Consider the following 57,325-nt stretch of genomic DNA (forward strand, 5'->3'; position numbering starts at 1 on the left):
CACCGCGGGAGACCCTCATGAGTTTGACCGTGCTCGGCGACCTGAACTGGTTAGCCGTGATCGTCGCGACGATCGCGTACTTCGCGTTGGGTGCCTTGTGGTACGCGGAGTTCGCCTTCGGCAGGGCCTGGCAGCGGTCCGCCGGCTGGGATCTCAACCCACCGGAGAACGACGGCGCCGGCATCTACGCCGTGCCGCTGGCCACCTGCTTCGTCGCGACGCTCGCGACGGCGATGGTCGCGGCCGCGTCCGGCACCGACAACATCATGAAAGGCATCCTGCTCGGACTCGTGGTGGGTGTCGGCGTCGCGCTTCCGGCGATCTTCGTGACCGGCACCTTCGACATGACGAAGCCCGCCCCCAAGACGTTCGCGGCCATCAGCGCGGGCTACCACATCGTCGGGCTCGCACTGGCGGGCGCGATCCTGGGGCTCTGGCGCTAGACCCCGTTGCGGCGGGCGTACCTGGCCGCTTCCGCCCGGTCCGGCACCCGCAGCTTGCGCAGCACGGCTGCGACGTGGTGCTCGACGGTCCGGCGGGACAGGAACAGCTCCTCGGCGATCTCGGTGTTGCGCCGCCCGTCGGCGAGCAGGGTCAGCACCTCGCGTTCCCGCGCGCTGAGGCCGTCCGCTCCGGTGGTGCTCGGCCGCCGCGGGATGTCACGAACGCCGTGGCGACGCAGGCGGCTCGCGGTGGCGTCGCGCATCGGCCGGGCTCCCAGCCGGTCGAACTCGGCGAGAGCGTCGCGCAGCAGCCGTTCGTCGCCGCTGTCGAGCAGAGCGAGCGCCGCCTCGTACGGGCAGCCGACCTGCCGCCACCGCAGTGCCGCCTCCTCGTGAAAACCGTTGAGCTGCAACCGATACGGCTCAGCGACACCATCCAGGGTCACCGAGCCGCCGGTCTGCGCCAGCAGATGGGCGAGCGCGCCAAGGTGCCACGGTTCCCGCGCCGTGGGCAGCGCAGCGGTGACGATGTTGCGCAGTTCGGCGAAATCGCCTGCGTACCAAGCGATTTCCGCCAGTGCGCGGGTCGCGCCGACCAGCCAGCCGACGACGGGCTCCGCGTTGACCATGGCCGGTCGCACGCGCGTGAACAGCTCGTGTGTGTCCGGATCGCCCCGGCGGGCTCGCAGCGTGCACAGCACCACCAGGCTGATCATCGTGCGGCCGTCGTCCACGGCGGCCGACCGCAGCACCTCGGAGGCGAGCGACTCGGCCTCGTCCCAGCACCCCCGATCGAGCAGGGCACGGGCCCGGAACGCGCGCAGCCACTGACGCCAGACCTCCTGGCCGTGGTCCTCGGTGAACGCGATCGCCTCCGCGTACCAGTGGTCGGCCTGCTCGTACCAGCGCCGCGTCACGCAGATCAGCTGCGCCCAGAAGTAGGCGAGCCCGGCCTCGTCGTACGCACCGGCCGCGCAGGCCAGCCGCACCGTCTCCGCGATGAGGTCGAGGCCCCGCAGATCCCCGTTCTGCGCACGGCCGATACCGATAGACATGGCGGCCAACGCGCGCACGAGCGAACTCTCGCCCACGGCCGCACGCTCTCCCCACGCGATCGCCTCGTCGTTGCGGAACCCCATCGCCGCGAACTTCCCGCGCACGGCACAGGCGAGGGCGAAGTCGGGACCGGGTGGCAGGCCGCTGAGCACCTCGACGGCCTGCTCGCTCGACCGTTCGCCGAGCGGGATCTCCCTCGCCAGGTGCAGAGCGGTGATCGCGAGGCCCACCAGAGCCGTGCCCTGGCCGCGCCGGTCACCGATCGACGTCCGTGCCGCGACGGCCTCGCGCCACCAACGCAGTGCGTTTTCCAGGTCGTCAGCCAGGTGACATTGCCGACCGAGCCCTTCCAACAACTCCGCCCGTAGTGCGCCGTCTCCACACACGTCCAACGCACGCCGCAGTTGCGCGACCGCTTCTTTGTGCGCGCCCAACGTCGACGCCTGCTCGGCGGCCGCACGGGCGTGGGTGAGCAACGCGGTCCGGTCCTGGGCGAGCAACGCGTGGCCGGCCAGCCGGGCGGGCTCCACCTCTCCCGGCGGACATGCGGCCAGCACGGCCAGCGCCTGCCGGTGCAGCTGTGCGGCGCGACCCGGTGCGATCGCCTCCTCGACCGCCACTCGGGCGAGCTCGTGCCGGAACGACACCAGGCCGCGGTCGGCGACCACCAGGCCGCGGTCCGCGCACTCGTCGAGGTCGGCGGTCGGACGACCGGACACCGCCTCCACCACCCACGGCGCGGCGCGAGGCCCGAGACAAGCCAGCGCGTCGAGCACCTCGCGCGCACCTGGTGTCAGCCGGGCGGACCTGGCCAACACGGCGTCACGGACCGTGACGGGCACGGTGACGGCGCCATCGCACAGCACCTCGGTCACGAAGAACGCGTTGCCACCCGTGCGGTGGTGCAGTTCGGCAGGATCGACCCCAGAACCCTTCGCCAACGCAGCGACTGCGGAGAGTGACAGCGGTAGCACGCTGAGTCTCCGCACCACGGACACGGTCGACAGGTCACCAGCCAGCACGCGCAGCGGATGCCGGACGCCGACCTCGTCCTCCCGGTACGCCACGACGACCATCGCAGGGCACCGCTCGATGCGCCGCCCCAGGAACCGCAGCAGGTCGAGCGTGCCCTCGTCGGCCCACTGCGCGTCGTCGACCACGACCAGGGTGGCGGTCCCCCGCAGCTCGTCGAGGAACGACTGCCTGATCTCCACCGGGTCGCCGCGCAGTCCCATGTCCCGCAGCGGGCCCAGCGGTATCGGAGTCGTGAGCGGTTCACAGGTGCCGTGCAGCAGACGTCCGGGGACCTGGCCTGCGAACGCGGCGAGCAACGCGGTCTTGCCGGCTCCCGCGTCACCGCCGACGAGCACGAGCCGGCCGTGTCCGGCGGCGGCCTCGTCCCACCACGAGGCCAGCGCGGCACTCTCGCGGTCACGCTCCACCAGCGTGGTTGCGCCCACGCGCTGATGGTAGGTCGATTAGGTAGTCGCTACCGATGTCACGGGTGCACACCGAGTCGCACGCTCCTGGGCATGGACTACGACGTGATCATCGTGGGAGCGAGCATCGCCGGCTGCACCGCCGCGACCCAGTACGGGCGCGCGGGTCTGCGCGTGGCGTTGCTCGAACGGCACCGCAGCCCGCAGGCGCACAAGACCCTGTGCGGGCACTTCATCCTCGGCGGCACGCACGACGTGCTGCACAGACTCGGGTTCTGGCAGCCCATGCTCGACCGCGGCGCGGCCGTCACCACCGGCCTGGGCGTGTGGACGGACGCCGGCTGGATCAAGCCGGTCGACGGTGTGCCGCCCGCGATCAGCCTGCGCCGCAGCAAGCTCGACCCGTTGCTGCGGGAGATCGCGGCCGCGACGCCGGGCGTGGACCTCCTGATGGGACACCGCGTCACCGGCCTCGTCGAGAACGGAGTCGTCACGGACGCAGGGACCACCTTGCGCGCGCGTCTCGTCGTCGGTGCGGACGGCCACCACTCGACGGTCGCGCGCCTTGCCGGTGTACCCGAGGACGTCGCCCCGAACGAGCGCTTCCTGTTCTGGGCCTACTACGAGGGCGCGGAGCTGAACGGCCCCGGAGACGGCCAGGTGTGGCAGCTGGACCCGGACATCGCCGTGTGCGTCCAGGCGGACGACGGCCTCACGCTCGTGGGCGTCTTCCCGGCGAAGGAGCGCCTGGCCGAGTTCGCGGACGACCGGCTCGCCGCGTTCGACGGGTTCGTCGCGCGGCTGCCCGACGGCCCGTCCCTCTACGGCGCCCACCGGGTGTCGAACCTGGTCGGCACCACCGACTACCCGTGCGTCCGGCGTGATCCCGTGCCGCGGCCGTGGCTGGCCCTGATCGGTGACGCGGCCACGGCATCAGACCCCGTGCCGGCCGTGGGGTGCGGGTGGGCGTTCCGCAGCGCGGCGTGGCTCGCGGACAGCACCGCCGGACCGCTGCGCGACGGCGGTGACCTCGGTCGTGCGTTGCGCCGCTACCGCCGTGCGCACCGGTTCATCGACAAGTACGACGACCTCGGACGCCAGGACGCGCTCGCCACCCCGCCGAACGCCCTCCAGCGCGCGATCCGCACCGCCGCGGTCACCGACCCGTGGATCGCCCGCAGGCTGGCCGCGTTCGGGATGCGGGCCGAGGCGCCGTCAGTGCTGCTCAACCCCGGCGTCGTCGTGCGAGCGCTGCTGGCGGGATAATGCTCCCGCCAGGGAGGAGATGACCATGCCGACGTTCTCGAAGGTCTCCCACATCTCGTTCTCCGCCCGCGACGCGGAACGCAGCGCCGCGTGGTGGCGCGAGGTCTTCGGCATGTTGGACATCGACCGGGTGCAGGGCGACGGGTGGCGGGGGATCCTGCTCATCCACCCGCCGACCGCGACGATCATCGAGTTCCAGCAGCACGACGCGAACCAGGGCGAGCGCTTCGACCCGGCGCGCACCGGTTTCGACCACCTCGGGTTCAAGGTCGACGACCCGGCCGAGCTCGACGAGTGGCAACGGCACTTCGAGGAGCACGGCGTCACGTTCACACCGGTGGCGCACAACGAATACGGGTCAGTGCTGACGTTCAAGGACCCGGACGGCATCCAGTTCGAGATGTTCTACCGGACCGGGCACCCCTGACCTACTTGCGCCAGAACAGGTGGTGCGTCACGCCGCTCGGGCTCGGCACGACGTCCAGGTGGTACCGGTCGAGCAGCTCGTCCGGCGACTCCCAGAGCCGCAGCCCCGAGCCCAGCTTCAGCGGCGAGACCGCCACGTGCAGCGTGTCGACGAGACCGGCGTCGAGGAACTCCCGGATCGTGGTGACCCCGCCGCCGAGCCGCACGTCCTTGCCCTGCGCGGCCTCTCGCGCCTGGTCGAGCACCGCGGCCGGCTCGTCGTCGACGAAGTGGAACGTGGTCTCGCCCAGCGTGAACGACGGCCGCAGGTGGTGGGTCAGCACGAACACCGGCGTGTGGAACGGCGGTTCGTCACCCCACCAGCCCTGCCACTCGTGGTCGGTCCACGGCCCGCGCTGGAACCCGAACTTGTTGCGGCCCATGATCTCGGCGCCGATGTTGTGCGTGAAGTCGCGCGTGAAGTAGTCGTCGAGACCGCGGCTGCCACCGGGTTCGGTGCGGTTCGGCCAGCTCGCCGTGGCGCCCGCCCAGGCGAACAGCTCCATGGGCGGGACGTCGAGGCCGAACGGGTTCTCGAAGGTCTGGTCCTCGCCGGCCGCGATCCCGTCGCTCGAGATCACGAAGTTCTGCACTCGCAGGAGTTGTGTCATGTCCGTGCAGACTCCCTCAGCCGGCGAAACTCATCGCTACTTCTGTGTCTACTTCTGGGCCGCCTTGTGCAGCTCACGCAAAGCACGCACGGACGACACGGCGTACTCGCGGTCGACGGCCTGCACGGCCATCACCGAGATGTACTCGTCCTCCGGCAGCTCCAGGCGGGCCCACGCGGCACCGTCCGGGAAGCTCACCGAGAGCACGTCCTTCCACTCGAAGTGGTGGGACGTCACGACGTTGCGCACGTCGACACCCGAGGCGTCGGCGGTGACGCGCGGGCGGGTCAGCAGCAGCACCCCGCCCGCCAGCAGGAAGCCCAGGAGGATCATCGCGACCTGGTCGGAGGTCCGGAAGATCACGCCGGTCGGGGTCTGGCCCAGCAGCAGCCCGACGACGGTGAACACGGCGACGAGGCCGACCGCGCACGCCCACGCGACGCGGCGGATCTTCTTGGGACGGAACACCACGACAGTCACTCGAAACCCCGCTCGGTCCACGGCTGACGCAGGCCGCGCAGCACCAGTGCGGTGTCGATCGCGGCCACGGTCGCCTCGTAACCCTTGTCCTCCACCGAGTCCGGCCAGCCGGCGCGGGCCACGGCCTGTTCCTCGGTGTTGCACGTCAGCACGCCGTTGCCGACCGGCGTCGACTCGTCCAGGGCGACGCGGGTCAGGCCGTCGGTCACCGAGTCGCACACGTACTCGAAGTGCGGGGTGCCGCCGCGGATCACGACGCCCAGCGCGACGACCGCGTCGTGGTGCCGCGCGAGCTCTTGCACCACAACGGGAAGCTCGATCGCTCCCGCCACGCGCACGACGGTCGTGTCGGCGCAACCGGCGTCCTCGGCGGCCTTCAGGGCGCGCTCGAGGAGCTGGTCGGTGATCTTGCTGTTCCAGCGCGTCGCGGCGATCGCGACGCTCAGGCCCTTGCCGTCGAGCGGGGTCTGCTCTGGACGGCCCTCGCCACTCATTCCTGGTCCTCCGTAGCGGAAACAACGGCCTCGTACTGCTCCAGCTGGTGCAGCTCGTGGCCCATCCGGTCGCGCTTGGTGCGCAGGTACCGCAGGTTCTCCGGGTTCGGGGAGATCGGCAGCGGCACCCGGTCGAGCACCCGCAGACCGTATCCGGCCTCCAGACCGACGCGCTTGGCCGGGTTGTTCGTGAGCAGCCGCATGGACTTGATGCCGAGGTCCACGAGGATCTGCGCACCCGTGCCGTAGTCGCGCGCGTCCGCCGGAACGCCCAGCGCGAGGTTCGCGTCCACGGTGTCCGCACCCTGGTCCTGCAGCTGGTAGGCCTGCAGCTTGTGCATCAGGCCGATGCCGCGGCCCTCGTGTCCGCGCATGTAGAGGACGACGCCACGTCCTTGTGCCGCAACGGCTTCCAGCGCCGCGTCGAGCTGCGGGCCGCAGTCGCAACGCAGTGAGCCGAAGACGTCGCCGGTGAGGCACTCGGAGTGCACGCGCACCAGCACGTCCTCGCCGTCGTCGATCTCGCCGTAGACCAGCGCCACGTGCTCGATGCCGTCGAGCAGGCTGTCGAAGCCGACGGCGGTGAACACGCCGTGCGCGGTCGGGATCCGGGCTTCGGCAACGCGTTCGACCTGGGTCTCGACCCGGCGGCGGTACGCGATCAGGTCGGCGATCGTGATCAGTGCGAGGTCGTGGTCGGCCGCGAACACCTCGAGCTCGTCGCGGCGGGCCATGTCGCCCTCGTCCTTCTGCGACACGATCTCGCAGAGCACGCCCGCGGGCGCCATGCCCGCGAGACGCGCGAGGTCGACGGAGGCCTCCGTGTGGCCGGGGCGCCGCAGCACGCCGCCGTCCCTGGCACGCAGCGGAACGACGTGGCCGGGCCGGTTGAAGTCGCTGGCCTTCGAGGTCGGGTCGGCGAGCAACCGGATCGTGCGGGCGCGGTCGGCGGCCGAGATGCCGGTGCTGATGCCCTCGCGCGCGTCCACCGTGACCGTGTACGCGGTGCCGCGCTGGTCCTGGTTCGTGTGGTACATCGGCGGCAGGTCGAGGCGGTCGCAGTCGGAGTCGGTCAGCGCCACGCACACGTACCCGGACGTGTAGCGGACCATGAACGCGAGCAGCTCCGGCGTCGCCTTCTCGGCGGCGAAGATCAGGTCGCCCTCGTTCTCGCGGTCCTCGTCGTCCACGACGACCACGGGCCGTCCGGCGGCGATGTCCTTGATCGCCCGCTCGATTTCCGCGAAGTTGCTCACTGGGCCTCCTCGCCCGCAATGGCCCGCAGGTGCGGGACGGCCAGTCGTTCGACGTACTTCGCCAGCACGTCGACCTCCAGGTTCACGTGGGAACCCGGCAGGCGGTGCCCGAGCGTGGTGAGCTCGAGCGTGGTCGGGATGAGGCTCACGGAGAACTGGTCCTCCGAGACGCTCACGACCGTCAGTGACACGCCGTCGACGGTGATCGAGCCCTTCTCCACGACGTAGCGGGCGAGCTGGGGCGGCAGTCCGATGTGGACGATCTCCCAGTGCTCGGCCTTCTCCCGCGCGAGAATCGTGCCGGTGCCGTCGACGTGGCCCTGCACGATGTGGCCGCCGAGGCGCTGGCCGACCGCGGCCGCGCGCTCCAGGTTGACCTTGTCGCCCTCGGCGATCTTCGCGAGGCTGCTGCGCACGAGCGTCTCGCGCATCACGTCGGCGGTGAAGGTGCCGTTCTCGACCTCCACGACGGTGAGGCAGACGCCGTTCACCGCGATGGAGTCGCCGTGCTTGGCGTCGCTGGTCACGAGCGGCCCGGCGATGCGCAACCGTGCCGCGTCGGGCAGGTCCTGCGTCGCGACCACGTGGCCGAGTTCCTCGACGATCCCGGTGAACACCGCTCCTCCTAAGTTTGCGGAACCGCGCTGATCCGCAAGTCCGGTCCGCTCATGGTGACGTCTTCCACGGTCAACCGGACAGCGTCCGTGATGGTTGACACGCCCGCGTCCAGCACTGCCGCGGGGCCGTCCCCGAGCAGTGCGGGCGCGAGGTAGGCGAGCACGCGGTCGATTCTGCCCGCTTTGAGGAACGCGCCGGCCACGGTTGGACCGCCTTCCAGGAGCACGTCGACGATCCCGCGCTCGGCGAGCGCGGTCAGGACCTCGTCCGGGTCGTGCGTGCGCACGTGCAGCGCGGTGTGCCGGAGCTTGGCCCCGGCCGGCAGGTCGCTCTTGCCCACGACCACCGGCAACGGCTGGCGGGGCAACGGCATTCCGTCGTCGTCCCTGGCCGTGAGCGCCGGGTCGTCCTTCCTGACCGTGTTCGTACCGACGATGATGGCGTCGAGCTTCGCGCGCATCGCGTGCACCTCCTTGCGGGAGGTCTGCGAGCTGATCCACTGGCTGGTGCCGTCTCGGGCCGCGATCCGGCCGTCCAACGACGCCGCGTACTTCCACGTGACGTGTGGACGTCCCGTGCGCGTGTAGTGCAGCCACGCGCGCAGTGGGCCCTTGCTGACCTCATCAGCGAGTAGACCACTCTCGACCGTGATGCCGGCGTCTTCGAGACGACGCGCGCCGCCCGCCGCTTTCGGGTCCGGGTCGCTGACGGCGTGGATGACGTGCTTGATACCGGCTTCCTGGAGCGCTTCGGTGCACGGTGGCGTGCGACCGAAGTGCGAGCACGGCTCGAGCGTGACCACGGCCGTGCCGCCCCTGGCCTTCGTCCCGGCTTCCTTGAGCGCCATGACCTCGGCGTGCGGGCCACCGGGCGGCTGGGTGCCGCCGAACCCGACCGCCTTGCCGTGTTCGTCCAGGATGACGCAGCCGACCGGCGGGTTGGGGCTCGTGGTGCCCCGCACCCGTTCGCTCTCCGCGATGGCGAGCACCATCGCGTCCTCGGGCGTCACGGGGTTCCGGCTGACTGGGCCCGGGCAGCCTGGGCGCGCAGTGCTTCAACGGCCTTGCCGGGGTCGGCGGCGTCGTACACGGCGGACCCGGCGACGAAGCAGTCCACCCCGGCCTGCGCGGCCTGGTCGATGGTGTCGGCGTTGATGCCGCCGTCGATCTCCACGATCAGCTTGAGGTGCCCGGTGTCGACGAGGTGGCGGGCAGTCCTGACCTTGTCGAGCACGTCGGCCATGAAGCTCTGGCCGCCGAAGCCCGGCTCGACCGACATCACCAGCAGCGTGTCGTAATGCTTGAGCACGTCGACGTACGGCTCCAGCGGCGTGCCGGGCTTGATGCTGAGACCGGCCTTGCTGCCCGCGGCCTTGAGGTTCTTCGCGAGCTTGACCGGGTCGTTGGCGGCCTCGACGTGCACGGTCACGTTGTAGGCGCCGGCCTCGGCGTACCCGATGGCCCAGCGGTCCGGGTCCTCGATCATCAGGTGGCAGTCGATCGGGATGTCGGTGACCTTGAGCAGCGACTTCACCACGGGCAGGCCGAGCGTCAGGTTCGGCACGAAGTGGTTGTCCATCACGTCGACGTGGATCCAGTCCGACGTGGGCACCGCGGCGAGCTCGTCGGCGAGGCGCGCGAAGTCGGCGGACAGGATGCTGGGGGCGATCATCGGCGTGTGGACCACAAGGGTGAAGTCTAGGTGTCCAGCAGGTCGAGCAGCCTGCCGGGAGCCTCGTCCGTGACCACCACTCCGGCGTTCGTGAGCGTCGTCACGTGCGACTGCCACATCGGGTGGCGGCGCTTGTCCTCGCTGGCCTGGGGCATGACGACGACCTTGCAGTTCTCCACGCCGATCGCCTCGTTCAACGCGGTCAGCGCCTGGTTGTCGCCGATGCCCAGCGCCAGCTTGGCGACCGAGTTCGCGCTGGCGGGGGCGAAGATGAACGCGTCCGGGGTCGGGTAGGGCTTGGGCTGGCTCGGCAGGCGCGGGTTCCAGCGGATCTCGAGGTCGGTGAGGGCCTGGAGCTTCTCCAGCTCGTTCGCCTCTGCGAACCACGGGACGACCGTCGGCGTGAGGGTGATGGCCAGGCGCCAGCCGCGTTGTCTGGCCGGTTCGGCGAGGTCTGTGCGGAACCAGGATTCGACGCCGCCGCAGCCACTTGCGACCAGTCCGAGCAGCCCACGTGTCATGTGGACGATCCTAGGTCGGCCGGTTCGTCACGATCGGCAGCTCGGCGACGATCGTTTCGAGCAGGTCCGGTTCGATCTCGGCCAGGAGGTCCGCCGCCAACCGCCACCGGTCGAGGAGCAACGCCTGAGCGGCCAGCCGGCGTGCCCGCCCCGGGTCCTGGACCGCTGCCGCGATCGCCCGCAGCACCCCGCCTCGCCGCGCTGGTTCGTCGATCTCGGCCGCGGCCGTCTCCGAGAGGTCGAGGAGGGCTTCCTTCCTCGGGTTTGCCCTGCCGCTGCGTGCCAGTTCGAGAAATCCGTCCGCCCGATGTCCGTGGTCGGTGATCGCCTGCACGACCTCCTCAGCGGTGTCGAACCGTCCCCGCCACTGCAGATGAGCGCCGATCCTCGTCAGGGTTCGGCCCTGCCGTCGCAACGACCCGCAGGAGCCCGCGACGTCGACGGCGAGGGCGACTTCGTCCAGTTCCTCGGCGAGCACCTCCGCGACGCGGACGAGTGCCCAGGAACGCTTCGACTCGTCGGGTTCGCCCCGCGCGATCGTCACCGCGTCGTCAGCGGTCTCGGCCGCGCGAGCGACCTGTCCGACCGCCTTCATCTGCGCGGCGGCCTTGACCAGCGCTTCGGCCCTGTCACCGGCGTCAGCGATCGATCGAGAGACCTCGACAGCTCGTTCGATCAGTTCCGCCGCTTCTGACAGACTCTGCTCCGACGCCCGATTCGCGAGATCCACGAACGTCAGCGCACGCTGCCGACAATCCACGATGAACTCTGCAACGAGGACAGCGTCTGCACGGCTCTTGCGCCAGAGCCGCCAGCATGTGGACCTCAGTTCGAAGTCGACCAAGCGCCCCGCGGGTAGGGATCGCAGGATTTCCACCGCTCTGCTCACGTTCCCGCGGCTGCTGTGCCTCGCGGCGACGGCGGCCAGCACGGCGTTCCTCGCCGAGTCGCCCTGAACAGCGCGGGCCAGCGTCTCGGCTCGATCGAAGCGCCCGACCTCCGCCATCCTGGTGGCGACATCCCACATCGCCGTGTCTCGCAAATGTGGGTCGGAGACTGTTCGGGCGACCGCCTCGGCTTCCTCCACCAGCTCGTCGACGAGCGCCTCCTCGCCGTGCTGCTGCGCGAGCCTGGCCAGCATCGCGAACGCCTCACCGCTGCTCGAATCACCACCGAAGCGCCGGAGCATGTCCCTCGCCGCGGCCAGCCGCCCTTGAGACGCGACAGCCTCGACGGCACGCCACAGCACGTGGTGTCGAGGGCGGCTGTACGGCATCGACGCGCCGACCTCGGCAGCACGATCCGGCTCGCCCAGCTTGACGAAAGCGTTGACGACAAGCCTGAGTTCGTCGTCTGCCACGCCCTCCAGCGCGGCGGCGGCTCGTTCGACGATGCCCAGCCCTTTGTCGCGGTCCTGCGCACCGACCACCTCGCCGAGCACGACGAGGGGGCGGACCGTACACGCCGGTTCGGTGATGTGGTCGATGATCCGCGCCGCCTGATCCACGTGGCCTTGCCTGGCCGCGGCTGACGCCAGGCAGGCCAGGGCTTCGCCCAGTCGCGTCGGCTCGGCCAAGGCACGCGACACCGCCTGTGCCGTCGCGGCCAGTCTGGTTGCCCGAGCCAGATCACCTGATCTCGCGGCCTCGTGTGCCAGGAAGGTCGTCGCGGCCACGCGGTGACCGGTGTGCGGTGTGGACGTGGCCAGCGCCTCGGCCGCGCGCTGATCGAGTTTGGCGAGCCGGAGCACCAACAGCCACAACAGCTCACCTTGGCGGACTGGGTCAGCAACACCACGTGCGACCGCGGCCGCGTCGGCGATCAGCTCGCAGGCAGCGCCCGTGTCGCCGATCCGCACCATCACGCCGACCAGCACGGCCAGTGCGTTGGTGCGCGCCACAGGATCGGAAATAGCGCCGGTGAGGTCGACGGCACGGGAGCGCAGCTGGTCCGCTGCCGCTGCGTCTCCCGATCTGACGAGCGTTTCCGCCAACGAGGACAGCGCGCGCATCTGCTGTAACGGTTCGTCGATCGAGTTCGCGACGGCCAGTGCGCGCTGCCGGTCGCCGACGGCCGCGGTCACCACGGAGCGCAACGCCATGCCGCGCTGGCCCGGGTTTCCGATGCCACGTGCCAGGTTCTCGGCCGAGTCCAGCTCGCCGAGCCCGGCCAGCACCGACACCACCGACTCGACCGCGATGTCCCGGATGTTCGGCAGCGAGATGGATTGTGCGACTTCGGCGGCCACTTCGGCTTTCGCCAGAGCCTGCGCACGATCACCCGAGCGGCCAAGGCACCGAGCGTGGTAGACGAGCACCGCGACCTGCTGTTGAGGGCGGAGCTCCGAAACGTCGGTCGTGGCGCGACCGACGGTGACCTCGATCATCGCCAGGGACCGCTGCTCGATGTCGTCGATCTCCTGCGCCAGTTCGGCGGCCGCCTCGACCTCGCGCGCGGACACCCGGTGCGTCACGAGAGCCCGCAACGCCTGTCCTCGCGTCGACGAGCGCGAAATGGACCGGGCCACCTCCAGCGCGGTGTCCGGCTCGGCGGTCATCGTCGGCACCAGCAGTCCCAGCGCGATGTCGCGGTAGTAGGCATCCGTTATCTGGCGTACGAGAGCCACCGCCGCGGGCATGTCGCCGAGCTTCACGTGCACGTCCGCGATCGCCCTGATCGCGACGTACTGGCGAACCTGCTCCAACTGCCGCACTGCCAGCGACTCTGCCCGCGCACGTGTCCCGTGTGCGCCGAGTGAGTCGCCCGACGCGGCAAGTGCCTGGGACACCGCGAGCACCGCGTTGCACCGTCGGAACGGGTCGGCGATCGACGCGATGACTGCCTCCGTCCGGCCGTGCTGCCCCAGCAGCGTCAGCACCGCGGGAAGTTCCGCGGACGTCGTCGCATTGCACTCGATCAGGTGATCGCGGTGCACTGCCAGCCGAGCGAGGGAGACGAGGTCCGGATCGTCGGCCTCGGCGAGCGCGTGCTGCGCGGTGGTGATCTCCGCCAGGGCGAGGGCGTCGCCGCCGGACACGGCCAGCAGCCGGTCCTGCCGGGCCGCGTCGGTGGCCATGGAGACCATGCGGCGGACGTCCCCGCTGGCGCTCAGCATGTTGTAGTAGCCGCGCAGCAGGTATTCGGGCGTGTCCTCGGGCCAGCGTTCCCGCTGCCAGCGGTCCGCCCAGGAGTGCAGATCGTCCCGGTAGCCGTCGAGCTCCTTGTCCTTGCGCAGCCTGTCCTCCGCTCTGCGCTGAAGCTCTTCGTGGGCCAGCAGGTAGACATCCGCCGCGTCCGGCGTGAAGTGGCCGGGACGTGCCGCGAAGCTGCGGCCGGACACCGTTTCCAGGTACCCCTCGACCTCCGACAGCTTCGCTCCGGTCAGCGCGACCAGGTCGGCGGCGGTGAGGCCACCGCCGGCGGCGGTCACCAGGCCGAGCAGGTCGTGCGCGGTCCCGCCGCCGCGCAGGAGTTCGTTCAGGTCGTTGACCATGTCCTCGCGAACCGCTTCGGCGTGCGGGGACGGCACGAGCTCCACCACGCTGCTCGGGTCGCGCAACGGGTGGTCGTGCGGCACGTCGGCGGGGATCGGTGGATTGGGCCGTCCGGACACGATGACGCGCATGCCGTGTACGGGGGCCAGCGGCAGCAGCTTGGCGATGCTGTGCGAATCAGACCCGGTGTGCACACCGCGATCCTCATCCAGACCGTCGACCACGAGGACCAGGCGCTCACCGCGTTCCCGGCAGGCCGCGGCCGCGTCCTCCAGCAGACCGAGGAGGTGGACCTCCAGGTTGGCAGCGGTGAGAAACGGCGGCATCGGCTCGTCGAGGAACTCCAGCAGCTGTTCCATGACGACGGTGATGAAAGCGTTGCGGTCGTTCTGATCGGCCAGCCGGGCGGTGATGAAGAAGGACACGATCCGCACGTTCTCCAGCGGGTGCAGCACGAACCACGCGAGCAGGGCCGACTTGCCCGACCACGCGGGCGCGCGCAACCAGCGGTAGGGGCTCGGTACCGAGTCCGCGGTGCAGAAGTCCCGCAACGCCTGGAGTTCGGGGACGCGGCCGGCCAGCTCTCCCGAGAAGATCCGGCGGACCTGCACCAGGTAGCGGCTTCGCACCGCGGGCCGGGAACCGATGGTCACGTTCCCGATGAGCACGCCCGTGTTGGCGAGACCTCCGGCGGCATGCGCCGCACCGGTACCGGAGACGTCGATGCGCCTCGGCGAGGGACCGCGATCAGTCAAATCGCACGCCCGAGTTCGCGGCCCCTCCCGAGGTCGCCTCGCCGGTGCGTTCGACCACGACGTTTCCCTGCGCCGGGCCCATCACCCCGGTGTTGGCCGTGCCGCTGCCGGTCGACGTCGCCCTGCCGGTGTCCTTGACCCGAACGCTGGTGCCGGGCGTGCGCAGGGCTACCCACACGGCCACGCCCACGGCGGCTACCGCGAACACGGCTGACGTCGCGGTCGCCACCCGGTTGGCGTCTTCCCACCGTGCGACGGCGAACCAGCCGGCCAGGCCAGCCACCGCCACGCACGTCAGCGTCAACACGACTCGTGCCACAGTCACGGGAACAACATCGCAGAAGGCACCCGATTCGTCACCGTCGCGGAATTGCCTGACCCCGCCGCCGCCCTGCGGTCACCCGAACAAGTGAACTCCGCAACCGTTGCACCCTAAGGACGACGACAGGGTCCAGAACCTGTCAGACCCCGTCGCTAGCGTCCTTCCCGAGCGCTCGAACAGGGCGTCGCAGCACCGAGCAGAACATCGCGTCGGTGCCGTGCAGATGAGGCCAGAGCTGGACGTGCGGCCCTTCCCCGAGGTCCGGAACTCCCGGGAAGAGGTCCCGCGTGTCGAGCACTTCGGCCCCCGTCCGCCGCGCGACGTCCGTCACCACCCCGACGGTCTCAGAGAGATGAGGTGAGCACACGACATAAGCGACCACGCCGCCAGGACGCACCAGTCGCAACGCCTCGGTGAGCAGCTCCCGCTGCAGCTTCGTGAGCGTGCCGACGTCGGCGGGCTGGCGCCTCCACCGCGCCTCCGGGCGCCTGCGCAGTGCACCGAGACCGGTGCAGGGCGCGTCGACCAGAACCCGGTCGAACGCTCCTTCGACGAAGTCGGTCTCGCGGCCGTCGGCCACGTGCACGGTCACCGGCAGGCCTGAGGTGATCTTGCGCACGAGCTCCGCGCGGTGGGGTGCCTTCTCGACGGCGATCAGCTCGCCACCGTCGAGGCCGACCAGTGCGGCGAGCAGCGCGGCCTTGCCGCCAGGGCCGGCGCAGAGGTCCAGCCAGCGGTCGTCCGTGCCCTCTAGGGACGCGCGTGTGAGGGCAAGTGCGCACAGCTGGCTGCCCTCGTCCTGGACGTGGGCGAGGCGTTCCCGGACGGGCTCGAGATCGCCCGGGTCGCCCGCCCCGGCCTCCAGGTGCACGCCGTAAGGCGAGTAGGGCGCCACATCACCACCAGTGATGGCGGCGAGCTCATCGGCGCTCACCTCGCCAGGACGTGCCACCAGGTGCACGGCGGGCCGAGCGTCGTCCGCCTCGAGGGCGCGCTTCAGCGGCTCCTCGCGGCTGCCGAGGGCCTCCGCGAACGCCTGCGCGATCCAGCGCGGGTGGGCGTGGGTGAAGGCGAGGTTGCCGATCGGGTCGGTGTCCGGGTCGGGCGCGAGCTCGTCGACCCAGGCGGCCTCGTCCTGCTCGGCGACCCGGCGCAGGACGGCGTTGACGAAGCCGGCGATCCCGGAGCCGAGCTCGGCCCGCACGAGGTCGACGGTGGAGGCCACCGCCGCGTGCGACGGAATCCGCGTGCGCAGCAGCTGATACGCACCGAGCCGCAACGCGTCGAGCGCCGATCCGTCCACTTCGGACAACGGCCGGTCGGAACACGCCTCGATGACGGCGTCGAGCAACCCCTGTGCCCGCGCCGCACCGTAGGTGAGCTCAGTCGCCAGCGCAGCATCACGGCCAGTGATGCGACGCTCGCGCAACAGCTGCGGCAGCACGAGGTTCGCGTACGCATCGCGCTGGCGCACCGCCCGCAACGTCTCCAACGCGGCAAGCCGAGCCGGGTCCTCCACAGGCGGCCGGGAGGGCCCGGTCCGCCGCCGCGGCGGGTGCGGCCTGCTGGGGCGGGAAGGCTTGGAAGCTCCTCGCGAGTAGCCGGTCATGCGATGCACTCTCCTGCTGCGGCACGGACAACGCGTGCCGAGTTCGTAGCGGCCGGCAAGCGTCCGGAGGCCGTGCGACGGCCGGATGTCCCGGAGCACGTCATGAGATGCGCTCCCCTGCTTCGATGCGCACGCCGCGAGCCCAGTCGGTGGCGGCCATGCGCTTCTTGCCCTGCGCCTGGACCTCACTGAGGGCCACGGCGGTGGTCGCCGTGCCCACGAGCACGCGCTTGCGTTCGACCAGCACCTCGCCGGCGGGCAGCATCACGTCGTCCACGGGCGTCACGGGGCCGAGCTTCAGCCGCTCGCCCCGGAACTCGGCCCACGCGCCGGGTTCGGGCGTCACGGCGCGGGCCAGGCGGTCGACGGCTGCGGCGGGCGTGCTGAAGTCGAGGCGCGCGTCCTCGACGGTGATCTTGGCGGCGTAGGTGACGCCGTCGGCGGGCTGCTCGACAGCGCGCAGGGCGCCGTCCTCAATGCCGTCCACAGTGGACAGAAGGAGGTCGGCCCCCGAGATGGAGAGGCGGGTGAGCAGGTCGCCGGAGGTGTCGCGGTCGCGCACCTTCTCGGTCACGACGCCGAACACGGGGCCCGCGTCGAGCTCCTTGACGATTCGGAACGTCGACGCGCCGGTGATGTCGTCGCCGTTGCGCACGGCGGCCTGCACGGGCGCGGCGCCGCGCCAGGCGGGCAACACGGAGAAGTGGAGGTTGACCCAGCCGAACTTCGGGACGTCCAGAGCGCGCTGCGGCAGCAGAGCGCCGTAGGCGACGACCGGGCAGAGGTCGGGTTCCAGCTCGCGCAGGCGGTCGAGGAACTCGGGGTCGCCCGCCTTAGCGGGCGTCAGGACCTCGATGCCGTGCTGGTCGGCGAGCGCGGCCACCGGCGAGCGCTCCAGGCGGCGGCCTCGGCCGGAGGGGGCGTCGGGGCGGGTGACCACGGCGACGACGTCGTGGCGGGGAGAGTCGAGGAAGGCGCGCAGCGAGGGCAGTGCGACCTCGGGCGTGCCGGCGAACACGAGTCGCATGGTCAGCTGGACCTGCCGAAGAGTGGGTGCGGGCTCTGCTTCAGAGTGGGGACCGTACCGTCGAACCACTCGGCCTGCCGGATCTCCCTCATGGCCTGCTTGCGCGTCTCGGCGTCGAGGCGGTCGAGGAACAGCACGCCGTCGAGGTGGTCCGTCTCGTGCTGGATGCAGCGGGCCAGCGTCTCGGTGCCCTCGACCTCGATCGGCTCGCCGTGCATGTTCCAGCCCTTGGCCACGACGTGCAGGTGGCGCTTGCAGTCCCACGACATGCCGGGGATGGACAGGCAGCCTTCCGGGCCGTCCTGCATCTCCTCGCCGACCACCTCCCACGTCGGGTTGACGAGGTGTCCCGCGAAGCCGTCGCAGTGGTAGGTGAACACGCGCAGCCCAACACCGAGCTGAGGCGCGGCGAGTCCTGCTCCGCCCGCGTCCTGCATCGAGTCCCAGAGGTCCTTGACCAGGGTGCGCAGTTCCTTGTCGAAGTCGGTGACCTCGACGGCGGCGGTGCGCAGCACCGGGTCGCCGAACAGGCGGATGGGTTGGACGGTCACGCAGTGCTCCTCGTGGTGGACTGGGGGCCAGTCTACGAGGAGCGCGGTCAGTGCTCGGACGCGCTGCCGAGGAAGATCACGCCCACCAGCGCCGCGAGGAAGTGGCCGGTGAACCGCAGCGCCGTCAGCACGGGGCGGAACAGCGCGTGGAAGTTGACGTGGGCTGCCGGAGCGCCGGAAACAGTGTGCGTCGTCATGCCGTCAACTGTGCCGTTCGCGCAGGTCAAACCACATCGGCTCGCAGTATCGAGCCGGTGTCAGCCCGAGGTAGGAAGATCACGCGCCGACCTCGGCCGGAAGGCCGATGTCCCCAGGTCATGAGGCTGAGGCGGCACCGGTCAGCCGGTCAGGCCGGCGTCGTGCGAGAGCAGGGTGATCTGGGTGCGGTTGTTGAGGTCGAGCTTGGTCAGGATGCGGGACACGTGGGCTTTGACCGTGGCCACGCTCATGAACAGCTCGCGCCCGATCTCGGCGTTGGAACCGCCGCGCGCCACGGCGATCGCCACCTCTCGCTCCCGGTCGCTGAGCCGACTCAGGACGGTGGCGGCGTGCCGTCGCCTCGCGTCGGCGCCGGTGTGGCCGAGGTGGGCGATCAGCTGCCGGGTCACCCGTGGGCGACAGCATCGGCTCGCCCTCCGCCACCCGGAAGATCGCCCGCAGGATGTCGGCGGGCGGGGTGTGCTTGAGCAGGAAACCGCTGGCGCCGGCCCACAGTGCGCGGAGCACGTGTTCGTCCGTGTCGAAGGTGGTCAGCACGATGATCTCGGGCGGGTCCGGCCGCGAGCGCAGCTGCTCGGTGGCGGCGGGGGTACGCGGAAGAAGTCCGGATCACCGACGTGCTGCTGGTGGCGTCCGCGATCATGGTCGAGATCCCGATCCTGATGGTCGTGCTGTCCCGGACGCTGAAGCCGGCCACGTACTGGTGGACCACCGTCGCCGCGGTCACGCTGACCGCGGTCTTCATCATCGGCGGCGGTTCGACACGCCCGCACTACTTCGTCCTCGCCACCATCGAGCTGGTGCTCATGGCACTCGTGGTGCGGCAAGCCTGGCAGTGGCGCGCACGTGCAGGAAGATCGGGTGCAACGCTCGGCCTGGAGGTGGACACCTCCAGGTCATGAGGCTGATGCGACCGAGCTGGGAGGGGGCGGCCGCCGTGTCCGACGACGCCCCGTCGGACGCCGACCTGTGGGCACGAGGTGATGAGCAGGCGTTCGGTGAGCTCTACGACCGGTACGCCGAGGCGGTGTGGAACCACGCCTACCGGCTGACCGCGTCGTGGTCGACCGCCGAGGACCTCACGTCCGCGACGTTCCTGACGGCTTGGCGCCGCCGCACCGAGATGACTCTCGTCCCGGACAGCGCGCTGCCGTGGCTGTTCACCGTGGCGGGCAACCTGGCGCGCTCAGAGTTCCGCCGCAAGGCCAGGTTCAGCCGTCTCCTGCTCCGCGTGCCCCGCAACGACGTGCAGCGCGACCACGCCGACGAGGTCGCGTCGTCCGTCGACCACGAGACCCGTCTGCGCGAGGTGCTGCAGGCGGTCGAGCGCCTGCCGCGCGCCGAACGCGAGGCCGTGGAGCTGGTCCTGCTGGGCGAGCTGACGACCGCCGAGGCCGCCGAGGTACTGGGCGTGGCCGAGGTGAGCGTCCGTTCGCGGATCTCCCGTGCCCGTACCCGCCTGCGCAAGGAACTGCCCAGCGACACCCTGGAGGTGCAGTGATGACCATCAACCTGCCGCCTCTCCGCGAGCTGCCCGCGGACGTGAAGGAACGCATGCGCCCGGCCTTCACCGAGGCCTCCACCCGCCGCAGCCACACCCCGCTCGCCGTGGCCGCCGCTGTGGCGCTGCTCATCGCGGGCGGTGTCGCCGTCACGCACCAGATGACCAGGGACGCGGACCCGGCGGACGGCCGCGTCGTCAGCCCGTCCGGCCTCGACGTCGATCGATGCCGCGCCGCGCTGAATGACCGGAGCTGGTCCTCCAGCAAGATGGTGGTGTTCGGTCTGCACAAGGTCCTCGTGGGCGATGATGGGCGCTTCTGCGGCCTGACCCGGTCCAGGGCGATCGTCATGAGCGCCGACGCGCGTCCGCTCCAGATGGAAGCCGGTTCTCTCGTCTTCCGCTCCGAGAACATCATCGCGGGCGTGCCCCCGCTCGGCGCACGGCAGGCGCGGGCACGCGAGTTGAGTCCCGGCAACAGCAGCCGCGGTTCCACCGCCTCCGTCGTCACCCCGGAGTTCTTCGTCACCTACGCCGCCACCGGGACCAACGTCACCGAGATGGTCTTCGACGACCGCACCATCCCGGTCGCCGAAGGCACCGCCCCGGCGCTCGCCACGAAGGTCGACAGCTTCGACAGCGGCGACGGCAATCCCTGGACGCCGGCGAACCTCCTGGCCAGGTGCGTCGACAACGCCGACCGCCAGGGCACCCCTGCCGAGGAGTTGCAGGGGTGGGAACCGCTGATCAGCACCAGCACCACCGGCGACCGCGGAATGTCACTGGCCCACCTCGGTCACCGGAAGTGGGCCACCTGCACCTTCTCCCAGTTCGGCGCCGACATCCTGGCCACGGTCGACGCCGGCGACCCGGACAAGACGGTGCACTTCAGCGGATTCCACCTCGGATCCGAGTACACCCTCGTCGGACGCACCAACCCGCTGGCCAAGACCATCGAGCTGTACTCCGGCAGCACCCGTGCGGCAGTCGTGGACGTCGCCGACGGCTTCTTCATCGCCACCGTTCCCGTCTCCACTGCCGGCACCAGGACCGGAGTGCCCGACCTGCAGGTCATCGCCCGCAGCGCCAAAAACGAGATCGTCTACCTGGGCGGGTTGGGCTGATCATGGCCGTATGACCTGGACGGCACCGCAAGTCGAACTGACCGAAGAACCGCTGCTGGGCGCGGAACGCCCGATGCTGGAAGCGTGGCTCGACCGCCATCGGGCCACGTTCCTGCGCAACTGCACGGGCCTGACCGGCGAGCAGCTCGCCGTGGCCAGCACGCCTCCGTCCAACCTCACCCTGCTGGGCCTGATCCGCCACCTCGCCGACGTGGAACGCGTCTGGTTCCGCATCCGCGTCGCCGGCCAGGACGTCAAGCCCCGCTACAGCGAACCCCCGAACTGGGACGCCGCCTTCGAGCACCTCGACCCGAACCGCGCCGAGTCCGAGTACGCCGACCTCGTCGCCGAAATGGCCGAGGCCCGCACAGCCGTCGCCACGCGAGATCTCGACGACACCTTCGTGCACGCGCGGTGGGGCGAGATCTCGGTGCGGTGGCTCTACATCCACATGATCGAGGAGTACGCGCAACACAACGGCCATGCCGACCTCATCCGCGAAGCCATCGACGGCCGCACGAACACGTAGCGCACCCACCCGCGACGAACTAACGGCCGTGAGCACTAGTGCGGGGGTCACGGAGGCTTGCGCGTGGTGTCAGTCGTGGCGGGTGCCCGGCCAGATCCGGCGGTCCAGCGCTCCCCACGCCCACCCGGCCACCAGGGCGAACGCCAGTGCGCCGGCGGGCTGTCCGAGTGCCAGCAGGAACACGGCCAGCAGGCCCGCGACGATGATCAGGGCGGACCAGGCGTGGCTGCGGCGGTCGCGCGCGGGAGGTTGTTCGGCGCGTTCGAGGGTGTGGGCGAGCGCGGGGTCCTCGTCGCGGAGCCGGCGTTCGATCTCGCACAGCGCTTGGCGTTCGCGGTCGCTGAGCACGACACACCTCCTGGACGGGTGGGGTCAGCGGGCGTGCGCTCTGCTGTAGGGCACGGCGTTGAGCAGGGTGACGCGAACCGTGGCGCCGCTGGGCACGCGGTAGGCGTGCTGTTCGCCGCGGCGGGCGCCGTTCACCGCCGCTCCCAGTGGGGAGTCCGCGGAGTAGACCTCGATCTTGCCGTGTTCCGCGCTGCGGACGCCGAGCAGGAACGTTTCGGTTTCGCCCGTGTCGTCGAAGCGGACGGTGAGCACCATGCCGGGTTCGGCGATGCCGTCGTCCGGAGGGTCCTCGCCGACGACCGCGTTGGTGAGCAGGTCGCTGATCTCGCGGATGCGCCGGTCGCGAGCTTGCTCTGGCACGACTCCCGACGGGTCGTCGTGCTGGAGGCGGGCGGGCGCGAGCAGTGCCGTCAGTTCGTTGCGGAGACGGTGGTGCGCTTGAGGTGTCAGCCAGACGCGTTGGGTGGTGCTCATCGTGGTGCCTCCGGGGTGAGTGCCGTCAGGGCGGTCTGGGGGGAGGTACCGCCCTGACGGCGGGGGCGTCCGTGCTGGCCGGATTGGTCGGCCCGCGACCCGCACGGACTGGGGAAGGGTCAGTGGTGGCGATCGGCGCGCCGGAGCATCGTCTCGACGTCGTGGGCGTAGCCGGTGGCCACGCGCAGGAGGATGTCTCGCTGGACGCGGAGGAAGTCGTTTTCCGCCCGCAGCCACGCCAGTTCGGCTCGCTCGTCGTCCGTCAACGAGGTGTGTTCGGCTGCCACGTCGCGGTCACCTGAGCGGGTCGAACTCGCGCAGGGCGGCGGGCTGCTTGCCGGTGGTGATCTGTTCCGCGAGCAGGCGGCCGGTGATCGGGCCGTGCGCCAGGCCCCACATGCCGTGCCCGCCGGCGACGTAGACGCCGGGCGAGCGGGTCGCGCCGATGAGCGCCCGCCCGTCCGGGGTGACCGGGCGGGGGCCCACCCAGACGTCGGTGCGGTCGTCCCAGCGCACTCCGTCGAGCAGCGGCCGGACCGAGGCGATGATCGCGTCCACGCGTGCCTCGTCCAGGGGTGCGTCCGGGGCGCGGAACTCCATGGTGCCCGCTACGCGGAGGCCGCTCTGGTAGGGCGTGCACGCCACGCGGGCCTCCGGCAGGTAGACCGGGCCGCTGACCGGCTCCCGCACCGGCACGGTGAACGAGTAGCCGCGCCCGGCCCGCACCGGTGTGCGGACACCGGATCGTGCCGCCAGCCTCGACAGCCAGGCGCCGGTGGCGACGACGGCCACCTCGGCGGCGATCGTGTTGCCGTCCTCGGCTTTTACGACGACACCGGCGTTGTCGTCGTGGATGTCGGCCACGTCGAACGAGCGGATCGTGGCGCCTCGGGCGACGACCGCTCGGCCCAGCGCCCGCACGAACTCGCCGGGGTCGACGAAACGCTGTCCGTCGATGCGCACACCTGTCGTGAGCGCTTGCGAGGCAAGCGGGACCTGCTCGCGCAAGTCTGTTGTGGACAGTTCGTGGTGCTCGACCGGTTGTCCCGCCGCGGCGAGCCGGCGCAGTTCCCGAACCAGGCTCTCGGCCTGCGCGCGAGACGTGAAGGCGGCGGTGATCGGCGCGGCGACGGTGGGCACCTCGACGCCGTTGGCCGTGAGCACGTCATAGGCTTCTATGCACTCGTCGTTGAGCGGGAGGTTCGCCTTGACCGCCCTGGTCCAGGACGGCCACCTGCAGTTGGCGGCGAACCGCGTCAGGAACGACCACAGCGACGGGTCGGCGGTGAGCGGGATGTGCAGCGGCGCGGCCGGGTTGAACAGTGACCGCAGGCCGTAGCACAGCACCGCCGGTTCGTTCAGCGGGATTGTCAGGCCCGGCGCGATCCAGCCGGCGTTGCCCCACGACGCACCGGCCGCGACGCCTGCTCGGTCGACCACCGTGACCTCGACGCCGCGCTCCTGCAGGAACCACGCGGTGGACAGCCCCACCACACCTGCCCCGACCACCACCGCTGAGCGCGGGGCGCCGTCGAGGCGTTCGACGCCGACCATTCCGGCCTCCTGTCATCGCTTGTCCCGATGCCAGGATGCGGCGAGCGCGGCACGAACCGGGTGTCCGTTGCGCACAATTGAGTGGTCAGCGGTTGTCGGTTTCCGACACCTCCGCGGCCGCCAAGTCGATCATCATCGCGACCCGCTTGCCGGCGTCGTCCAGGTCGAGGCTGGTCACGTCGCCCATCTTCCGCAGCCGGTTGCGCACGGTGTTGCCGTGCACGCCGAGCCGCTCACCAGCCGCAGCGAGGTCACCCTGCGTTTCCAGCCAGGCACGCAACGTGGCCACGTAGCCGGTGCCGTGCTGAGCATCGTGCCGGCGCAGTTCCGCCACCGGCCCGCGCGCGGGCGTGCGGCCGACCCGTGCCGCCGAGCGCAGGCGCTGCAGCAGGATCTCGTCCCACGACTCGTCATACGCAGGCGGTGCGGTGTCACCGGTGTGCGTCTCGTGCAACGCAAGGCACTCGTCGGCCTCCTGCCGGCCCGCCGGCAGGTCCGCGGCCTCGGCGACCGAGCTGATTCCCGCCGACACCGTCACCTGCACGGGCAACGCCGCCCTCAGCGCCGCCAGCCAGTCCCGCGCCGCGGCCACCGGCTCGCCCGGCAGGATCGTGTACACGGTGGTGCCCGACAACGCACTGCGTCCCGGTCGCGACCAGCCGAACCCGGTGGTCGCCTGTTCGAACGCCAGCAACACGGCCGCGTGCCGCTCGTCGCCGATGTGCGCGCGAACCGCGACGACCCTCGCCGGGCCCGGCGGCAACCCGAGCTGGCTGACCACGGTCGCGGCGTCCGCGGTGCCCTCCAGCAGCCGGAACACCAGCTCCGACTCGACCTGGCGCTCCAGGTCGGCGCTGGCCCGCAACCGCAGCAGGTGCAGCGCCACGGTCCGGGCACCGTCGGTCAACGCGGTGTGCCGGGCACCTTCCAGCGGACCGGGGCACGCCACCCAGATCGCCCCCAACAGCTCGCGGCCCACCCTGACCGCAACCACCATCCGCCCGGTGAGGCCTCGATCAGGTCGCCCGGCGACGTACAGCGGCTCGTCGGAACCCAGCAGGTGCGCCCGCACGCCCTCCTCGTCGAAGAACTCCCGCACCCACGAGGGCACCTGCCGGCCCATGATGGTCTCCAGCCGGGCCGCGTCGACCTCCTGCTGCGGGCTCGAGTACGCCAGCACGCGCGACAGCCGATCTTCGATCGTCACCGCCCCACCGGTGGCGTCGGCGAGGCTGTCGGCCAACGCGAACAGATCGGTCGGGCCGCGCCCCGACTCGGTCTCCCGGCCCTCCAGCACCAGGCCGTAGACCACACCTGCCAACTGGCTCCACGACAACGCCGGATCGGCCAGCATCACCGCGACGCCCGCAGCCTCCCCCACAGCGACGGCGTCTGCCAGGAACTCCTCATCGCCCCGTACGAGCACAACGACCGCACGCACCGCCACGGCCCCACGCACGGCATCGGCCACGGACTCGGCGCCGACGGCGAGGAACACGTCGCCGCTCTCGGCACGACCGTCGGTGACGTCCCGGAGCACCACGCCGCGCAACTCCGCGGACCGCGGCACCGGGCAACAGCACAACCGGACCCCGTACCCACCCAGCACGTTGACCAGCCGGTCCAGCCTCACCATCAACACACCGTAGCCGCCGGGCCCGAAACGCCGCCGTCCCGCGAGCGGCGTGGTGAAACGCGCTCGCGGGACGACGGACAGGGTCGGTGGCGGGCTCAGCCCACCCACACCACGCGGGCGGCACCACCCCCGCGCCGCGTCGGTTCGGCAACCGCGCGCCAGCGGCCGTCCTTCGTGCGTTCAACGGCGGTGGCGGCGCCGATTTCGGCGTTCTGGCTGAACTTGTGGCCGATGGCCTGCAGGCCCGCGGTGGCCGCGGCGGCGATGAACTCCGCCTCGGCCGGGGTGGTGTTCGTGGCCGAGTTGCGCTGGGAGGCGCGTGGGGCCGCCACAGCGTCACGCAGCGTCATGTTGCGGTCCAGGCGTCCGATCAGGATCTGGAGGACCGTGGTGATGATCGTGGCGCCACCCGGTGAGCCGACGGCGAGAACGACATTGCCGTGGTCGAGGACGATGGTCGGCGCCATGGACGAGCGCGGGCGCTTACCGGGGCCGGGCAGGTTCGGGTGCGGGACGCCGGCGGTCGGGGCGACGAACTCGAAGTCGGTGAGCTCGTTGTTGAGCAGGAAGCCGCGGCCGGGAACAACGATGCCGCTGCCGCCCTCCGCCTCGATGGTCAGCGTGTAGGCGACCACGTTGCCCCAGCGGTCGGCGACCGTGAGGTGCGTGGTGCGTTCGGCGTCCTCGCGCAGGTTCGAGGGACCCGCAGTGGCCTCGCACGGCTTGGGGTTGTTCGGGTCCGCGGCCGGCTGCGGAGCCGGCAGGACGGCGTCGGGCTTGATCAGGCACGCGCGGGTGTCCGCGAACTTCTGCGAGAGCAGGCCTTCGGTCGGAACCTGGCTGAAGGCCGGGTCGCCCACCCAGCGCAGGCGGTCGGCGAACGAGAGCCTGCTCGACTCGAGGAAGCGGTGCAGGTACTGGACGTCGGAGGCCTTCGAGAGGTCGGTCGACTCCAGGATGTTGAGAGCCTCGCCAACGGTCGTGCCGCCGGACGACGGAGCCGCCATGCCGTAGACGTCGAGGCCGCGGTAGCGCGTGTGCGTGGGGTCGCGGCGTTCCACCTGGTAGCGGGCCAGGTCGGAGATCTCCATGGCACCGGGGCGGACGTTGCGGGTCGAGCCGGGCACGACCGGGGGCTGCTGGACCGTCTTGACGAGGTCACGGCCCACCGCGCCGCCGTAGAGCGAGGCGAGCTCGGTGCGGGCCAGCTCGCGGTAGGTGTCGGCGAGCTGCGGGTTGCGGAACGTGCTGCCGACGGCGGGTGGCTGACCACCCGGCAGGTACAGGTCGCGGGTCGAGGTGAAGTCGGCGAAGCGGGCGGCGTTGTTCGCGATCTGCGAGTTGAACGTCTTGTCAACGACGAAACCACGCCGTGCCAACGCTTCCGCGGGCGCCATGGCGTCGCGCAGGTTCAGCGTGCCCCACTTGCGCAGGGCCTGCTGCCACGTCTTGGGGGTGCCGGGGACGCCCACGGACAGGCCGCTGGTCATCGCCTCGGAGAACGGGAGCGGCTTGCCGTTCTCGACGAACAGCTGTTCCGTCGCAGAGCGTGGGGCCGTCTCGCGTCCATCCAGAGTGGACACCCGGCGGGTGCGGGCGTCGTAGTGGACGAAGAAACCGCCGCCACCGATGCCCGCGGAGAACGGGTCGGTCACGCCGAGCGCGGCGGCCGTGGCCACGGCGGCGTCAACGGCGTTGCCCCCTCTGCGGAGCACGTCGATGCCGATCTGGGAGGCGTCGGGGTCGACGCTGGAGACGGCACCGCCCCAGCCGACCTGCTCGGGCACGCGAGGAGGTGGTTCCGCCGCGCTCGCGTGAGCAGGCGCGACCAGTACGACGGAGAGCGTCAGTGCGGCAACCGTTCGCAACATGCGGAAACTTCTACTCCGTTGCGACCGGATGGCAACCCTGCTTGAGGAAGGCCTAAGGTGCGGAGGTGGATCTTGACCGGTTGCGAACGGACTTCGCGAACACCCCGCTCGACGAGGCCGACCGCGAGGAGGCGCTGCAGCAGCTCCTGCGCGACCGTCGCGAGGGCGACGCGGACCTGCTGCGCCACCTGCTGGCCGAGGAGACCGCCGCCCACCGCGAGGGCTGGGGCCTGAGCGAGGCGATGGGTCTCGCCGCGCTGCTGCTCGCCGAGTGCGGCCGCGAGGAGGACGTCTGGACGTTGTGGGAGGCCAAGAACGCCTCCTTCGACACCATGGCCGGCCTCGACGGCTTCCTGCTGTTCCCGGCGGGCATCGCGGGCACGACGGCGCACGTGATCGCGGGCGAGGACCACCCCGAACGCGGCGACCTGATGACGTACATGAGCGAGTACCTCGAGTACGAGAAGCTCACCGACGACGACATCCGCTCGCACATCGCGAACCTGCGCTCCTACTACGAGGGCCCTACAGGACTTCCAGCGGATCGAGCTTGATGCGCACCAACTCCTGTTCTTTTCGGGCGGTCCGCACGGCCTGAGCCTCGGCGAGGACGGCGGCCAGCCGGCGGCCTTCGGCGCGGGCGACCCGGACCAGGGCGCGCTCCTTGGTCTCGTCGTCACCCAGCGGCACCGGTCCGAGGATCTCGCCGCTCGGCGGCAGGTGCAGCTCGTCGAGCAGCGCGTTCACCGCGTCCGGCGTGCCGTCGACGGTCGCCATCCGCACGGCCGGCGGGAAGCCCAGCTCGGTGCGCGCGGCGAGTTCGGTCGCCGCGTGCCACACCGGGTCCCACCGCACGAGCGCCTGGACCGGCGTGAGCGAGGAGTCCGCGATGACGACCACGCGACCGTTGCCGGGACGGACCAGTCCGGCCGCCGTCATCCAGCGGCGGAGTGCCTCCTCGGACGCCCTGAGGTCGGCCCGGCCCAGCAACGCCCACCCGTCGAGCAGGAGCACGGCGCCGTAACCGCCCTCGGCGACGGGTTCGGCACCCGGCGTCGCCACCACCAGCGCGGGCTTGCCCGGCACCTTGGGCAGGACCTCGTCGGCGCCACTGGTGCGCACCGGATACCCCGGGAACGCCCGGCCCAGCTCCTCCGCCGTGCGCCGCGCGCCGATGATCTGGCCGCGCAACCGCCGGGAGCCGCACGTCGGGCACCGGAACCCGGCCTCCGTCGCGGCGCACCACCGGCAGTACGCGGGCTTGGGCAGCCCGTCCTCGGTGCCGCCGGGCAACGCCAGCGGCCCCGCACACCTCCGACACCGGGCGGGACCTCGGCACTGCCCGCAGGCGAGCGCCGGCACGTAGCCGCGGCGCGGTACCTGGATGAGCACCGGGGAGTCGGCCAGCGCGAAGCGGGCCGCGTCGAACGCGATGGACGGCAACCGCGCGGTGCGGGCAGCCGGGTCCTTGACGTCCTGCCACTCGTTGTCGCCCACCGAGACCACGCGCGGAGCCACCGCTCGCAACGTCTCGCGGGAGGCCACGATCTCGTGCGCCCAGCCGGTCTCGACCAGCAACTGCGCCTCGGCGGTACGGGCAAAGCCACCGATCAGCAGGGCCGCACCGGACATGTGCGCACGCTGGACCAGCACGTCGCGCACGTTCGGATACGGCGACCGCTGCTCGACGTGGAGGTCGTCGCCGTCGTCCCACACGACCAGCAGTCCGGGGTCCTTGACCGGCGCGAACGCAGTGGCCCGAGTGCCCACCACGACCCGCGCGATGCCCCGGCGGACGGCGAGCCAGCGTTTGTAGCGCTCCGAGGGCCCGAGGTCGGCGGAGAGGGTCACCACGCCTTCGATGAGCCGGCCGCACGCCTCGGCGACGCGGGCGAGGTCGCGGTGGTCGGGCACGACGATGACCACGCCCTTGCCTGCGGAGGCGACCGCGGCCGCTGCTTCGGCCAGTCGCGCGGGCCAGTCTTCGGAGGGCAGGGCTTGCCAGACGGCGTGGGCTGGACGGCCGGCGTGCAGGGCTTCCAGGTACTTGGGGCCGCGGGGGTAGCGGGACCAGGCGTCGGCGGGGACGGGCGGAAGCTGCGAACGCGGAGGTGACGCTGGGCCAGCGGGTGACGCTGGGGTCGCAGGCGAGGCCGGGTCCGCAAACGGCGCCGGAGCTAGCGGTGAGGCCGGGTCCGCAGACGACGCTGGGTCTGCGGGCGGCGCCGGGTCCGCCGGCACAGCCAGGGCCGCAGGTGAGATCGAGTCCGCAGACGACGCCCGAGCTAGCGGTGAGGCCGGACCCGCAGACGACGCAGGGTTTGCGGACGGCGCTGGGTCCGCGGGTGACGCTGGGTCCGCGGACAAGGCAGGGTCCGCGGGCGAGGAGTCGGCAATGGCGTCGGCGGGAGCCTCGGCTCCGGCATCTGCTGGTGCCCCGGACGGCGACGCCGCAGGTGCCGATGGCGGGACAGCCGACTCGACGGACCCCACGACGAGGGTTGTTGCGGAGGAACTCGCGGGTGCAGCCGACGGCGGCGCGGCGCTTGCCCAGGCCGGGGGCTGGGGCAGTGGCGCCGGTTCGCCTGGCGCGGCCGCTTCCGCGCGGGCGTGGCGCGGAGGGATGGCCAGGCGGAGGACGTCGATCATGCCGCCCGCGTACCGGTCGGCGATGGCGCGTGCCAGCACCGCGATCTCCGGCGCCAGCACCGGTTCGGGTGACACGACTTTTTCCAGGAAGGCGAGCTTTTTGTCGTAGTCGGAGGTTTCGGTGCGCTCCAGCAGGTAGCCGTCGACGAGTTGGCCGGCGAAGCGGACGCGGACTCGGCAGCCTGGCACGGCCACCGCGTCCAGTTCGGACGGAACCGCGTAGTCGAAGGGGCGGTCCAGGTGGGCCAGCGGCACGTCCACCACGATGCGGGCGACCGGCAGCTCAGCCGCGGGGACTCGTTCGCCCCGTCTTGCTCCGGTCTTCGCGCTCATGCAATTGGTGTATCAGACCGGTCCGACAGTCACGCGGCGCGCCTCGCCGAAGCGTCAGCCCGAGATCGACTCCTGGCCGTTCTCGATGTGACCGCACAAGCGGCGGCGGAAGCGCGGCTCCTCCTCCACCGTCACGGTTAGGTCGTACCAGCCGGAGTTCATGACCGTCAGCCACGGGATGACGTGCCGGTGACCAGGACGCACCACGTAGCGGCGGCGGCCCAGCACGAAGGTCAGGCGGGATGAGCCCGTGTTCTCGAACGTGAGTGTCAGCACACGGCTGTAGCCGCGCACCGACGACGACACGCGAGCACGGTCGGAGGACGTCCCGGCGAACTCACGGCGGAAACCGTTCGGGCCGAGCAGCACCAGGTCGTGATCACCAGCGACCTCAAGAGAAGCCGACGAGGCCACGTCGAAGTGCTGCGGCAACGGGAACTGTCCCGAGTACGGGTACAGGGCCAGGTGCACGGAAGCGGAACCCGAGTTGGTCATCTCCAGCCGTGAGCCGCGCAACGACGCGTCGGGCTGGTACGGCAGGGCGCGCGCACGGCGGCGTCCAGGCTCCTGCTCGGGCATCTTCTGGGACGACGGCGGCGCGGGGCGCCAGCGCGGTGTGGCGGGCGGCACGGCGGCGGGCTCGCCCACCTCGGGCCAGGTGCGGCGGCGGTCGAAGTCGAACGCCGAGGTCAGGTCGCCGGAGACGGTCCGGCGCCACGCGGAGATCTCCTCCGAACGCACGCCGGTCCACTTCTCCAGGAACTGCGTCATCGACGTGTGGTCGAACACCTGCGAGCACACGTACCCGCCGACGGACCACGGCGAAACGACGGTCATCGGCACGCGCGCGCCGAGGCCCAACGGTCGGTCGCCCACGTACTCATCTGCCACTGACAACGGCGGGCGCGGCGGCGGCACGTGGTCGTAGAAGCCGTCGTTCTCGTCGTAGGTGATGAACAGGACCGTGGACTCCCACACGTCCTGATTGGACGCCAACGCGTCCAAGACCTGGTAGGTGATCGAGGCGGACGCAGCGGGTGATGACGCGCCGGGGTGCTCGGAGTCCACAGAGGACGGAACGAGGTAGGACACCGCCGGGAGACGGCCGGCGGCCACGTCGGCCCGGAACTCCTCCCCCAGCCCGCCGGGCTTCACGCGATGCAGTCCCCGCACGTACAGGGACTTCTCCGCCGCCGACAAGCGAGACAGGTCGATGGCACCGATCAGCGCGGGGTCACCGGTGCCGTACAGCTTGTCCAGCGACTTGAACCCCGGCGGCAACACCTTGCGCGCGATCTCCTTGAACCGCACGAAGAACTCCAGGTTGTTGTCCTGGAAGTTGTCCCACTCCTGGTAGACGCGCCACGACTGCCCGGCCGCCTCAAGACGTTCCGGATAGGTCTGCCACGAGTACCCGGCGTGGTTGTCCTCGTTGTAGGCCGCGTTCCCGGTCGCACGGGCACCGGACGGCTCGAACCCGGTGTACCCGGACACCCAGTAGTTCCGGTTCGGCGACGTCGAGGAGGGCACCGAGCAGTGGTAGGCGTCGCACAGCGTGAAGGTGTCGGCCAGCTCGTAGTGGAACGGGAGGTCCTGCCGCGTGTAGAACGCCATCGTCGCCGCGGTCTTCGCCGGCACCCAGTTGTCGTTCCAGCCGCCGCGCAACGCCGCGTGCCCGCCGTTCCAGCTGTGGTCGAGGTCGCCGATGTACTGGATGTCGCGCCCGGACGCCGCCTCCCGCACCGGGAACGGCAGCACGCCGGACTGCGAGAACACCCCGCGCAACGCGTTCCGGTCGGAGAACCCGCGCACGCCGCGGAGAGTGCCGTAGTAGTGGTCGAACGAACGGTTCTCCTGCATCAACAGCACGACGTGCTTGATCGCGCGCAAGCCTCCCGCACGGGGCTCACGGGCCAATGCCGCATACACCGATGGCGGCAGCAACGTGCCCGCACCAGCAGCAGCGACGGCAGCCATGAACCCACGACGAGAGAGCGACATGAAACGAGTTTCTAGTCTCATATGGTGTCGCGGAACCAACCCACGTATGAACAAAGGCCCCGAATGCACCGGGGCCCTGTTCACAATCACATCATGCTGCGGCGATCGCAGCAGCCACGCTGGACCGAGCGTCCAGCAGGCCCTTGCCGCACTGGGCGGCGGCCGGCAGTGGCTTTGCCTTCAGGTGCACCAACACCTGCGCGGGCGTCAGCAGCGGCTTGCCGTGCTGCACCCGTGCGTGCTGCATGAGTGCCACGACACCGGCGACGTGCGGAGTCGCCATGCTCGTGCCCTGGTAGAACTTGTACGTCGACCCGGCCGGGATCGTCGCACCGTTGTTCATCGTCGACAGCACACCGTTCGCCACCACCGGCGAGGTCTCGCCACCTGGCGCGCAGATCTCGAGCAGGGCGCCGAAGTTGGAGTACGAGGCGCGGTTGGCCTGCCGGTCGGTGGCACCCACGGTGATCACGCCGGCGCAGTTCGCCGGAGTGGTGCCGGCCGCGTTGGCCGCGTCGTTGCCCGCAGCCACGACGACGGTCGCGCCGTGTGCGTTGCGGGCGATGTTGATCGCGTTCTGCAACGTCGCCGGGCACGACGCCGACGCGCCGCCGAGTGACAGGTTCAGCGTCTTCGCCGGGTTCGGGTTCGCCGGAACGCCCGCGACAGCGCCACCAGCCGCCCACACGATGGCCGCCGCGATGTCCGCCAAAGAGCCGCCGCACGTACCGAGCACGCGCACCGGAACGACCTTGGCCAACGGCGCGACACCCGTGCCACCGATGGCGTTGTTGCGCAACGCCGCCACGGTGCCGCCGACGTGCAGCCCGTGCCAACTCGACGGCCGCGCAACACCGCACTGGCCGCTGGTCCAGTCGCCCTGGTCCATCGGGTTGGCGTCCCGGCCGTTGCCGTCGTTGGCGGTCACGGCGTTGCTGATGAAGTCGTAGCCACCGACGTAGTTCGCGGTCAGGTCCGGGTGCCAGGTGCGGCCGGTGTCGAGCACCGCGACCCGCTGACCCGCCCCGGAAGGGCCGTTGTCCCACGCCGGTGACAGACCGATACCGCCCGGTGACTCCCAGTAGTGCCATTGCTGCGGCCACAGCGGGTCGTTCGGCACGGCCGTTGCCTGCAGGATGATGTTCGGCTCGGCGTACTCGACGTCATCGCGCGCCATCAGCACCCGGATCGACTCCGCGGCGTCACGCGAAGCGAGCACCTCAGCACCGTCCGTGGCCTCCGCGACGACACGTGATCGCGACTTCTCCAGCGCGTCGGAGCGCGACGCGCCCTCCCGGAACTTGACGATGATCTCCTGCTCGGGTTCCTCCTGCGCCGCCGCCGTGCTCAGCGGCAACACGGAGAACGCCATCACGGCGCCGAGCAGGGCTGCCATGCCCGTTCTCATGATCTCCCCTTCCAACGAACTGACGGCGAGAAGGAGAAACCGGCGCGGTTGTGGCCCGGATGCGAGCGCCACAACCGATCCACAACAGCACCCGCGTACTCACGTGCACATGCTTCAGCTCGTACTCGCCGCCGCATTGGCCGCATCAGGAACCGCCGCCGCACCAGAACCCGCGACCACCGCGCGGGTCGAGGCCGGCAGGCTCGTCATCACCGGGGCGCCGGCGCGCGCCAGCCAGATCCACGTCTCCGGCACCACCATCAGCGATGCCGGCACGATGCGGGCCGGGACCGGGTGCACGCGCCTGTCGGCCTCACGCGTCCAGTGCGCGCAGGCCCAGAAGATCGTCATCTACCTGGGCGACCGCAACGACACGGTGTTCTACGACAGCGCGGTGCCCACCGAACAACACGGCGGCGACGGCAACGACTCACTGCATGGCGGCGATGGCGCGGACACGCTCCAGGGCGGCGACGGCGACGACATCATGAGCGGCGGCTACGGCCCGGACCACCTGTACGGCGGCGATGGCGACGACGTGCTGGACGAGCCGTCCAGCGACACGGGCGGCAACGTCCTGCAGGGCGGCTACGGCAACGACAAGATCGACGGCCCGAAGCCGAACATGCGCGACAGCGTGGACTTCAGCGACCACATCGAGGGCATGACGATCGACCTCGCGGCGGGCACGGCGTCCAGACCGGGCGAGCTCGACGAGATCAAGAACGTTCAGGACGTCCGCGGCACCGCCGGCGACGACACGCTGAGCGGCAACGTCTGGCCCAACCGCATGACGGGTCTCGGCGGCGTCGACACCTGCACGGCAGGTCCGGGAGACGTCTGCGTGCAGTGAGATGTATCAGGGGCCTGGGTGAGCACTCCGCTGGTGCGTGGAGCCAACAGATGTGCGCCTGCTCGGGCCCCTCGAAGTCACCGGGCCAGGCGGCGTGCTGCGCCTCGCCGGCACGCGCCAGCGCTCCCTCCTGGCGCTGCTGGCGTTGCGCGCACCCTCGGTGCTTCCCGCAGCGCACCTGATCGACGCGTTGTGGGGCACCGAGCCTCCACCAACGGCGCTACGCACGCTCCACAGCCATATCGCGCGCGTCCGTGGCGCCCTGTCCGCCATCGGTCTCCAGGACGTCCTCATCACCACCACCGCCGGCTATGCGCTGCGGATCGATCCAACGCACGTGGACGTCACCCGCTTCGATCGCGCGCCCTCACCCCGTGCGGCGCTGGCGTTGTGGCGCGGCGACCCGCTCGCGGACTGCGACGTCTTCGAGTGGGCGTCCGCCGAGATCACCCGCCTGCACGAAGCCCGCTTGTCGGCTGAGGAAGCGCTGGCACAGCAGGAGATCAGCCGGGGCGCCTGCGGAACGGCGGCGGCCGCACTGGAACGGCTCGTGGTCAGCCATCCGCTCAGAGAACGCTTCTGGGAACTGCTCGCCGACGCACAACTACGTGGCGGCCGACGCGCGGACGCGTTGAGCACGGTCCGACGTGCCCGCCACGTGCTCGTCGAAGAGCTCGGCGTCGATCCCGGACCAGCCCTGCGCGCGATCGAAGCCGAGGCGCTGACGTGTCCGCCGCCCGATGCCGGCTCCGCTCTCATCGGACGGCAGCGCGAAGCCCAGGACGTGGTGCGACTGCTGGAAAAGGCGCGGCTCGTCACGCTCACCGGCCCGGCCGGCTGCGGCAAGTCGCGGCTGGCCCGGCACGTGACCCCGTCGTCCACAGTGGTCGATCTGACGTCCGCGAACTGCGTCGAGGACGCGGTGGCGGCCGCGTTCGGCATCACCGCACGAGAACTCGGCACGCTCGGAAACACCTTGCTGGTGCTGGACAACTGCGAACACCTCAGAGCGAGATGCGCGGCGTTCGCCGAAAAGCATCCACGGCTGCGCGTGCTCGCCACGAGCCGCGAACCTCTCAACGTCCCCGGCGAAACCGTCTACGCGATCCCGCCGCTCGCCGTCCCCGACCCGGACGTGCCGCGCTCTCTCACCGAACTTGCCGCGTACGACGCGGTCCGGCTCTTCCTGGACCGCGCCGCCCACACCTACACCGACGCGGACGCCCCGGCGATCGCCCAGCTCTGCGCCGCTCTCGACGGCCTGCCGCTCGCGTTGGAACTCGCCGCCGCCCGCACCTCCGTCCTCACCCCGGCGCAGATCGTGCGCCGGTTGCGCGACCGGTTCGGCCTCCTCGGACCGCTGCGCGCCGCCATCGCGTGGAGCCACGACCTGCTGACCTCGTCGGAACGCACGCTGTTCGCCGACCTCGCAGTGTGCGCGGGCGGGTTCCCGGCCGACCTGGTCGAGGCACTCTCCGGCACGCTGGACGCCCTCACCGGCCTCGTCGCGAAATCGCTCGTGCGCGTCTCCCGCGTCGCCGGCGAAACCCGGTTCTCGATGCTGGAAACGGTCCACGCGTTCGCCCTGGAACAGCACTCCGACGCCCAGGCCCGCGCCGCCGGCTTCTTCCTGCGCCTGGCCGAACGCGCCGAAGCCGACCCGACCGGCACGCTGCTCACCGAGCTCCGGGTCGAACACGCCAACCTGCAACGCACGATGGACTGGTTCACCTCGACCGGCGACCAGGACAAGGTGCTGCGCCTGGTGGTCGCCCTCAACCGCTACTGGCACCGCACCGGCAACTACCGCGAGGGCCGGCAGTGGCTGACCGTCGCGCTGCGCGGCTCAGGACCGTTGCGCGGCAAGGCGTTGGCGTCGGCGGCCGCCCTGGCGCTGCTCGAATGCGACTACGCGGTGGCGGTCCGCTACGCCCGCGACGGCCTGGAAGCCGACCCGGCACTGGCCGGACGGCTGCACCGGCTGCTCGGCTCGGTCGCCCGCGAACGCGGCCACTACGAAGCGGCACTGCACCACTACCAGGAAGCGGCGCGCGCCTCGGACCCCTTGAACGCCGCCTACGCCAGACAACTCGGCGGCGCCACGTCCTGGCTCGCGGGCGACTTCGACGTCGCCGAGGCCGACCTTCAGGCATCACTGAAGTCACTGCGCGACCTGGGTGACCGGCGTGGCGCCACGTCGTCGCTCGCCTACCTCGGGGCCGTCGCGTGGTACCGGGGCGAGGCGGCACGGGCCAGGGAACTGCTGGACGAAGCGCTGGACACCTTCGGCGAGCTGGAGTTCAAGGAGGGCATCGCCTGGGCGCTCAACCTGCTCGGCGTCGTCGAACAGGGCACCGGCAACCCCGCGGCGGCCCGCTCGTTGCTGGCCCGCAGTCTCACCCTGCACCGCGAGCTGGGCGACCGCTGGCGGGAGGCGAGCGTGCTGGAGGCACTGGCTCACTCGACCCGACAACCTCGGCTGCTGGCCGAGGCGGCGACGATCCGGGCCATGATCGGAGCGCCGGTGCCGACCGTCGAACGGGACATGGCGCGCTCCGGTTAGCGTTCGGGCAACGCTCGGTTGTGACCCTTCTGTCGGTAAGCACAACACAGACGAGGGGAACCAACGATGAAACTGCGAATCGCTGTTGCCGCGCTCGCCATCGGCCTGTGCACCGCCGGTGTCGCCTCAGCCGACGAGGTGCCGCCGGAGTTCCAGAACAGACCGACGATCGCGGACTGCTACAACGCCGTGCCCACGCAATGGGCCGTTCCCGGCATGCCCACCTTCGGCGGCCCCGGTCCGGACGTGATCGTCGGCACCAACGGGCCGGACGTCATCTTCGGTCTCGGCGACAACGACATCATCCTCGGCTACGCCGGCGAGGACGAGATCCACGGTGGTGCCGGCAACGACCTGATCTGCGCGGGCTGGCACGACGACAAGGTCCAGGGCGGCGCCGGCCACGACACCGTTTACGGCGAACCCGGCGTCGACAAGATGCGTGGCGGCGACGGGGCGGACCTGTTGTCCGGCGATCAGAACGCCCCCGATGAGGGCGACGGCGAGGCCGGAGTCAACTTCTGCCCGGCGTCCACGGAAGTCCAGGTCAACTGCTGACCGTCTGCCGCAACAGGATCTCCGTGGCACGGTCGGGGCGAACCCCGAGCTGCCGCAACGCGTCCAGTACGCGCGCACGGGTCTCCACGGTCCTTTGTGGATTCCGTGCGCGCAGTGCTGCGGCGAGCGCGAGCCGGTGACCGCGCGGCTCGAACGGTTCCAATGCCAACGCGCAGTCGGCGAACCGCCACGCCTCGACCGGATCCGCCGTGACGAGCCGGAGTTCGCCCAGTGCCAACAGGTTGTGGACGTGCCGCGCCCTGATCCGGGCGATCTCCGGCTCGCACAGGTCGGCCAGGTCCGGCAGCGGCTCACCCCGCCACAGCGCCACGGCCTCGCTCAGCAGCTCAGCGTCGCCGAGCTCGTGGAACGACCAGAGGTCCACGGCCAGCATCCCGCCGCGCACCAGCCGAATCGTGTCGCCGTCAGCGCGCAGGCAGTAGCTGGCCTCGCCGCCCGCGCGGTCCGGTTCGAGCAACCGCCGGAGATGCGTCATGGTCACCCGCAGGTTCCGTGCGGCACTGGCCGGATCCAGTTCGGGCCACAGCAAATCCATCGCCTGCTCCCGGCCCAGCACCGGGCGCAGCACCAGCAAGCCGAGCAGCTGACGGACCCGCACGCGCCGCAACTCCGGTGCCTGCACCGCGACGCCGTTGCGAGTCACGCGCATCGGCCCGATGACTTCGATCCCGAGCGGATGATCCGGCGGCGTGGGCACGGTGGCGAGCAACCGGGCGGCACCGGCGGCGAGGTCCGGGTCGCGTGCGAGCTCCCGGAACTGGCGGTGCACAACGGGTCCGACGCGGTCCGCCAGCCAGCTGCCCAGCTTCGTCGCGCCGGTCGCCGCCAGCCTGATGGCCAGTTCGGCCGACCACGGCAACGGGAGGAAGCAGAGCGCGTGCGCTGCGGGCAGGTCCGTGCGGAGATTTCCTTGCCTGGCTTGGACCAACGCGCGTCCCGCCGCGCGCGCCTTCCGGTGGGACGGGCCCAGATCGGTGCTGTCCCACCGTTCTCTCAGCTCGTCGCTGAGCACATAGCCCAGCGCGAGGAACCGGCGCAGGTGCCGTTCGGCGACCTTGATCTCAGCAGGCCACCGGGCCAGATGCTGTTTGTAGATGCGGCGAGCCAGGTCTTCCTCGCCGCGCGTGACGGCGATCGCGGCGTGGGCGGCGCACGCCAGCACGGCGTCGCGCGGGTTGTCTTGTGCTGCAAGCAACTCGGTCGTGGCCTCACCGAACGACGCCGCGATGACGGTGTGCAGAGCGCGCGCCACGAACTCGTCGCGCGCCGTGTCGTTCGTGTTCTCTTGTTGGAACTCAACGGGTTCGCCGTCGAACCAGCGCGCTGCCGTGGCGTGCCGGCGCGCGAGGTCGTCGTCCAGCATGCGTTCGGCGAGCTCGGCCGCTTCCTGCCCACGTCCGCACATCGCCAGGCAGTGCACGTGGAACCGCGTGGTCGACACGGCGAACGCTTTGGGCACTTCGTCCGTGGGCGCCTGGGAGAGGTGCACGAGCGCCCCCTCCGGATCTCCGCCGAGCTCCGCGACCACCGCGGCGGAGCTGTGCTTGAGCAGGCGCAGGACGGGCGAGGACGCGTCCAGCCGGTGCGCCCGGTGCGCGACTTCGGCCAGCCGGACGAGATCGCCCCTGGAGTGCGCGGTGATGACGGCCTGCCCGAGCGCGACCGCTGCCCCGTCGTGGTCACCGGCGTCGAGCAGCCCCGCGCAGGCCCGGTCGACCAGGCAGTCGATGGACGGATCGGTGAAGTCCCGCGCATGCCTCACCGCAGCCCTGAGCAGCAGGAACGCCGGTTCGTCCGTGAGGTGTGCCGGAACTTCCGTCAGCCATCGCTGGGCAGTCGCGCAGGGCAGCACGGACAACGTGGTCCGCACCAGCTCGACCGCGAGGGTCGCGAGCAGGCCCCAGTCGCGGGCCCGGCACGCCACCCGGCCGGCTCCGGCCAGTTCTCCGCGTGCCGCCAGCACCGCGACCGCTCTGACCCGCAGGTGGTCCGTGGGCACCAGTTCCGCCCACAGGTCGTGCGCGCGGTATCTCCCGTCATCGAGGCGGTTCACCAGCGGAACCGACCGCGCGAGGTACTCCAGCCGTGCGGGCGCCCCGGCGACAGTGCTGGCCTCTTCCTCTGTCGCACACCCGAGCGCCACCAACACGGCCAGCGCGCTGCGCACCGGCTCGGCGAGCCCCTGGAGCACCTCTTCCGCCGCATACCGCCACGACGCGGCGGGTCCGGCGGTGAGGGACAGCCTGACCAGGGCGGGCCAGCCGTGCAGATCCTCCGTCAGCTCGCGGCCGAACCTTCTCGCCAGCGCCGCCGTCTCGGCGTCGGTGAAGGCGAGGTCGGCGGTCCCGATCGCGGCCACCTCGCCCGCCGCTTCCCGGCGCGCCAGCGGGACATCCGGCGCGCATCGGCCGGACAGGACCAGGTGCGCGGTGTCCGGCAACGCCCTGGCGATCGCGCTCAGCAGTTCCGCGCCCGGCGATCCGTCCGGAACCTCGTGCACGTCGTCGAGCAGGAGGCACACGTCGAGCGGGGCTCGGTGGCGCAGTGCGGCGAGGACTTCCGGTGCGCCGGGCTCCGGACCGTGCCGGGTGGCGAGGGCGTCCAGGATCGCGGCGGCGAGTTTGCCCGCGTCCTCGTGGCCGGGACCGCACGTCACCCAGGCGTCGATGCCGCACGGGTCGAGCAGGTTCGCCCGGACCGCCTGGGCCAGCGCGGTGGTCTTGCCGAAGCCGGCCCCCGCGACGACCAGCGTGACGGGACGCGACCAGCGTTGCCGCAGGCGGTCGACGACCCGCAGTCGCGGCAGCTCGACATCCAGCGGCCGCGGCACCGCGTGCAGTCCTGTCGTGTCGTCCCCCACTCGGTGCGGAGATCCGAGGCCTGCCCGAAATACGCGAAACGGCCCGCCTCCCCGGAAGGGACGCGGGCCGTTCGAGCGGTGCTGGTCAGGCGCCGGCGGCGGTGCGCAGGGCCTCCGCGCGGTCCGTCGACTCCCACGGCAGAGCGACGTCGGTGCGGCCGAAGTGGCCGTACGCGGCGGTCGGGGCGTAGATCGGGCGCAGCAGGTCGAGGTCGCGGATGATCGCGGCCGGGCGGAGGTCGAACACCTCGTTGATCGCCTGCTGGATCTTCTGCGGGTCGACGGTCTCGGTGCCGAAGGTCTCGACGAACAGACCGACCGGCGCCGCCTTGCCGATCGCGTAGGCGACCTGGACCTCGACGCGGCTGGCGAGACCCGCCGCGACGGTGTTCTTGGCGACCCAGCGCATGGCGTACGCGGCCGAGCGGTCGACCTTCGACGGGTCCTTGCCGGAGAACGCGCCACCACCGTGGCGGGCCATGCCGCCGTAGGTGTCGACGATGATCTTGCGGCCGGTCAGGCCCGCGTCACCCATGGGGCCACCGATGACGAAGCGGCCGGTCGGGTTGGTCAGCAGGCGCACGTCGGCGGTGTCCAGCGACAGTTCGGCGAGCTCGGGCTCCACCACGTGCTTGCGCAGGTCGACGCCGAGCATGTTGTCGAGGTCGATGCCGTCGGCGTGCTGCGTCGAGATGACGACCGTGTCGAGGCGCACGGGCTGGTCGCCCGCGTACTCGATGGTGACCTGGGTCTTGCCGTCCGGGCGCAGGTACGGCACGGTGCCGTCCTTGCGGACCGCGGTCAGGCGGCGCGAGAGGCGGTGCGCGAGCGCGATCGGCAGCGGCATGAGCTCGGGCGTGTCGGTGCACGCGTAGCCGAACATCAGGCCCTGGTCGCCGGCGCCCTGCTTGTCGATCTCGTCGACCGCGCCCTCGACGCGGTTCTCGAACGCCGTGTCGACACCCTGGGCGATGTCCGGGGACTGCGACCCGATGGCGACGTTCACTCCGCACGAGTGGCCGTCGAAGCCCTTCTGGGACGAGTCGTAGCCGATCTCCAGGATCTTGTCGCGCACGATCGTGGGGATGTCGGCGTACGCCTCGGTGGTGACCTCACCCGCGACGTGCACCTGCCCCGTGGTGACCAGCGTCTCCACCGCGACGCGGGACCGGGGGTCCTTCGCGAGCAGCGCGTCGAGAATCGAGTCGCTGATCGCGTCGCAGATCTTGTCCGGATGCCCCTCGGTCACCGACTCACTGGTGAACAGCCTGCTGCTGTGCTGGCTCACGGACACTCCTTCTTCGCGGGTTGGACTATGGAAAAGTCTACTGAGAGCGGGTCAAGCGGGCGGTAACCGTGTCCCACACCGCGGACGCCACTTGTGTTTTCGATCCATGAGGGATAAGCGTTTCATCGCCCTCCCTCGACAACAGCCAGCCGGCGTTGTCCTCCTGCTCGAAGACCAGGCCGGCGCCGACCGCGTTCACGACCAGGAGGTCGCAGCCCTTGCGCTGCAGCTTCGCCCTGCCGTAGTCGAGCACCGAGGTCGTCTCGTCACCGGTCTCCGCGGCGAACCCGACGATCAGCTGACCGTTCCGACGTGCGGAAACGAGCTCCACGAGGATGTCGGGGTTCTTCGTCAGCTCGATCGGGTCCGGGTCGGCGGAAGTCTTCTTGATCTTGTGCCCGGTGAGCGACTTCGGCCGGAAGTCGGCCACCGCGGCGGCCATCACGACCACGTCCGCGTCGGCGGCGACCTTGTGCATGGCGTCGCGCAGCTCCACCGCGGAGCCGACCCTGACCAGGTCGACGCCGGCGGGAGTGGCGAGATCGGCGGTGTTGCCCGCGACCAGGGTCACCCTGGCGCCGCGCTGAGCCGCGACCCTGGCGAGCGCATAGCCCTGCTTGCCGGACGAGCGGTTGCCGATGAACCGGACCGGGTCGAGAGGTTCGCGCGTACCGCCGGCGGAGATCGCGACGTGCACGCCCTCCAGTGTCCGCTGCAGGGCGTCCGGGCGCACCAGCAGCAACCGGGCCAGCTCGACGATCTCGGCGGGGTCCGGCAGACGGCCCTTGCCGGTGTCCTTGCCGGTCAGCCGGCCGCTCGCCGGTTCGGCGACGACGACACCGCGACTGCGCAGCAGCTGCACGTTGTGCTGGGTGGCCGGGTGCTCCCACATCTCGGTGTGCATCGCCGGGACCAGCAGCACCGGGCAGCGCGCGGTCAGCAGGGTGTTCGTCAGCAGGTCGTCCGCGAGGCCGTGCGCGGCCTTCGCGATGATGTTCGCGGTCGCCGGGGCGACCACGACGAGGTCGGCGTTCTGCCCGAGCTTGACGTGCGGGACCTCGTGCACGTCGTCGAACGGGTCGGCGGTCACGACCTGGCCGGACAGCGCCTCGAACGTGGCGGCTCCCACGAACTTCAGCGCGCCCTCGGTGGGGATGACCCGCACGGAGTGACCGGACTCGGTGAGCCGCCGCAGGACCTCACAGGCCTTGTACGCGGCGATGCCCCCGCCAACACCCAGAACGATCCTGGGCTTCGCGGGGGCATCTGAAGCGTCGGTCGACGCGCTCACTCGCCCTCGGTGTGCTCGAGAAGACCAGCGTGAATCTCGCGCAGTGCGATCGACAGCGGCTTCTCACGCGGGCCCGGCTCGACGAGCGGGCCGACGTACTCGAGCAGGCCCTCGCCGAGCTGCGCGTAGTAGTCGTTGATCTGGCGGGCACGCTTCGCTGCGTAGATCACCAACGCGTACTTCGAGCTCACCTGCTCCAGCAGGTCGTCGATCGGCGGGTTGGTGATGCCCTCCGGGGAACCGGTCAGGTGACCGAGCTCGGTGTGGGTGATCACTCGTCAATCTCCTGAAATTCGTGGTCCGACCATCAAGGATAGCAAGTCGGCCGCGGCCGACTGCACGTCGGCGTTCACGACGACCTCGTCGAACTCCTTCTCGGCCGCCAGCTCCTCGCGGGCGATCTCGAGCCGGCGTTCCACGACGTCCGGATGTTCGGTGCCCCTGCCGGTCAGCCGGTCGACCAGATGCTCCCAGGACGGGGGCATCAGCATGACCAGCTGGGCGTCGGGCATTGCCACGCGGACCTGCCGCGCGCCCTGCAGCTCGATCTCCAGCAGGGCGGGGCGGCCGGCGGCCAGAGCTTCCTCAACGGGCTTGCGGGGGGTTCCGTAGCAGTTGCCGGCGAACTCCGCGTGTTCGAGGAACTCACCGGCGGCGATCATCTGCTGGAACTTCTCGCGGTCGACGAAGTGGTAGTGCACTCCGTCGACCTCGCCCGGCCTCGGCTTCCTGGTGGTCGCCGAGACGGAGAAGTAGACATCGGGTTGCTGCCTGCGCAGCTCCGCCAGGACGCTGGACTTGCCAACGCCCGACGGCCCGGACAAGACGGTGAGGCGAGAACGGGCAGAACCCGTTCCCGCCTCGGTGCCAATCACTCTCCGCTGAACTCGGAGAGCAGGGCCTTGCGCTGACGGTCACCGAGACCGCGCAGGCGACGGCTGGGAGCGATCTCGAGGCGCTCCATGATCTGCTGCGCGCGCACCTTGCCGACGCCCGGCAGGGCCTCGAGCAGCGCGGACACCTTCATCTTGCCCAGGACCTCGTCGCTCTCGGCGGCCTTGAGCACGTCCGTCAGGGTCGTGCCGCCGCGCTTGAGGCGCTCCTTGAGCTCAGCCCGAGCGCGACGAGCGGCAGCAGCCTTCTCCAGCGCTGCGGCTCGCTGCTCCTCGGTAAGCTGGGGAAGAGCCACGATTTCCTCCGTGGTGTGGATTCTTTTCGGATCGGTGCCGCGACCGTACCGACCGCAATTGCCTGGGGACAACGTGACCCAGTCAGGTAAATCTTCAGCGGCCATGAGTGATGCGGCGGGTGGTAGTAGTACCAACACCCTCCGGCGGCCTGATCACTGCCTCCGGCGACTCGTCCCACACGTTACGTGTGCTATGAGGCCGGTGACCAGCGGGGCAGCCGGTGGGCTGGACCCTACCAACACATGTTTCCCCAGGTGAGCGCGCCACACCCCAAAAGTTGTGGCGCGCCCCTCCTCAGAGGCTCTCCTGAACGCTCCGCATGGCCCTGACCAGCGACGATACGTCTGGCCCATGCCGGAGAACATCTCGTGAAGAAGTCGGAAAGACGTTGCGCATGTCGGGCCCGAAGAGCCGTTTTAGATCAGCCACCGAGCCTCCCTGAGCACCGAAACCGGGGGCGAGGATCGGGCCGTTGAACCCCGCGAGGTCCACATCCGTTTCCCCGATCGTGGCACCCACGACGAGCCCAACATCGCCGCACGGAGAAATGCCGGAATTCCGAGCGGTCGCGAAATCGATGATCGTCTGCGCCACGGTTCGCCCGTCCGGAGCAACGGTCCGCTGGACCTCGGCACCCTCCGGGTTGGACGTCAGCGCCAGCACGAAGACGCCCCGGCCGGTCGCCCGCGCCGTGTCCAGGGCGGGCTGCAGCGACCCGAACCCGAGGAACGGTGACAGCGTCACCGCGTCCCCGGCCAGCGGCGATCCGTCGCCGAGGTACGCCTCGGCGTAGGCAGCCATGGTCGAGCCGATGTCGCCGCGCTTGGCGTCCACGAGCACCAGCGTGCCCGAGTCGCGCAGCTCCGAGATCACCCGTTCGAGGACGGCGACCCCACGCGACCCGTGGGCCTCGAAGAACGCCGCCTGCGGCTTCACCATCGACACCTTGCCGCCGAACGCCTCCACGGCCGTGAGAGCGAACCGTTCGAGGCCCTCAGCGGTCCTGGAGAGGCCCCAGGCGTCCAGCAACGACGGGTGCGGGTCGATCCCGACGCACAGAGGTCCGTGCGCCTCAACGGCTTTCGTGAGCCTTTCCCCAAAAGTGGTCACCGACGTCACACGCCCTCCCTCAGCGCGGCCTGGAGCGCCTGCAGCGGCTGGACCCCGATGTCACCGCGGATGAGCGCCTCGATGCCGTGCACGGCCGCGGCGGCGCCCTGGATCGTGGTGACGCACGGGATGTCCTTCGCCACGGCGGCGGTGCGGATCTCGTAGCCGTCCACGCGCGGGCCGCTGTTGCCGTACGGCGTGTTGAAGATCATGTCGATCTCGCCGGCCAGGATCATGTCGACGACGTTGCCGTCGCCCTCGAAGTGCTTGCGCACCTCGGTGCACGGGATCCCGTTGCGCTTCAGCACCTCCGCCGTGCCCGAGGTCGCCAGGATCTGGAACCCGAGGTCCGCGAGGCGCTTGACCGGGAAGATCATCGCGCGCTTGTCGCGGTTCGCGAACGACACGAAGACCTTGCCCGACGTCGGCAGCGAGCCGTAGGAAGCCGTCTGCGACTTCGCGAACGCCTTCCCGAACGACGAGTCGATGCCCATGACCTCGCCGGTGGACTTCATCTCCGGGCCCAGCAACGAGTCCACGCCGTGGCCTTCGGGCGTGCGGAAGCGGTGGAACTGCATGACGGCTTCCTTGACCGCGACCGGCGCGTGCTCGGGCAGCCGGGCACCGTCACCGGTCGCCGGCAGCAGGCCCTCGGCCCGCAGTTCCGCGATCGTGGCGCCGAGCATGACCCGCGACGCCGCCTTGGCCATGGAGACCGCGGTCGCCTTGGACACGAACGGCACCGTGCGCGACGCACGCGGGTTCGCCTCCAGGACGTACAGCACGTCGTCCTTGAGCGCGTACTGGACGTTCAGCAGCCCGCGCACGCCGATGCCACGCGCGATGGCCTCGGTGGACCGGCGCACGTTCTCGATGTCGGAGGCGCCGAGCGTGATCGGCGGCAGCGCGCAGGAGGAGTCGCCGGAGTGCACGCCGGCTTCCTCGATGTGCTCCATCACGCCGCCGATGAACACCTCGTCGCCGTCGCACAGCGCGTCGACGTCGATCTCGATGGCGTCGTCGAGGAACCGGTCGACCAGCACCGGGTGCTCGGGCGTCACCTCGGTCGCGCGGGCGATGTAGCCCGACAGCGACTCCTCGTCGTACACGATCTCCATGCCGCGCCCGCCGAGCACGTAGGACGGCCGCACGAGGACCGGGTAGCCGATCTCGTCCGCGATCTCCTTCGCCTCGTCGAACGACGTGGCCGTGCCGAACTTCGGCGCGGGCAGCCCGGCGTCGGTCAGCACCTTGCCGAACTGGCCGCGGTCCTCGGCGAGGTGGATCGCCTCGGGCGTGGTGCCCACGACCGGCACGCCGGCGTCCGCGAGGCGCTGCGCCAGCCCGAGCGGCGTCTGGCCGCCGAGCTGCACGATCACGCCGGCGACCTCACCGGAGCGCTGCTCGGAGTGCACGACCTCCAGCACGTCCTCGAACGTGAGCGGCTCGAAGTACAGGCGGTCGGACGTGTCGTAGTCGGTCGACACGGTCTCCGGGTTGCAGTTGACCATGACGGTCTCGTACCCGGCCTCACGCAGCGCCATCGCCGCGTGCACGCAGGAGTAGTCGAACTCGATGCCCTGGCCGATGCGGTTCGGACCGGAGCCCAGGATCAGCACCTTCGGCTTCTCCCGCTGCTCGGCCACCTCCGACTCGGCGTTCGGGTCGAGCTCGTACGCCGAGTAGTGGTACGGCGTCTCGGACTTGAACTCCGCCGCGCACGTGTCGACGGTCTTGTAGACCGGCCGCACGCCCAGACGGTGCCGCAGCGTGCGCACGCCGTCCTCACCGGCGAGCTCCGGCCGCAGCACGGAGATCTGCCGGTCGGAGAGACCAGCGCGCTTCGCCTTGCGCAGCAACGGCTCGTCGAGCACCGGGGCGTCGAGAAGCTCCGTGCGCAACGTGCCGAGCCAGGCGATCTGCTCGATGAACCACGGGTCGATCCCCGAGGCCTGGTAGACGTCCTCAATGGACGCACCGAGGCGGAGGGCGCGCTCGACCGTGTACAGGCGGCCGTCATGACCGCGATTCAGTTGTGCCAGGACGGATTCGAGCGTAGTGCCGTCCGGATCGGGCTGCGTCCAGAAACCGACCGATTTCGTTTCCAGCGAACGCAGCGCCTTGCCCAGTGCCTCGACGAAGTTGCGGCCGATCGACATAGCCTCGCCGACCGACTTCATCGTGGTCGTCAGCGTGGGGTCGGCGCCGGGGAACTTCTCGAAGGCGAACCGCGGCGCCTTCACGACCACGTAGTCGAGCGTCGGCTCGAACGACGCCGGCGTCTCCCCCGTGATGTCGTTGGTGATCTCGTCGAGCGTGTAGCCGATGGCGAGCTTCGCGGCGATCTTGGCGATCGGGAAGCCGGTCGCCTTCGACGCCAACGCCGACGACCGCGACACGCGCGGGTTCATCTCGATGACGACCATGCGGCCGTTGTCCGGGTGGATGGCGAACTGGATGTTGCAGCCACCGGTGTCGACACCGACCTCGCGGATGACCTTGATGCCGACGTCGCGCATGTGCTGGTACTCGCGGTCGGTCAGCGTCATCGCGGGCGCGACCGTCACCGAGTCGCCGGTGTGCACGCCCATCGGGTCGATGTTCTCGATCGAGCAGATGACGACCACGTTGTCGTTGCGGTCGCGCATGAGCTCGAGCTCGTACTCCTTCCACCCGAGCACGCTCTCCTCGATGAGCACCTCGGTGACCGGGGACTCCTCCAGGCCGATGGCCGCGAGGCGCTCCAGCTCCTCGGCCGTGTGCGCCATGCCGGAACCCAGACCGCCCATGGTGAACGACGGCCGGATGACGACCGGGAGACCCAGCTCGGCGACGGTCTTGCGGACCTCGTCCATCGACTTGCAGACGGCCGAACGCGGGACGTCGGAGCCGATCTTGCGGACCAGATCCTTGAAGATCTGCCGGTCCTCACCGCGCTGGATGGCGTCGATGTCCGCGCCGATCAGCTCGACGTTGTACTTCTCCAGCACTCCGCGCTCGTGCAGCGCGATGGCCGTGTTCAACGCCGTCTGCCCGCCCAGCGTCGCCAGGATCGCGTCCGGGCGTTCCTGCGCGATGACCTTCTCCACGAACTCGGCCGTGATCGGCTCGATGTAGGTGGCGTCCGCGAACTCCGGGTCCGTCATGATCGTCGCCGGGTTCGAGTTCACCAGGCTGACCCTGATGCCCTCCTCCCGCAGCACCCGGCACGCCTGCGTGCCCGAGTAGTCGAACTCGCACGCCTGACCGATGACGATCGGGCCGGAGCCGATGACGAGAATGTGCTTGAGATCAGTCCTCTTCGGCATCAGCGGGCCTCATTCATCAGCGTCACGAACTCGTCGAACAGGGGCGCCGCGTCGTGCGGTCCGGCGGCGGCCTCTGGGTGGTACTGCACGGAGAACGCCGGCGCGTCGAGCAGCCGGACGCCCTCGACGGTGCCGTCGTTGGGGCAGTAGTGGGAGAGGATCGCCCGGCCGAACTCCGAGGAGAACTCCTCCCCCGGCGTGCCCTCCAGCGCGAACCCGTGGTTCTGCGCGGTGATGGCGACCTTGCCGGTGGCCACGTCGATCACCGGGATGTTGATGCCGCGGTGGCCGTAGCGCATCTTGTACGTCCCGCGGCCGACCGCGCGGCCGAGGATCTGGTTGCCGAAGCAGATGCCGAACAGCGGCAGCTTGCGGCCCAGCGCCTCCTTGGTCAGCGCGATCGCGTGGTCCTGCGTGGCCGGGTCACCCGGACCGTTGCTCAGGAACACCCCGTCCGGGCTGACCGCCAGGATGTCCTCGAACGAGCTGGTCAACGGCAGCACGTGCACCTCGATGCCGCGCGCCGCCATCATCCGCGGGGTGTTCGACTTGATGCCCAGGTCGAGCGCCGCGACCGTGAACTTCTTCTCGCCGATGGCCTCGACCACGTAGGGCTTCGCAGTGGTGACGTCGACCGCGAGGTTCGCGCCGACCATCTGCGCGGAAGCCTTGACCTGCTCGACCATCGACGCGTCGTCGGTCAGTTCGCTGCCGGAGAACACGCCCGCACGCATCGCGCCCTGCTCACGGATGTGACGGGTCAGCGTGCGGGTGTCGAGACCCGCGATGCCGACGACGCCCTGCTTGGCCAGTTCCTCGTCCAGGCCGCGCTTGGACCGCCAGTTCGACGGCGTGCGCGCGGGGTCGCGGACCACGTAGCCGGCGACCCAGATCCTCGACGACTCGTCGTCCTCGTCGTTCCAGCCGGTGTTGCCGATCTGCGGCGCGGTCTGCACCACGATCTGGCGGTGGTAGGACGGGTCGGTCAGGGTTTCCTGGTAGCCGGTCATGGCCGTGGAGAACACGACCTCGCCGAGCGAGACGCCGGTCGCTCCGTACGCCTCACCGCGGAAGACACGACCGTCTTCCAGCACCAATGCCGCGTTCGTCACGCCTTGCCTCCCACTAGAGCTGCTACCCACTCGTCGTAAACGTCTTTGTCATCGCCACGGAAACCCGTGTCGAACAGGTGGCCCTGGTTTTCCCACTGGACCACCAGCAATCCCTCTTCGCTGAACATGACCTTGCCCGCCAGCCCGCGGTCGGTGCGGGCGTCCCGGATGGACTCGGCGGGGATGAAGATCGGCGTCGCGCCGGTGCGGTCGATCGCGATGCCTTCCGGCACCAGGCTCAACGTCGCTTCCGCGCGGTGGCCGATGTCGCCGACCTGGATGCGGTCCTGCCAGTTGCCCGCGTTCGTCGTTCCGATGTAGACGCCAGTGGTCGCGAGCTTCGCCTCGCCGAGCTTTTCGGGTGTGGCGGGGAACGCGGGCAGGTCGGCCTGCTTCGCCTGACGTCGCTTCCAGCCGTGCCACATGCCGTACACGCACAGCGCGAAGAACGCGAAAACCAGCAGGACGAGCAGAATGCGGGTCATTCGGCAATCCTTCCCGCCAACGCGGTGACCCGGCCACGCAAGATGGTCGCCGTCACCGCGCCGGGCAGTTCCATGCCCTCGAACGGGGTGTTGCCCGCGATGCTCGCGAGCTGCGCGCCGTTCACCGTCCACGTCGCGTCCGGGTCGACCAGCACGAGGTTCGCGGGCTCGCCGACCTCGATCGGACGGCCCTGGTCGGTCAGTCCGGCGATCTCCGCGGGCTTCTCGCTCATCACCCGTGCGACGCCGCGCCAGTCCAGCAGGCCGGTCCTGACCATCGTCTCGACGACGATGCTCAGCGCGGTCTGCAGTCCGAGCATGCCCGGCCGGGCCGCCGACCACTCGCAGTCCTTGTCCTGGACCGCGTGCGGGGCGTGGTCCGTGGCGACGCAGTCGATGGTGCCCTCGGCGAGCGCCTGGCGCAGCGCGTCGACGTCCTGTTGCGTGCGCAGCGGCGGGTTGACCTTGTTGACCGGGTCGTAGGTGCTCAGCCGGTCGTCGGTCAGGATCAGGTGGTGCGGGGTGACCTCGGCGCTGACCTTGGTACCGCGCGCCTTCGCCCACTTCAGGACGTCGGCCGTGCCGGTCGTGCTGACGTGGCAGACGTGCAGCTTCGCGTCGACCTGCTGGGCGAGGATGCAGTCGCGGGCGACGATCGACTCCTCGGCGGCGGCCGGCCAGCCCTGCAGGCCGAGCCGGGACGCGTTCTCGCCCTCGTGCGCCTGGGCGCCGACGGTGAGGCGCGGTTCCTCGGCGTGCTGGGCGATCACGGCGTTGAGGGCCTTCGAGTACTCGAGGGCGCGGCGCATGATCAACGGGTCGTGCACGCAGAGGCCGTCGTCGGAGAACACGCGGACGTTGGCCTTGGAGTTCGCCATCGTGCCGAGCTCGGCGAGCTTCTCACCCTTGAGCCCGACGGTGACGGCGCCGACCGGATGGACGTCGACCAGGCCGACCTCCTTGCCGCGGCGGGCGACGTGCTCGACGATCACCGCGTTGTCGGCGACGGGATCGGTGTTGGCCATCGCGAAAACGGCGGTGTAGCCACCGAGCGCGGCTGCTTTCGAGCCCGTCTCGATGGTCTCCGTGTCCTCGCGGCCGGGTTCGCGCAGGTGGGTGTGCAGGTCGACGAAGCCCGGCAGCAGAACAGCGCCGTTGCCTTCGATGACCTCCGCGTTCTCGTCCGTGCCTTCGGCGATCACGCCGTCACGGATCAAGATGTCTTGCGGTTCCCCCTCGCCGTAGGGCCTAACTCCCTTAAGTACCAAGGACTTCTTCACTTTATGATTCCTCGTGAGCTGCGAGTGACCGGCAAGGGCTTCACTGTGTTCGATGGTTCGGTCGCAAGCTCCCTCACGAGGTTTCCTCCTCGTGGGCAAGCAGGTGGTACAGCACGGCCATGCGCACGTGGACACCGTTGCGGACCTGCTCGGTGATGGCGGCCTGCGGGCTGTCGGCGACGACGGAGGCGATCTCCATGCCGCGCAGCATCGGGCCGGGGTGCAGCACGACGGCGTGTTCTGGCAGCAGCTTCAGGCGGCGCTCGTTGAGGCCGTAGGCGATCGAGTACTCGCGCGAGCTCGGGAAGAACCCGCCGGTCATCCGCTCGGCCTGCACGCGCAGCAGCATCACCGCGTCCTGCGAGGCGAGCTCGGAGTCGATCTCGTGCGAGACGGTGACCGGCCACTTCTCCACGCCTGTCGGCAGGAGTGTGGGCGGCGCGACCAGGGTGACCTCGGCGCCGAGCGTGGTCAGCAGGTGCACGTTCGAGCGGGCGACCCGGCTGTGCAGGACGTCGCCGACGATCGCGACGCGGCGGCCGTCCAGGCTGCCGAGGCGGTCGCGGAGGGTGGCGGCGTCGAGCAGTGCCTGGGTCGGGTGCTCGTGCATGCCGTCGCCCGCGTTCACCACGGACGTGCTGGTGTGCTGGAGCCAGCCCGCGAGCCGGTGCGCCGCGCCGGACGCCGGGTGCCGCACGATCACGCAGTCCGCGCCGGCGGCCTGCAGGGTCAGTGCGGTGTCTCGCAGCGACTCGCCCTTGCTGACGCTGGAACCGGAGCTGCTGACGTTGATCACGTCCGCGGACATCCACTTGCCCGCGATCTCGAACGAGACGCGGGTCCTGGTGCTGTTCTCGTAGAACATCGTGATCACGGTGCGTCCGCGCAGCGTCGGCAGCTTGCGGACCTCCCGGCCGAGCAGCGCCTGCTTCAGCCGGTCGGCGGTGTCGAGGATCGCGGTGGCCTGGTCGCGGTCGAGACCGTCGGTGGAGAGCAGGTGCTTCACTTCAGCACCACTCCGTCGCGGCCGTCGAACTCGTCCAGCATGACCACGACGTCCTCGGTCTTGGACGTGGGCAGGTTCTTGCCGACGTAGTCCGCGCGGATCGGCAGCTCCCGGTGACCGCGGTCGACCAGGACGGCGAGCTGCACCGACCGGGGGCGGCCGTGGTCGCGCAGGGCGTCGAGCGCGGCGCGGATGGTGCGGCCGGAGAACAGCACGTCGTCCACCAGCACGACGAGCTTGTCGTCGATGCCGCCCTCCGGCAGCTTCGTCGTCTCCAGCGGCCGGGTCGGGCCACGCCGGAGGTCGTCGCGGTAGAGCGTGATGTCCAGCGTGCCTTCGAGCACGCTCTTGCCGGAAAATTCGGCGATCTTAGCGGCCAGGCGCCGTGCGAGGGGGGCTCCCCGGCTGGGAATACCCATCAAGACGACGTCGGGTGCGCTCGGTGCATCGAGAGCGGTCTTCTCGATGATCTGATGGGCCATTCGGGCGACAGTGCGCGCGACATCACCGGCCGAGAGAATCTCGCGATCCCCGGCCGGATCCGTCGCGCCACGTTGACGTGACGCCACGGCTGGACCTCCTTCCCCGCCTCACTGGACGGGTCCTTAAAGGACGTCGGACACCTGGTGACAACCAGGCTGACCTGCACCGTATCACCTACGGACGGTCAACCATCCGAGTGGTGTCGCACGCGTGGCGCGCGTCTCTCCCTGAGATCAGCTTGACCTGTCGACCACGGCGAGTAATCATTACTCTGCGTATCGATCTAAGCCTCCCCGCAGCACGCCGTACTGCTGACGGGGCGAATGAACGGAGAACCGCCACATGGGCGACTACGCCAAGGCGCTGGGGGCCAAGCTCCGCGCTATCCGCCAGCAGCAGGGCCTGTCCCTGCACGGCGTCGAGCAGAAGTCCGGCGGTCGCTGGAAGGCCGTGGTCGTCGGCTCGTACGAGCGCGGTGACCGCGCGGTGACCGTGCAGAAGCTGGCCGAGCTGGCCGACTTCTACGGGGTTCCCGTAGCCGAGCTCCTCCCCGAGGGCCGCGTGCCGTCGGGTGCCGAGCCGGCCACCAAGATCGTCATCAACCTGGAACGGCTCCAGCAGCTGCCGGTCGAGAAGGTCGGCCCCCTGGCTCGCTACGCCGCGACGATCCAGTCGCAGCGCGGTGACTACAACGGCAAGGTCCTCTCCATCCGCACCGAGGACCTGCGCTCGCTCGCGATCATCTACGACATGACGCCGGGCGAGCTCACCGAGCAGCTCATCGACTGGGGTGTGCTGCCTCCCGAGGCCCGCCCCGCGAAGGAAGACTGAGCGCTCACGCTTTCGGAGCAGTGGCTCCCTCACGTCCTGTTAGTCGCCCTGAGGACGTCGAGGGGGCCACTGCTGCATTCAGGGGGTCGAGCGTCGCGGGCCGAACGGCGCTGGTTGCCGCGAGCCCCGCGGCAACCAGCACAGATCGTGACGTTCGGCTTGCTCACCCCTGGTCATCGCCGCGATGATCCGATCGGACCAGCGGCCACGGCCGTCACGGCACGAGTGCGGCGAGCTGCTGCTTGTCCTGGATGACGTGGATCGCCGCGATCTTGTCGTCGCGCACCGTGAAGGCCATCGCCGAGAACAGCACGCCGTCGACCCACGTGACGAACCCGGCCTCGCCGCCGATGAGGACTTCCCGGATCTCGGCCATCGTCGCGTACTGGCGGAACAGGCTGGCGCGTCCGGCCACGGTCCGTCCGCCGATGACCTCCAGCGCACCCGCCTTGAGGATGACGTCCGGGTGCAGCACCGACACCAGCCCCTCCAGGTCGCCCTCGCGGGAGGCCTTGAGGAACGCGCTCACCACTTCCCGCTGCTTCGGCAGGTCGACGTTCGGCTGCGGCCGGTCCTGCACGCGTTTGCGCGCCCTGCTCGCCAGCTGACGCGTGGCCGTGGGCGTCTTCTCGATCAACGGCGCGATGTCGTCGAACGGCACCGCGAACATGTCGTGCAGCACGAACGCCAGCCGCTCGTCGGGCTTGAGGGTGTCGAGCACGACCAGCATCGCCAGGCCGACCTCGTCCTTGGCGACGGCCTGCTGCTCGGGCTCCTCGCTGGTGTCGATCACCGGGTCCGGCATCTCGAACGCGTGGTCCCGCCGGTCGCGCAACATGTTCAGGCACACCCGCGCGACCACCGTCGTGAGCCAGCCCTGCGGGTTCTCGACGTCACTGGTGTCGGCCCGCTCGACCTTCAGCCAGGCCTCCTGCAGCGCGTCGTCGGCCTCCGCGAACGACCCGAGCATCCGGTGCGCGACGGCGCGCAAGCGTGTGCGCTCCTGCTCGAACTGCGCGATCAAAGCTTTCCCCCTGTGGCCGTGCTTTAAGTTGGAGACCTCGTCCAGTGAAGCAGAAAGGCCACCGCCATCCTCTCAGACTCCAATCCGCTACCGTCCACTCTGGACTCACGGCTGCGCGACCACCTGACGTTCCTGATCGAGGTCGACCAGCTGAAAACCGTGCTGCGCCAATCTCCTCTCGCCGCAGCCGACCGGCGCGAGAACGACGCGGAGCACTCCTGGCACCTCGCGCTGATGGTGATGACGCTGGCTGAGTACGCCGACGAACCGATCGACGTCGGCCACACGATCAAGCTCGTGGTGGTGCACGACCTCGTCGAGATCTACGCGGGCGACACCCCGATCTACGACGCCGAACTGGGCGAGAGCCAGCAGGAACGCGAAGAGGCAGCCGCGGACCGGTTGTTCGGCATCCTGCCGGAGGACGCGGGGCGGAAACTGCGGACGCTGTGGGACGAGTTCGAGGCGCGGCAGACGCCGGAAGCGCGGTTCGCCAAGGCCATGGACCGGCTGCAACCGTTGCTGCTCAACTGGATGGCCAAGGGCGGAACGTGGCGCACGCCCGGTGTGACCGCGGACGCCGTGCGCGGGCGCAAGGCGGTCATCGGTGAGGCCTCGACGACGCTGTGGGAAGCCGCCAGGCACCTGATCGACGAGGGCGAGCGCCGAGGCTGGGCGCGTTAAGGCGTGTGCCACCCGCCGACGAACCACTCCACGTCGCCGGTCTCAGGGTCGTACCTGCGGCGTTCGATGGTGCCGATGTCGGCGCCGTAGACGTGGATGCCGATGGTCGGTTCGTCGGACTCCGCCTCGACCGCGTGCACGTCGTCGTCGGTCGTGCAGCACACGGTGACCTCGCCGCGCCGGAAGACCTGCTCGCCGAGCGGGGTGAGCGGGCCGGGTCCGGTGGGCTTGGCGTAGCGGATCTCACGTTCGGCGCCGGCGTAGATGCCGACGACGCCCCAGGTCTCGTGGCCGTGCACCGGCGTGCGCTGGCCGGGAGCCCAGACGACGACGGCCACGCACCAGTCGGGCGCGATGTGCAGCGGGTAGTTGACGTGGTGGTCGGGCGACGGGCGCGTGAGCTCGGGCGGGAGCCGGTAGCCGCTGTCGAGCAGCGCCGACAGCCGTTCCGCGACCCGCTTGGTGATCTCGTACTGGTCGTCGGTGGTGGCGACGATGTGGTCCACGTCTGCGAGGAAGGTCTGCATGGCATTCAGCGTGAGGGCCGCGCTGGTATGACGTCTAATGCCAATCTCGCGGGCTTTGCATAGACATCTTCGATGCGGCGATGGTGCGTGCGGCGCCGAGGACTGGGCCCAGCGGCAGCGCGAAGCCGGCCCAGTACGCGACCTCGACCGGGAGCAGGGCGAGCGCCAGCCGCTTCCCCGAGCGACGCCCGCGCCACAGCAGGCCGCCGGCGATCACCTCCGCGCCGCACACGGCGGCGAACCCGGCGAGCAGCGGCACGGTGGTCGGCAGGCCGATCTTCTCGAACGGCCCGTTGCCGTAGGTGGGGAAGCCCATGAACTGCCAGATCTCACCGTGCCGTGCGAAGTGCACGGCGCCGTAGGCCGCGGGCAGGCCGAAGCCGAGCCCGGACAGCACCGCGAAGCCCGCTGCCAGCTTGGCGGCGTTCACGGCCTGACCTGCGTTCGTCGCTCCAGCGCCTCCCGTATGCGGATCATGTTCGCCTTCTCCTCACGGCTGATGACCAGCAGGAAGAGCGGGAAGACGAGCCGGAACCAGCCGTGCGGCCGTGGCGCGAACTCGGCGCGGAGCAGCGTGCCTTCCGGGACCGGTTCAAGATGGCAGGTGAAGCTGACCTCGATGGGGCCGCCGTTGTGGGCCGACCAACTGCGCGGGCGGTCGTACCGGGTGAACTCCACCTCGACGAGGGGGCTGGACTTCCACTTGGCGCGGAACCTCGTGCCCACTCCGACCGGACCCTCGGTGATCTTCTCCATCGACTGGCACCCGGGGTTCCACTCGAGCTCGGCGCGGAGGTCGGAGAGGTAGTCGAAGGCCTCTTCGGGGGAACAGCGGATCAGCACGGAGTTGTGCAGGACGACCACGGCGGCCTCCTCTTGCAGTGCCTGAGGATCCACCAGTGAAACGCGGCAGCCGCGTTCCCGCATGATCGAAAACGGCCGCCCGCCCCCGCTGGAGCGAACGGCCGTTTTCGAGGCAACTAGTGGCGTGGCCCAGAACGACGGCCGGGTAATTCACGCTCAGCAGGGCGCCTCGCGCCACCGCCCCCGCGCCCCCATACGTCCAGTATGAAGACGCGGGGGCGGCACCACGATGCACCCGTCTGACCGCGAATTCGCCTGGCAA

General features: G+C 70.3%; 54 protein-coding genes and 1 pseudogene. 13 read left to right on the forward strand and 42 right to left on the reverse strand.

The genetic code is table 11. The annotated features are described in order from the left end of the window. Positions 1-17: 17 nt before the first annotated feature. A complete protein-coding gene (locus tag DI276_RS02895; protein ID WP_112261644.1) occupies positions 18-443 on the forward strand; it encodes a DUF1761 domain-containing protein in 426 nt (141 codons plus the stop codon). On the opposite strand, the gene DI276_RS02900 is transcribed toward DI276_RS02895, so the two are convergent. Further along, positions 440-2,959, reverse strand: coding sequence for an ATP-binding protein (locus tag DI276_RS02900; protein WP_112261645.1), 2,520 nt, complete (start codon positions 2,957-2,959; stop codon positions 440-442). The two genes, DI276_RS02895 and DI276_RS02900, sit on opposite strands and share 4 nt — an antisense overlap. Positions 2,960-3,031: 72 nt before the next feature. Between DI276_RS02900 and DI276_RS02905 the strand changes: the two genes are divergently transcribed. Then, positions 3,032-4,204: an NAD(P)/FAD-dependent oxidoreductase gene (locus DI276_RS02905; RefSeq protein ID WP_157984482.1), complete on the forward strand. Its 1,173-nt coding sequence runs from the start codon at positions 3,032-3,034 to the stop codon at positions 4,202-4,204. 25 nt (positions 4,205-4,229) lie between these two features. Then, positions 4,230-4,631, forward strand: coding sequence for a VOC family protein (locus DI276_RS02910; protein ID WP_157984483.1), 402 nt, complete (start codon positions 4,230-4,232; stop codon positions 4,629-4,631). Between the two features lies 1 nt (position 4,632). Here the strand turns inward: DI276_RS02910 and DI276_RS02915 are convergent, their stop codons facing one another. The 15 genes from DI276_RS02915 to DI276_RS51815 form a co-directional block, all read right to left on the reverse strand. Next, positions 4,633-5,280, reverse strand: coding sequence for a dihydrofolate reductase family protein (locus DI276_RS02915; protein ID WP_112261648.1), 648 nt, complete (start codon positions 5,278-5,280; stop codon positions 4,633-4,635). Between the two features lie 48 nt (positions 5,281-5,328). Next, entirely contained in the window at positions 5,329-5,760 is a 432-nt protein-coding gene (locus tag DI276_RS02920) for a PH domain-containing protein (protein WP_232836405.1), read from the reverse strand. Further along, positions 5,757-6,254 carry a 6,7-dimethyl-8-ribityllumazine synthase gene (ribH, locus tag DI276_RS02925; protein ID WP_112261650.1) on the reverse strand — a complete coding sequence of 166 codons (498 nt, stop codon included), beginning with the start codon at positions 6,252-6,254 and terminating at the stop codon, positions 5,757-5,759. The genes DI276_RS02920 and ribH overlap by 4 nt, the downstream gene beginning before the upstream one ends. Further along, positions 6,251-7,510 carry a bifunctional 3,4-dihydroxy-2-butanone-4-phosphate synthase/GTP cyclohydrolase II gene (locus DI276_RS02930; RefSeq protein ID WP_112261651.1) on the reverse strand — a complete coding sequence of 420 codons (1,260 nt, stop codon included), beginning with the start codon at positions 7,508-7,510 and terminating at the stop codon, positions 6,251-6,253. The genes ribH and DI276_RS02930 overlap by 4 nt, the downstream gene beginning before the upstream one ends. Then, positions 7,507-8,127, reverse strand: a complete 621-nt coding sequence (locus DI276_RS02935; RefSeq protein WP_112261652.1) for a riboflavin synthase — start codon at positions 8,125-8,127, stop codon at positions 7,507-7,509. The genes DI276_RS02930 and DI276_RS02935 overlap by 4 nt, the downstream gene beginning before the upstream one ends. 8 nt (positions 8,128-8,135) lie before the next feature. Further along, positions 8,136-9,119: a bifunctional diaminohydroxyphosphoribosylaminopyrimidine deaminase/5-amino-6-(5-phosphoribosylamino)uracil reductase RibD gene (gene ribD, locus DI276_RS02940; protein ID WP_112261764.1), complete on the reverse strand. Its 984-nt coding sequence runs from the start codon at positions 9,117-9,119 to the stop codon at positions 8,136-8,138. Between the two features lie 14 nt (positions 9,120-9,133). After that, positions 9,134-9,799 (reverse strand): ribulose-phosphate 3-epimerase, encoded by a 666-nt coding sequence (gene rpe, locus DI276_RS02945; protein ID WP_112261763.1) that lies wholly within the window; start codon positions 9,797-9,799, stop codon positions 9,134-9,136. Between the two features lie 26 nt (positions 9,800-9,825). After that, positions 9,826-10,320, reverse strand: a complete 495-nt coding sequence (locus DI276_RS02950) for a flavoprotein (RefSeq protein ID WP_112261653.1) — start codon at positions 10,318-10,320, stop codon at positions 9,826-9,828. 10 nt (positions 10,321-10,330) lie between these two features. Further along, positions 10,331-14,569 (reverse strand): hypothetical protein, encoded by a 4,239-nt coding sequence (locus tag DI276_RS02955; RefSeq protein WP_157984484.1) that lies wholly within the window; start codon positions 14,567-14,569, stop codon positions 10,331-10,333. After that, on the reverse strand, positions 14,562-14,894 hold the full coding sequence (locus DI276_RS02960) for a hypothetical protein (RefSeq protein WP_198680418.1): 333 nt from the start codon (positions 14,892-14,894) through the stop codon (positions 14,562-14,564). Before DI276_RS02960 ends, DI276_RS02955 begins: the two co-directional genes overlap by 8 nt. Positions 14,895-15,030: 136 nt before the next feature. After that, positions 15,031-16,500, reverse strand: coding sequence for an RsmB/NOP family class I SAM-dependent RNA methyltransferase (locus tag DI276_RS02965; RefSeq protein ID WP_112261656.1), 1,470 nt, complete (start codon positions 16,498-16,500; stop codon positions 15,031-15,033). 100 nt (positions 16,501-16,600) lie between these two features. Beyond that, entirely contained in the window at positions 16,601-17,527 is a 927-nt protein-coding gene (gene fmt / locus DI276_RS02970) for a methionyl-tRNA formyltransferase (RefSeq protein ID WP_112261657.1), read from the reverse strand. A 2-nt stretch (positions 17,528-17,529) separates the two neighbouring features. Further along, entirely contained in the window at positions 17,530-18,078 is a 549-nt protein-coding gene (def, locus tag DI276_RS02975; protein WP_112261658.1) for a peptide deformylase, read from the reverse strand. A gap of 47 nt (positions 18,079-18,125) precedes the next feature. Further along, entirely contained in the window at positions 18,126-18,275 is a 150-nt protein-coding gene (locus DI276_RS49700; protein WP_157984485.1) for a hypothetical protein, read from the reverse strand. A 141-nt stretch (positions 18,276-18,416) separates the two neighbouring features. Beyond that, positions 18,417-18,686, reverse strand: coding sequence for a response regulator transcription factor (locus tag DI276_RS51815; RefSeq protein ID WP_232836406.1), 270 nt, complete (start codon positions 18,684-18,686; stop codon positions 18,417-18,419). Positions 18,687-18,896: 210 nt separating this feature from the next. On the opposite strand from DI276_RS51815, the pseudogene DI276_RS02985 reads away from it, so the two are divergent. The 4 genes and pseudogenes from DI276_RS02985 to DI276_RS03000 all read left to right on the forward strand — a co-directional run. Next, a pseudogene (locus tag DI276_RS02985) lies at positions 18,897-19,199 on the forward strand (DUF6326 family protein); the annotation flags it as partial. Positions 19,200-19,204: 5 nt separating this feature from the next. After that, complete coding sequence (locus tag DI276_RS02990) at positions 19,205-19,798, forward strand: RNA polymerase sigma factor (RefSeq protein WP_112261765.1); 594 nt, start codon at positions 19,205-19,207, stop codon at positions 19,796-19,798. Continuing rightward, positions 19,798-20,922 (forward strand): hypothetical protein, encoded by a 1,125-nt coding sequence (locus tag DI276_RS02995; RefSeq protein WP_112261660.1) that lies wholly within the window; start codon positions 19,798-19,800, stop codon positions 20,920-20,922. The genes DI276_RS02990 and DI276_RS02995 overlap by 1 nt, the downstream gene beginning before the upstream one ends. Before the next feature lie 10 nt (positions 20,923-20,932). Next, positions 20,933-21,451 carry a DinB family protein gene (locus DI276_RS03000; protein ID WP_112261661.1) on the forward strand — a complete coding sequence of 173 codons (519 nt, stop codon included), beginning with the start codon at positions 20,933-20,935 and terminating at the stop codon, positions 21,449-21,451. A 69-nt stretch (positions 21,452-21,520) separates the two neighbouring features. On the opposite strand, the gene DI276_RS03005 is transcribed toward DI276_RS03000, so the two are convergent. From DI276_RS03005 to ggt, 6 genes are all read right to left on the reverse strand, one after another. Then, complete coding sequence (locus tag DI276_RS03005; protein ID WP_112261662.1) at positions 21,521-21,799, reverse strand: DUF3040 domain-containing protein; 279 nt, start codon at positions 21,797-21,799, stop codon at positions 21,521-21,523. A gap of 24 nt (positions 21,800-21,823) precedes the next feature. Further along, a complete protein-coding gene (locus tag DI276_RS03010; protein ID WP_112261663.1) occupies positions 21,824-22,273 on the reverse strand; it encodes a GreA/GreB family elongation factor in 450 nt (149 codons plus the stop codon). A gap of 119 nt (positions 22,274-22,392) precedes the next feature. Further along, the gene (locus DI276_RS49705; RefSeq protein WP_157984486.1) at positions 22,393-22,560 is read right to left on the reverse strand and encodes a hypothetical protein; all 168 of its coding nucleotides are present in this window, start codon (positions 22,558-22,560) and stop codon (positions 22,393-22,395) included. Between the two features lie 7 nt (positions 22,561-22,567). Further along, positions 22,568-23,827 (reverse strand): NAD(P)/FAD-dependent oxidoreductase, encoded by a 1,260-nt coding sequence (locus DI276_RS03015; protein ID WP_112261664.1) that lies wholly within the window; start codon positions 23,825-23,827, stop codon positions 22,568-22,570. A gap of 85 nt (positions 23,828-23,912) precedes the next feature. Beyond that, positions 23,913-25,463 carry a PucR family transcriptional regulator gene (locus DI276_RS03020; RefSeq protein WP_112261766.1) on the reverse strand — a complete coding sequence of 517 codons (1,551 nt, stop codon included), beginning with the start codon at positions 25,461-25,463 and terminating at the stop codon, positions 23,913-23,915. 95 nt (positions 25,464-25,558) lie between these two features. Further along, a complete protein-coding gene (ggt, locus tag DI276_RS03025; protein WP_112261665.1) occupies positions 25,559-27,334 on the reverse strand; it encodes a gamma-glutamyltransferase in 1,776 nt (591 codons plus the stop codon). A gap of 65 nt (positions 27,335-27,399) precedes the next feature. Between ggt and DI276_RS03030 the strand changes: the two genes are divergently transcribed. Continuing rightward, on the forward strand, positions 27,400-27,888 hold the full coding sequence (locus DI276_RS03030; RefSeq protein WP_112261666.1) for a hypothetical protein: 489 nt from the start codon (positions 27,400-27,402) through the stop codon (positions 27,886-27,888). Here the strand turns inward: DI276_RS03030 and DI276_RS51820 are convergent. The 3 genes from DI276_RS51820 to DI276_RS03050 all read right to left on the reverse strand — a co-directional run bounded on the left by DI276_RS51820 (position 27,860) and on the right by DI276_RS03050 (position 33,725). Then, entirely contained in the window at positions 27,860-30,316 is a 2,457-nt protein-coding gene (locus tag DI276_RS51820; protein WP_232836407.1) for a primosomal protein N', read from the reverse strand. The two genes, DI276_RS03030 and DI276_RS51820, sit on opposite strands and share 29 nt — an antisense overlap. 54 nt (positions 30,317-30,370) lie before the next feature. Next, positions 30,371-32,338: a phosphocholine-specific phospholipase C gene (locus DI276_RS03045; RefSeq protein ID WP_332874605.1), complete on the reverse strand. Its 1,968-nt coding sequence runs from the start codon at positions 32,336-32,338 to the stop codon at positions 30,371-30,373. Positions 32,339-32,408: 70 nt separating this feature from the next. Then, positions 32,409-33,725: a S8 family peptidase gene (locus DI276_RS03050; protein ID WP_112261668.1), complete on the reverse strand. Its 1,317-nt coding sequence runs from the start codon at positions 33,723-33,725 to the stop codon at positions 32,409-32,411. A gap of 109 nt (positions 33,726-33,834) precedes the next feature. Between DI276_RS03050 and DI276_RS49710 the strand changes: the two genes are divergently transcribed. The 3 genes from DI276_RS49710 to DI276_RS03070 all read left to right on the forward strand — a co-directional run bounded on the left by DI276_RS49710 (position 33,835) and on the right by DI276_RS03070 (position 37,699). After that, positions 33,835-34,578 carry a calcium-binding protein gene (locus DI276_RS49710; protein ID WP_157984487.1) on the forward strand — a complete coding sequence of 248 codons (744 nt, stop codon included), beginning with the start codon at positions 33,835-33,837 and terminating at the stop codon, positions 34,576-34,578. A gap of 37 nt (positions 34,579-34,615) precedes the next feature. After that, a complete protein-coding gene (locus tag DI276_RS03065; protein WP_112261671.1) occupies positions 34,616-37,141 on the forward strand; it encodes a BTAD domain-containing putative transcriptional regulator in 2,526 nt (841 codons plus the stop codon). A gap of 66 nt (positions 37,142-37,207) precedes the next feature. Next, complete coding sequence (locus DI276_RS03070; protein ID WP_112261672.1) at positions 37,208-37,699, forward strand: hypothetical protein; 492 nt, start codon at positions 37,208-37,210, stop codon at positions 37,697-37,699. Here the strand turns inward: DI276_RS03070 and DI276_RS03075 are convergent. The 13 genes from DI276_RS03075 to pyrR all read right to left on the reverse strand — a co-directional run bounded on the left by DI276_RS03075 (position 37,689) and on the right by pyrR (position 53,219). Next, entirely contained in the window at positions 37,689-40,580 is a 2,892-nt protein-coding gene (locus tag DI276_RS03075) for a hypothetical protein (RefSeq protein WP_112261673.1), read from the reverse strand. The genes DI276_RS03070 and DI276_RS03075 overlap by 11 nt on opposite strands. A gap of 85 nt (positions 40,581-40,665) precedes the next feature. Then, on the reverse strand, positions 40,666-41,868 hold the full coding sequence (gene metK / locus DI276_RS03080; RefSeq protein WP_198680419.1) for a methionine adenosyltransferase: 1,203 nt from the start codon (positions 41,866-41,868) through the stop codon (positions 40,666-40,668). A 37-nt stretch (positions 41,869-41,905) separates the two neighbouring features. After that, positions 41,906-43,159, reverse strand: coding sequence for a bifunctional phosphopantothenoylcysteine decarboxylase/phosphopantothenate--cysteine ligase CoaBC (gene coaBC, locus DI276_RS03085; RefSeq protein ID WP_232836409.1), 1,254 nt, complete (start codon positions 43,157-43,159; stop codon positions 41,906-41,908). After that, entirely contained in the window at positions 43,156-43,434 is a 279-nt protein-coding gene (rpoZ, locus tag DI276_RS03090; RefSeq protein WP_045313812.1) for a DNA-directed RNA polymerase subunit omega, read from the reverse strand. The genes coaBC and rpoZ overlap by 4 nt, the downstream gene beginning before the upstream one ends. A 3-nt stretch (positions 43,435-43,437) precedes the next feature. Continuing rightward, positions 43,438-44,034, reverse strand: coding sequence for a guanylate kinase (gmk, locus tag DI276_RS03095; RefSeq protein WP_112261674.1), 597 nt, complete (start codon positions 44,032-44,034; stop codon positions 43,438-43,440). After that, entirely contained in the window at positions 44,031-44,348 is a 318-nt protein-coding gene (mihF, locus tag DI276_RS03100; protein WP_030471603.1) for an integration host factor, actinobacterial type, read from the reverse strand. Before mihF ends, gmk begins: the two co-directional genes overlap by 4 nt. A 295-nt stretch (positions 44,349-44,643) precedes the next feature. Further along, positions 44,644-45,459, reverse strand: coding sequence for an orotidine-5'-phosphate decarboxylase (gene pyrF, locus DI276_RS03105; RefSeq protein WP_112261769.1), 816 nt, complete (start codon positions 45,457-45,459; stop codon positions 44,644-44,646). Between the two features lie 5 nt (positions 45,460-45,464). Then, positions 45,465-48,767, reverse strand: a complete 3,303-nt coding sequence (carB, locus tag DI276_RS03110; RefSeq protein WP_112261675.1) for a carbamoyl-phosphate synthase large subunit — start codon at positions 48,765-48,767, stop codon at positions 45,465-45,467. Then, on the reverse strand, positions 48,767-49,879 hold the full coding sequence (carA, locus tag DI276_RS03115; RefSeq protein WP_198680420.1) for a glutamine-hydrolyzing carbamoyl-phosphate synthase small subunit: 1,113 nt from the start codon (positions 49,877-49,879) through the stop codon (positions 48,767-48,769). Before carA ends, carB begins: the two co-directional genes overlap by 1 nt. Continuing rightward, positions 49,876-50,364, reverse strand: coding sequence for a PH-like domain-containing protein (locus tag DI276_RS03120; RefSeq protein ID WP_112261677.1), 489 nt, complete (start codon positions 50,362-50,364; stop codon positions 49,876-49,878). The genes carA and DI276_RS03120 overlap by 4 nt, the downstream gene beginning before the upstream one ends. Beyond that, complete coding sequence (locus DI276_RS03125; protein ID WP_112261678.1) at positions 50,361-51,644, reverse strand: dihydroorotase; 1,284 nt, start codon at positions 51,642-51,644, stop codon at positions 50,361-50,363. The genes DI276_RS03120 and DI276_RS03125 overlap by 4 nt, the downstream gene beginning before the upstream one ends. A gap of 73 nt (positions 51,645-51,717) precedes the next feature. Continuing rightward, a complete protein-coding gene (locus DI276_RS03130; RefSeq protein WP_112261679.1) occupies positions 51,718-52,650 on the reverse strand; it encodes an aspartate carbamoyltransferase catalytic subunit in 933 nt (310 codons plus the stop codon). After that, the gene (gene pyrR / locus DI276_RS03135) at positions 52,647-53,219 is read right to left on the reverse strand and encodes a bifunctional pyr operon transcriptional regulator/uracil phosphoribosyltransferase PyrR (RefSeq protein WP_112261680.1); all 573 of its coding nucleotides are present in this window, start codon (positions 53,217-53,219) and stop codon (positions 52,647-52,649) included. The genes DI276_RS03130 and pyrR overlap by 4 nt, the downstream gene beginning before the upstream one ends. Positions 53,220-53,475: 256 nt before the next feature. On the opposite strand from pyrR, the gene bldD reads away from it, so the two are divergent. Further along, positions 53,476-53,964: a transcriptional regulator BldD gene (gene bldD, locus DI276_RS03140; RefSeq protein ID WP_030471611.1), complete on the forward strand. Its 489-nt coding sequence runs from the start codon at positions 53,476-53,478 to the stop codon at positions 53,962-53,964. Between the two features lie 214 nt (positions 53,965-54,178). On the opposite strand, the gene DI276_RS03145 is transcribed toward bldD, so the two are convergent. Continuing rightward, a complete protein-coding gene (locus tag DI276_RS03145) occupies positions 54,179-54,988 on the reverse strand; it encodes a sigma-70 family RNA polymerase sigma factor (protein WP_112261681.1) in 810 nt (269 codons plus the stop codon). Between the two features lie 111 nt (positions 54,989-55,099). On the opposite strand from DI276_RS03145, the gene DI276_RS03150 reads away from it, so the two are divergent. Then, a complete protein-coding gene (locus DI276_RS03150; protein WP_269814220.1) occupies positions 55,100-55,672 on the forward strand; it encodes an HD domain-containing protein in 573 nt (190 codons plus the stop codon). On the opposite strand, the gene DI276_RS03155 is transcribed toward DI276_RS03150, so the two are convergent. Genes DI276_RS03155 through DI276_RS03165 form a run of 3 tightly spaced genes read right to left on the reverse strand, consistent with a single transcriptional unit; the run spans position 55,669 to position 57,063 of the window. Continuing rightward, complete coding sequence (locus DI276_RS03155) at positions 55,669-56,199, reverse strand: cysteine dioxygenase family protein (RefSeq protein ID WP_112261683.1); 531 nt, start codon at positions 56,197-56,199, stop codon at positions 55,669-55,671. The two genes, DI276_RS03150 and DI276_RS03155, sit on opposite strands and share 4 nt — an antisense overlap. Positions 56,200-56,233: 34 nt before the next feature. After that, on the reverse strand, positions 56,234-56,629 hold the full coding sequence (locus DI276_RS03160) for a hypothetical protein (protein ID WP_112261684.1): 396 nt from the start codon (positions 56,627-56,629) through the stop codon (positions 56,234-56,236). Further along, positions 56,626-57,063: an SRPBCC family protein gene (locus tag DI276_RS03165; RefSeq protein WP_157984489.1), complete on the reverse strand. Its 438-nt coding sequence runs from the start codon at positions 57,061-57,063 to the stop codon at positions 56,626-56,628. Before DI276_RS03165 ends, DI276_RS03160 begins: the two co-directional genes overlap by 4 nt. Between the last annotated feature and the right edge of the window lie 262 nt (positions 57,064-57,325).

It is taken from the genome of Lentzea terrae (assembly GCF_003265345.1).
In the GTDB taxonomy this organism is placed as follows: domain Bacteria; phylum Actinomycetota; class Actinomycetes; order Mycobacteriales; family Pseudonocardiaceae; genus Lentzea; species Lentzea terrae.

Bases quoted from the DNA above. Each gene is read 5' to 3' on its own strand.
- DI276_RS02895 (WP_112261644.1), top strand. From the start codon at position 18: ATGAGTTTGACCGTGCTCGGCGACCTGAACTGGTTAGCCGTGATCGTC.
- DI276_RS02905 (WP_157984482.1), top strand. From the start codon at position 3,032: ATGGACTACGACGTGATCATCGTGGGAGCGAGCATCGCCGGCTGCACC.
- DI276_RS02910 (WP_157984483.1), top strand. From the start codon at position 4,230: ATGCCGACGTTCTCGAAGGTCTCCCACATCTCGTTCTCCGCCCGCGAC.
- DI276_RS02915 (WP_112261648.1), bottom strand. From the start codon at position 5,280: ATGACACAACTCCTGCGAGTGCAGAACTTCGTGATCTCGAGCGACGGG.
- ribH (WP_112261650.1), bottom strand. From the start codon at position 6,254: ATGAGTGGCGAGGGCCGTCCAGAGCAGACCCCGCTCGACGGCAAGGGC.
- ribD (WP_112261764.1), bottom strand. From the start codon at position 9,119: ATGGTGCTCGCCATCGCGGAGAGCGAACGGGTGCGGGGCACCACGAGC.
- rpe (WP_112261763.1), bottom strand. From the start codon at position 9,799: ATGATCGCCCCCAGCATCCTGTCCGCCGACTTCGCGCGCCTCGCCGAC.
- DI276_RS02950 (WP_112261653.1), bottom strand. From the start codon at position 10,320: ATGACACGTGGGCTGCTCGGACTGGTCGCAAGTGGCTGCGGCGGCGTC.
- DI276_RS02965 (WP_112261656.1), bottom strand. From the start codon at position 16,500: ATGACCGGCTACTCGCGAGGAGCTTCCAAGCCTTCCCGCCCCAGCAGG.
- fmt (WP_112261657.1), bottom strand. From the start codon at position 17,527: ATGCGACTCGTGTTCGCCGGCACGCCCGAGGTCGCACTGCCCTCGCTG.
- DI276_RS49700 (WP_157984485.1), bottom strand. From the start codon at position 18,275: ATGACGACGCACACTGTTTCCGGCGCTCCGGCAGCCCACGTCAACTTC.
- DI276_RS02990 (WP_112261765.1), top strand. From the start codon at position 19,205: ATGCGACCGAGCTGGGAGGGGGCGGCCGCCGTGTCCGACGACGCCCCG.
- DI276_RS02995 (WP_112261660.1), top strand. From the start codon at position 19,798: ATGACCATCAACCTGCCGCCTCTCCGCGAGCTGCCCGCGGACGTGAAG.
- DI276_RS03000 (WP_112261661.1), top strand. From the start codon at position 20,933: ATGACCTGGACGGCACCGCAAGTCGAACTGACCGAAGAACCGCTGCTG.
- DI276_RS03010 (WP_112261663.1), bottom strand. From the start codon at position 22,273: ATGAGCACCACCCAACGCGTCTGGCTGACACCTCAAGCGCACCACCGT.
- DI276_RS03015 (WP_112261664.1), bottom strand. From the start codon at position 23,827: ATGGTCGGCGTCGAACGCCTCGACGGCGCCCCGCGCTCAGCGGTGGTG.
- DI276_RS03020 (WP_112261766.1), bottom strand. From the start codon at position 25,463: ATGGTGAGGCTGGACCGGCTGGTCAACGTGCTGGGTGGGTACGGGGTC.
- ggt (WP_112261665.1), bottom strand. From the start codon at position 27,334: ATGTTGCGAACGGTTGCCGCACTGACGCTCTCCGTCGTACTGGTCGCG.
- DI276_RS51820 (WP_232836407.1), bottom strand. From the start codon at position 30,316: ATGAGCGCGAAGACCGGAGCAAGACGGGGCGAACGAGTCCCCGCGGCT.
- DI276_RS03045 (WP_332874605.1), bottom strand. From the start codon at position 32,338: ATGAGACTAGAAACTCGTTTCATGTCGCTCTCTCGTCGTGGGTTCATG.
- DI276_RS03050 (WP_112261668.1), bottom strand. From the start codon at position 33,725: ATGAGAACGGGCATGGCAGCCCTGCTCGGCGCCGTGATGGCGTTCTCC.
- DI276_RS49710 (WP_157984487.1), top strand. From the start codon at position 33,835: ATGCTTCAGCTCGTACTCGCCGCCGCATTGGCCGCATCAGGAACCGCC.
- DI276_RS03070 (WP_112261672.1), top strand. From the start codon at position 37,208: ATGAAACTGCGAATCGCTGTTGCCGCGCTCGCCATCGGCCTGTGCACC.
- carB (WP_112261675.1), bottom strand. From the start codon at position 48,767: ATGCCGAAGAGGACTGATCTCAAGCACATTCTCGTCATCGGCTCCGGC.
- DI276_RS03120 (WP_112261677.1), bottom strand. From the start codon at position 50,364: ATGACCCGCATTCTGCTCGTCCTGCTGGTTTTCGCGTTCTTCGCGCTG.
- bldD (WP_030471611.1), top strand. From the start codon at position 53,476: ATGGGCGACTACGCCAAGGCGCTGGGGGCCAAGCTCCGCGCTATCCGC.
- DI276_RS03155 (WP_112261683.1), bottom strand. From the start codon at position 56,199: ATGCAGACCTTCCTCGCAGACGTGGACCACATCGTCGCCACCACCGAC.